We start from the raw sequence: 55,255 nt of genomic DNA on the forward strand, positions 1-55,255 counted from the left end.
CAACCCGGGCCCCGTTACCCCGGGCCGACCCGCCGAGTTGGGGCCCGGGGGGGGTTTTCGGGGGTGGTCCCCCACCCCCGCCCCCCCCCCCCCGGGGGTTCCCCCCCCCCCCCCCCCCCCCCCCCGGCTCGGCGCTCTCGCTCGAGAACCCGCGCCGGCCCGGCAGTAGCACGAGGACGATCAGTGTTCCTGCGGCCATGACGATCCCGCCGACGAGGCTGGCCTGGGCGACACCGTGGGCGAAGGCCTGGTGGACGGCTTCCACCATGGCCAGGGCCTGCTGGGGCCCGGCGGAGGGGTCTTGCGCGACCCGTTCCGCAACACCCAGGCCGCCGCCGACCGAGTCCTTGGCGATCTCCATCGCCTCCGTTGGGAGCCGGTTGCCCACCAGGTCGGTGAGCTTGTCCCGGTAGGCCGTGCCCAGCAGCGAGCCCAGCACTGCGATGCCCAGGGCCCCGCCCAGCTCCAGTGCGGTGTCGTTGACGCCGCCGCCGACGCCCAGCTCGGCTTCGGGGAAGGAGCCCATGATCGTGTCGGTTGCGGGCGAGATGGCCAGTCCGAGCGCAAGGCCCAGCATCATCAGCGGCGCCAGGAAGTCCCCGTACGTCGACCCCTTGTCGATCTGGGTGAGCAGGAACATGCCCGCGGTGCCGATGGTCATGCCGGTCACGACCATCGTCTTCACTCCCAGCTTCGGGGTGAGCATCCCGGTCACAGCGGACCCGAGGAACACCGCGCCGCCCAGCGGCAGCAGTCGAATGCCCGTGTCCAGGGCGTCGTAGTCGAGGACGAACTGCAGGAACTGCGTCGAGTAGTAGATCACGGCGAACATACCGAAGAAGAAGAAGAGCACCACGAGCATCGAGCCGCTGAAGGGCCGCAGTGCGAACCTTCGGACGTTCAGCATCGGGTGCGGGTGCCGCAGCTCCCAGACGACGAAGGCGGCCAGACCGACGGCGGCGGCCACCGCGGCGGTGACGGGACCGGCGCTCCAGCCGAAGTGCGGGCCCTCGATGGCGGCGTAGATCAGGGAACCGACGGAGACGATCGACAGCAGACCACCCACATAATCGATCCGGCCCATGCCCTCCGCCTTGGACGGCAGCACCAGGACGAGCGCGCCGAGCACGGCGACGAGGGCGATCGGCACGTTGATCAGGAAGGTCGAGCCCCAGTCGTGGTCCTCGAGCAGCCAGCCGGAGACCAGTGGGCCGACGGCTACCGCAAGTCCGGACGTCGCGGCCCAGGCGGTGATGGCCTTGCCTCGCTCGCTGCGGGGGAAGGTCGCGACCACCAGGGAAAGCGTGGCCGGCATGACGACCGCGGCACCGACGCCCATGATCGCGCGGGCCGCGATGACCAGCGTGGTCTCGTCGACCATGCTCCCCATCACCGAACCGCCGGCGAAGATCAGCAGGCCCAGCACCAGTGCGCCGCGGCGGCTGTACTTGTCGCCGATCGAGCCCAGCACGAGCATCAGCGCCGCGTACGGAACGGTGTAGCTGTCTACGACCCACTGCAGGTCACTGCTGCTCAGGCCGAGGTCAGTGGTCATGTCGGGGGCGGCGACGATCAGTGACGTGTTCGCCATCACTGTGATCAGCAGGCTCAGGCACAGCACGATCAACGCCCACCAGCGCCGTGCGTACGGCTCGATCATATTTTCCACGGGTGTGTTTGCAAGTAAGGGCATCAGTAGCTCCTGAGAGAGACGGGTGGGCGAACAGGGGCAGTTAGTTGCCCATCGATGTGCAGGTTAGTTTATTGCCCATGACTGTGCAAATATCGCGGTTGACTCCCTCCGCCAACCCGCCTCGAGGTGCCGACATGACCAACCGATCAGCGCCACCTCCGACGAGGTTGAGACGGCCTCCGGACCGGCCGCTCGAGACCGCGCCGTCTCCTGTTCCGCCGTCGACCTCGATGTCGGCGCAGCGTAGGGACGCGCTGGCCACCCACTCCCGGATCCTCGATGCGGCTCGGCAGGTACTGACCCGCGACCCCGACGGCAGCCTGGAGGACATCGCCTGTGCGGCCGGTGTGGCCCGGCGCACCGTTTATGCCCACTTCGCCGGCCGGGCCGCGCTCGTCGAGGGCCTTGCTGCCGAGGCCGCGGAGGTGATCCGGCGCGCCGTTGCGGCTGCTCCGGCTCCGACCTCCGACGCCGTCGCGGACCTGGCGCGATTCGTCCTCATGGTGTGGCCCGTTGGTGACCGCTACCGCACCCTGATCCGGCTGGCCCGCGGCCAGGACCTCGGCCGCGCACGCGTCGATGAGCTGTTGGCACCCGCCCGCGACCTGGTCACGAGGGTCTTCGCCCGTGGCCGCCGGCAGGGCGTCTTCCAGACCACCGTCGCGCCCGACCTGCTCGGCCGAGCGATCGAGGCCCAGTTGCTGGCCCTGCTCGACTGCGTCGACTGCGTCGACCTCGGCCTGTGGTCCGACGACGGCACCGGCGCCGCCACCGCCGCCCTCATCGCCGCCGGAGTCGCCCCCGACACTGCCGCCGCGAAGGTCGATCAGGTACGGACGTCCGGGTCACCGCCGAGTCCCTTCTGAACCCCCGTGTACGCACCTGGCTGGCACTCAAGCGCGACGGTGACCGGGCGTGCGGGTTTCGTGCTCGTCCTGACCCGACGGCTCCGACGCCGGCTGCCGTGACGCCTCGCCGAACGGGTCGGCCAGAGAGAAGATCAGGTGTCTTGGGCCGGAGCGGCTGTGCCCATGCCCATCGCCGACGCCACCTCGGCGACCACTACGCTCGCCCGAGCCTCCGGCACGCCGGCCGCGATGAGGGTGCTCGTGGCGATCCGGCGCCCGTCGTCCTCCAGTGCGCCGGTGTTGACGGAGTCCACCAGAGCGACGATCAACGCCATCAGGCCTGTGCTCTGCACGGCCGGCGGCAGATGGGAGTGGAAGACGCCGTCCCGCTGCCCGCGCTCCAGGATCCCGGTGACGGCCTGCCGGGCCGGCGCGAGCACCTCGGCGAAGCGATCGGAGCCGAGGTCCCGCTGGGTGAGCGCCATCAGCATGCGGTAGCGGTCGCCCACGCGCCACATCCGGAGTACGAACCATGCCAACGCCTGCTCGGCAGGCTCTCCCGGCTCCGGCCCGGCCTCCACCGCGTTCCGAAATGTCTCGGCGGCTTCCTCGGCGAGCGCTTCCAGCAGCGCCGCCCGCCCGGGGAAGTGCCCGTAGAGGGTGCGACGGACGACCCCGGCGGCCCGTGCCAGCTCCTCCAGCGTGACATCGGGGTTTCGTCCCAGCTCCTCGCGGGCCGTGGCCAGGATGCGCGCCCGGTTGGACCGCGAATTACTGCGCTGCGGCTCGCGGGCCACGGGCTTGCTCACGGAGAACCTCGCAGCATCAGAGGACGGACGAACGGCCTCCCATTATGTCACTCCGAGCCGAAGCCCCGTCATCTGGGCGCTGCTGCGCGGACACGTGAGCTGCGTCCTCCATCACCGGAGTCGCTGGTGTCCGTGGGTCCTGGGAACAGCATGTCGCCGCATCGGGTGCACCGCTGGCTGACTCCGGCGTCACCGAAGGGAACCCACTCGTGGGTGTGCAATCCTCCGCTCTGTGAGGAGATGGGCCGCAGGATGCGACGCAGCGAGGCGCCCAGGTTCGACAGATTCACGACCGCGCCTGAGAATCCTGAAGCGCTGCCTCCGCCGTTGTGGATAGCAGCCGGCCCTGAATGAGTGCAGTTGCCTCATCGACCATCCGGGTGATCAGTTCCGCGCAGGTGGGGATGTCATCGATCAGCCCTTGCGCAGTGCTGACATGCCAGATGCCGGCGTCGAGGTCTCCGGTCTCGAAGACGCCGCGGCCGCGGGCGCCCGCGACCAGGTCGCGTACGTCACTGAACTCTCCGCCGTCGGCGAGGATCTGGACCACCTCGCGGCTTACGGCGTTGCTGGCGACGCGCGCGGTGTTGCGTAGGGGCCGGAAGATGAGTTCGGTGTCGAGCTCGGAGGCTTCGACGATGCGCCGTTTGACCGTCTCGTGAACAGGGGCCTCCCGGGTGCACAGGAAACGAGTGCCCATGTTGACGCCGTCGGCGCCCAGGGCTAGCGCCGCGACCAGCCCACGCGCGTCCGCGAAGCCACCGGAGGCAATCATCGGGATGGTGATCTTCGCTGCGGCGGCGGGGATCAGGATGAGCCCTGGGATGTCGTCCTCGCCAGGATGGCCGGCACACTCGAAGCCGTCGATGCTGATGCCGTCTACACCGAGCGCCTGCGCCTTGACGGCGTGGCGGACCGAGGTGCACTTGTGGAGCACCTTGACACCTGCCGCGTGGAAGTGCGGCACGTAGTCGGCTGGATTGGCGCCGGCGGTCTCCACGATCGGGACGCCGCTCTCGATGATCGCGTCACGGTACTCGGCGTACGGCGGCGGGTTGATCGAGGGCAGGATGGTCAGGTTCACTCCGAACGGCTTGTCAGTCAGGTCGCGGGTTCGGGCGATCTCCTTGACCAGGTCCTCCGGGGTGGCCTGCGTCAGGCCGGTGATGATGCCTAGGCCGCCCGCGTTGGACACCGCTGAGGCCAGTTCGGCGCGACCCACCCACTGCATGCCGCCCTGGACGATGGGAACTTCGACGCCGAACGCATCGGTGAACTTGGTACGCATCTTCATCCTCGATTCGAATGTAAATTCAATAATGCGCATGGCCCTGTGCGGCGATGCGAGCTTCTTGCTGGCCTCAGGGCCGGGTGGTTGCGGTATTGATGAGCAGCCGGAGCGCCCAGGAGAGGGTGGCGTCGGCGGTCTCGTCGTGGCTGCTGTCGTCGCCGGCCAGCTCGCGACCGGCGACCAAGAACAGAGCCGTGCGGGCATAGGACATGGCGTCCTGTTCTGGCACCAGTGCCCTGAAAGTCTCGAGGACGACCTGGTAACGCTCCTCGTCCACTGCGGCCTGTACGGCACGGACGGATGGGTCGATCGCGCTCCACGCACGGATTGCGGCCTCGGCGCGGTGGGGGAGTGACATGGCCACGTCGTGGAGCATCTTGAGGCGATGTATGGGGTCTGGTTCGGCGGCGACAAGGTTCACGAGCATGGTGGTGCGTTGCTGGTGCCAGTGTGCGATCAGGCGGCCGGTGAAGTCTGCCCAGTTGTCGAACCGATGGTAGAAGGACCCGGTGGTGACGCCGAGGTGCGCGCAGAGTGGCGCGAGCTTCAGTCCGGCGTAGCCGTCGCTCGCAAGGATCTCGAGTCCTGCATCGTAGAAGGACTCCTCGGCGCGTACGGGCTGGCTCATGGATCTCCTGGCTTCGTGTGTGGGCCCCTGATCATAACTCGACTTACGGGCCGTTTCGGCAAAATCTAACAGCGATTAAGTTTTCCGGGGGATTCTCTGGACTGCCCGCACCCTCGCGCGTACTGTGTTGGCCATCACATAAGTCAACTTATGTTGAACGCTGAGGAGTGAAGATCAATGGGGTTCAAGGACGCGGGCGAGGTCCGCAAGTATCTGGGTGGCGTGTTCGAGACTGCCTTCGCCGATCCGGAGATCGGCCCGAAGCTGCGGGCGACGGGCATCGTGCTCAAGACGGTCTATACCGAGCCGGACGCGGTGGTGCTCATCGATGCCACCCAAGGAACGGTCAGCGAGGGGAGCGCAGCCGACGAAGCATCGGCGCAGATGACGATGACCGCCGACACCGGCAATGCCTACTGGCAGGGCAAGGTCAACCTTCCGTTGGCCATGGCCAAGAGCCGCATCAAGGTCGACGGCAACGTCGCCAGCCTGCTCAAGCTGGCCCCGCTCGGCAAGAAGCTCTATCCGGCCTATGTGGAGACCCTCAAGGCCGATGGCCGCGGGGATCTGCTGGTCTGAGGTGGTTGGAATGTACCCAGGAACCCACGCCAAGGTGACTCCCGACAAGCCCGCTGTCGTCATGGCGGGCTCGGGAGAAACGCTCACCTACCACCAGCTCGACCGGCACTCGGGAGAGCTCGCCTCTGCGTTGTACGGCCTCGGCCTCCGCAAGGGCGACGTGATCGCGATGCTCAGTGACAACACGCTCGAGTGCTTCGAGATCTACTGGGCCGCGATCCGCTCCGGTCTGTACGTCACCGCGGTCAACCGTCATCTTTCTCCGTCGGAGGTGGCCTACATCATCGAGGACAGCGACGCTCAGGTGCTCCTCGTGTCGGCTGGCTTGCGCGAGCTCGCGGAGCAGGTCGTGCCGCTGGTCGAGCACGTCCGCCATCGCTACGCGTTCGGTGGCGCGGTCGACGGCTACGACGACTACCTCGAGCTGCGCGCGCAGGCTGGTCCGCCGCTGACCGATCAGCCTCGGGGGTCGGACATGCTCTATTCATCCGGAACGACCGGGAGGCCCAAGGGGATCCGGCCGTCGCTGCTGCCGATCCAGGTCGATGAGCCCGGTGACCCGATCACGGGGATACTCGCGAAGGTCTTCCAGGTCGGGCCGGAGGACGTCTACCTCTCGCCAGCGCCGATCTACCACGCGGCCCCTCTGAAATGGGCCGGTGCAGTCCACGCGCTGGGTGGAACCGTGGTGATGATGGATCGCTTCGACGCGGAGGCCGCGCTCGCGGCCATTGAGAAGTATGGCGTCACCGTCACTCAGATGGTGCCCACGATGTTCGTCAGGATGCTGCAGCTGGCTGACGACGTACGAGGGAATTACGACGTCTCGTCCTTGAGGCTCGCCGTGCACGCGGCGGCACCGTGCCCGCCGGACGTCAAGCAGGCGATGATCGACTGGTGGGGCGCCATCCTCTGGGAGTACTACGGCGCGACCGAACAGCACGGCATCTGCATCATCTCCACCCCGGAGTGGCTCCAGAAGCGTGGTTCGGTCGGCAAGGCGGGCCTCGGGATCGTCCACATCTGTGACGACGCGGGCCGCGAGCTGCCGGTAGGCGAGGTCGGCTCGATCTACTTCGAGCGCGAGACGCGGCCCTTCGAGTACCACAAGGACCCGGAGAAGACCCGTCAGGCTCAGCACCCCGAGCACGACAACTGGACGACGGTCGGCGACCTCGGCTACCTCGACGACGAAGGCTATCTCTTCATGACCGACCGCAAGGCGTTCACCATCATCTCCGGTGGGGTCAACATCTACCCGCAGGAGGTCGAGAACGTCCTGACTCTCCACCCAGCGGTCTACGACGTCGCGGTGATCGGGATCCCGGACGCGGAGATGGGGCAGACGGTGAAGGCGTTCGTGCAGCCCAAGGCGGACGTCGAAGCCGACGACGCCCTCGGCGCGGAGCTGATCGCCTATGTGCGCGAGCGGATCGCCCACTACAAGGCGCCGCGCTCGGTCCAGTTCGTCGACTCCCTCCCGCGCACGGCGACCGGAAAGCTGGTCAAGCGAGAGCTGGAGCGACTTTATCTTGCGACGACGGGAGCATGACCTATGACCACGATCGCCCAGCCCGTCAGGGCGTACGACCCGATCGACATCTCCGCGCTCGGCTTCTGGGCCCAGACGGCTGCGGAGCGCGAGGAGAGCTTCAAGATCCTTCGCCGAGAGCGGCCCGTCAGCTGGCATCGGCCGCTCGAGGGCGCGCTGATGCCGCCCGAGAACGACGGCGTCTGGGTCGTGACCACTCATGAGCTGATCGGATACGTCAGCAAGCACCCCGAGCTGTTCTGCTCCGGCCAGGGCTTCCAGTTCGAGGAGGTCCCCGAGGACATCCTCGACGCCGCAGGTTCGTTCCTCGGCATGGACGACCCGCGCCATGCGAAGCTGCGCAAGCTGGTGAGCGTGGCCTTCACGCCCAAACAGGTGGCCAAGATCCGCGAGCAGATCAAGAACCAGGCCAGACTGATCGTCGATGGACTCCTCGCCAATCCGGAGGGCGACTTCGTCGAGGCCGTCTCCAAGCGGCTGCCGATGTGGACGGTCTACGAGATGATGGGGCTCGAGAGCCAGAGCGACCGCGAGGAAGCCGCTCACCATGCCGATGGCATGGTGTCGTGGGCCGACGAGGACGTCGCCGCCGGGCGTGAACCGGGAGAGGTCCTCAACGAGTCCCTGGTCTCGCTGCTGCAGATGGGATTCGAGTTCGCCGAGTCACGGCGCGCCCACCCCAAGCAGGACCTGATGACCAACCTGGTCCAGGCCGAGGTCGACGGCGATCGGCTCACCGACGAAGAGATCGCGTCGTTCTTCGTGCTCCTCTCGGTGGCGGGTAACGACACCACTCGCAACTCCATCAGCCTGACCATGAAGGCCCTCCAGGACTTCCCTGACCAGCGTGACCTTCTCCTGGAGGACTTCGACGGCAGGATCGGCACCGCCATCGAGGAGTTCGTGCGGTTCGCGTCGCCGGTCATGACCTTCCGGCGCACCGCGACCCAGGACACCGAGCTCGGCGGACAGCAGATCCGGGCCGGCGACTGGGTGGCGCTGATCTACTCCTCCGGCAACCGCGACGAGCAGGTCTTCACCGACCCCGACAGGCTCGACATCACTCGCGACCCCAACCCGCACGTGGGGTTCGGCGGCGGAGGTCCCCACTTCTGTCTCGGCAACTTCGTCGCCCGGATGCAGCTGCGCGAGATCTTCGACCAGCTGCTGCACCGAGCCCCGACCCTGCGGCTCGGTGAGCCGACCTTCCTGACCGGCAACTTCGTGCATGCGGTCAAGTCCATGCCCTACACCCTCTGAAGTCTGGAGCTGATCCTCATGTCCGACCTCACCGGCAAGCGCTACGTCGTCACGGGCGCTGCCTCCGGCATCGGCCACGCGGTGGCCGAGAAGCTCATCAAGGCTGGCGCCGAGGTGACCAGCCTTGACCGTAACGACCCGACAGCGCCGGTCGCCCGGCATATCCGCGTGGACCTCGCCGACCCGGACAGCATCGACGCTGCTCTCGAGCAGCTCGACGGCGAGTACGACGCATTGCTCAACGTGGCTGGCGTGCCGGGCACCGTTTCCGGTCCCATCGTCTTCGCCATCAACACCCTCGCGATGCGCAAGCTCGCCGAGGCGTTCCTCGAGCGGCTCGTACCGGGCGGCAGCGTGGTCGTGGTGTCCTCCACCGCGGGCTTCGCCTGGCCGCAGCGGCTGGCGACGATTCGGGAGTTCCTGGCGACCGACACCTACGAGGAGGGCGCGGAATGGTTCGCCGCCCACCCGCAGGAGGGCAACGCGTACAACTTCTCCAAGGAGTGCAGCACCGTCTACGTGCACGCCATGGGGCTGGCCTTCCACGAGATGGGCTTCCGGATCAATGCGGTGCTTCCCGGCCCCGTGCAGACACCGATCCTGGAGGACTTCCGCGAGACGATGGGAGAGGACACCATCGACGGCCTCGCCACTCTGCTGGGGCGGCACGGCACCCCCGAGGACATCGCGGGAGTGGTCGTCTTCCTCGCCTCCGACGAGGCCCGCTGGATCAACGGCGAGGCGGTAGGTGTCGACGGAGGAATCGGTGGCGCCGTGCTCGCCGGCAACGTCCCGGTCCCGGAGTTCTGAGATGACGATCGACGACACGACGTCCCGGGCTCCCGGGCAGGTCCCGAAGCCAGAGCCGATCGACATCACCGCAACCGTCGAGCGCATCCGGAGTCTGTTCGGCACCGGGCGTACGCGGCCGATCGCGTGGCGTCTGGAGCAGATCGATGGGCTGGAGCGCCTCGTCACCGAGCGCGAGCAGGAGATCGCTGAGGCGATCGGGGCTGATCTCGGGCGCAACGCGTTCGACTCCTGGTTCGGCGAGATCGTCGGGCTGAAGGGTGAGATCGCCGAGACCCGTCGCCATCTGCGCCGCTGGATGCGGCCCAAGCGGCATCACGTGCCGCTCATGCAACGGCCGGGTGCTGCGTGGGTGCAGTACGAGCCGCTGGGGGTGGTGCTTGTCATCGGTCCGTGGAACTACCCGGTGCTGCTCACCCTCTCACCCTTGCTGGCCGCGGTGTCTGCGGGTAACGCGGTGGTCGTGAAGCCGTCCGAGATGGCGCCGGCCACCTCGGCGCTGCTGTCTCGCCTGCTGCCCGAGTACCTGGACCCCGAGGCGGTCAAGGTCGTCGAGGGCGACGGTGCGGTGACCCAGGAGCTGCTCGCGCGGGGTTTCGACCACGCCTTCTTCACCGGAGGAACGGCGATCGGTCGCAAGATCATGGCGGGAGCCGCGCCCACCCTCACACCGGTCACGCTCGAGCTCGGGGGCAAGAGCCCGGTGGTCGTGGCCGCCGACGCGGATCTCGACGTGGTCGCGCGCCGTCTGGCCTGGGTCAAGCTGATGAACTCTGGCCAGACCTGCATCGCTCCCGACTACGTCCTGGTCGAGGACTCGGTGAAGGACGCCCTGGTCGAGAAGGTGGTCGGTGCAATTGCCGACACCAACGCCGACCAGGCGCCGATGAAGCGAATCGTCAACCAGCGGCAGTACGACCGCCTCGTCGGATACCTGCAGGCGACGAAGGGGAAGATCGCCGTAGGCGGAGCACACGATCCGCAGATGTTCGGCATCGAGCCGAGCGTCGTGGTCGACCCCAGTCCTGACGAGCCGTTGATGCGCGAGGAGATCTTCGGTCCGATCCTCCCGATCGTGGGTGTGGACTCCGTCGATGCTGCGATCGCCCATGTCAACGCCGGCGACAAGCCTCTCGGCCTCTACGTCTTCAGCCGATCCAGAGCCACGGCTCGACGGGTCGTCGACGCAGTGCCTGCCGGTGGTGCGGTGGTCAACCACATCGCCCTGCACTTCCTGGTCCCGTCGTTGCCGTTCGGTGGCGTCGGGGCCAGCGGCATGGGCACCTGTCACGGTGAGTACGGCTTCCGGACCTTCAGTCACGGGAAGTCGGTCCTCACCAAGACCACACGACCGGACCTCCGGTTCGTCTACCCGCCCTACACCGAGACGACGAAACGGCTGATGCGCCGGATCTTCTGACGGACCCGGCGCCGCCGTGGGTCATGCCGCGTAGTGCTCCACGGCGGTGCCGGACACCGTCAGGCGGTCCAGTCGCACCAATCGCTCCAGGTGGCTGCGAACCTCCAGGACCGCTGTCATCGCGTGCACGGTGCCGAGCTGGGACAGACGGAGCTCCCGCCGAGTCCATCGCATCTGGTCGGCCACCTCATAGGCGGTTGACGCGCCGGTCGCGACGTAGTCCCGCACCACCTTGAGACGCTCGTCGTGATGGTCGAGAAGCTCACGCACACGATCGTGCACGCTGGCCGTCGCCAGCCCGTGGGCCGGCAGCATCTGCCGGTCCGGCACGTCCGCCAGGAGCTGGAGCGAGGAGACGTACGACGCCAGCGCGTCGTCTTCAGGAGCCTGCTCGAATGCGATCGACGGCGTGATCCTGGGGAGGACGTGGTCGCCCGTGAGCGCCCACCCGCGCGCCCCGGGGCGGCCATCGAGCTCATAGACCATGTGTCCCCGGGTGTGCCCGGGAGTGGAGCGGGCGACGACCGGCACGCCACCGCAATCGACGATGTCTCCGTCGTCGAGCCACTGGTCGGGCGGGGTGAAAGGCATCGCCCGCTCGTGATCCTCCACCGGGTGGTTGTCGACCGCGTCGGCCAGGCCGTCCGCGCCGGCGCGCCTCAGCAGCTCGACCTGACGTGGGTATGGACCTGAGGCCAGGTCGAGGGCGTCGATGGAGTGCCCTTCGCCCCGGCCGAGGAACACCTCCGCCCCGATGCGATCGCGCAGGTCGAGCGCCTGGGTGTAGTGGTCCCAATGAGAGTGGGTGACCAGGATCCTGCGTACGTCGGCCAGATCGGCCCCGAGAGTTGCGAGGCCGTCGTGGAGTGCCGCCTCGGTCTGGGTGCTCTTCCAGCCGGGATCCACCAACGTGAGTCCGTCGGAGCCGGTGATCGCATAGCAGTTCACCAGCGGCAGCCCCTCGAGCGGGAGCGGGAGCGGCAGTCGGGTGATGTGGGGAGCGATCGACTCGACCGCGTACTCCTCGGGCTGTGCCATGTTCGTGCCTTCCTCTCGTTTCAAGAAAATCTAACAGAGAATAGAATTTGGCGCTGGGATGTCCTAACCTGGATTCAAAACTGCTAGCAGGAGGAACAGAGATGCCTGGAGTCGACGGCCGCGTCATCATCGTCACGGGAGCCGGTGGGGGCTTGGGGAGGGAGTACGCCCTGTCCTTGGCCTCACAAGGCGCACGGGTCGTGGTCAACGACCTGGGCGGCGCGCGCGATGGTTCAGGACAAGGCTCCGAGATGGCCGACAAGGTGGTCTCGGAGATCGAGGAGGCGGGCGGCGAGGCGGTTGCCAACTATGACAGTGTGGCCACCCCGCAGGGGGCCGCGTCGCTGCTGAAGACCACGCTCGACGCCTTCGGTGAGGTCCACGGCGTGGTCAGCAACGCGGGTATTCTGCGCGATGCGTCGTACGCCAAGATGACCGACGCTGAATGGGATGCGGTGCTGCAGGTGCACCTCTACGGTGGCTACTACGTCACCCGGGCGCTCTGGCCGCACCTGCGTGAGCAGGGCTACGGCAGGATCTTGGTCGCCGCCTCGACCAGTGGGCTGTTCGGGAACTTCGGACAGGCCAACTACGGCGCCGCCAAGCTCGGGCTCGTCGGGCTCGTCAACACGCTTGCCATCGAGGGTGCGCGGTCCGGGATCACGGCCAATGCCGTGGCACCGCTCGCGGCTACTCGGATGACCGAGGACATCGCTCCCGCCGACTTCCTGGAGAAGTTGCCTCCTGCGCACGTGGCGCCGGTCGTCACCCATCTGATGTCCGAAGAGTGCACGGATACGGCGTCGGTCTTCGTGGTCGGCGGTGGGCAGGTGCAGCGCGTGCAGCAGTTCCAGAACGCAGGCGTTCGCTTCGACGCCCCGCCGAGTCCGGGTGAGGTGGCGGAACGATGGGCGGAGATCACCGACATGACCGGGGCGGTCCCTGGGAAGAACCCGCTCGGCTGAGCGGAGGTGGGGAGCGAACTGTGCGAGCGTTAGTGCTCACAGATCTCGTCGGAGCGGGTGGTCTCGAGCTGCGTGAAGTGGCCGCTCCGACTGCTCCGGCGGGCGGTGTGGTGGTGAAAGTCGGCGCGGCCGGCGTCAACTACCCAGACCTGCTGGCGATGCGCGGTGAGTACCAGGTACGCACGCCCGTCCCGTTCGTCCCCGGGAACGAAGTCGCCGGCACGGTGGTGGCGACCGGCCCGGGGAGCGAGTACGTCGTCGGGGACCGGGTCATGGCGCTCTGCGGCACCGGTGGATATGCCGAACTGGTCGCCGTTGCCGACGACCTGTTGGTCCGTACGCCCGAGCCACTGGACGACGCCCACGCCGTCGCGCTCGTCGCCAACCATCAGACGGCGTACTTCTCATTGGCCGTGCGAGCCGGCCTGTCTGCAGGCGACCGGGTCGTCGTCCTCGGGGCGGCGGGCGGCCTTGGCTCGGCTTCGGTCCAGGTGGCGGCGGCTATGGGGGCGCGCGTGGTGGCGGTCGTGCACCGTGAAGGCGCCGCCGACTTCGTGCATGGGCTCGGGGCGGAATCCGTCGTGCGTCTCGCCGGTGACTGGGGACGGGAGGTGAAGGCCGTCCTAGGTGCCGCGGACGTGCTCGTCGACCCGGTCGGGGGTGATGCCTTCGACGCGGCCGTCCGTGTCATCGCACCCGGTGGTCGCCTCGTGGTGGTCGGCTTCGCGGGAGGAGACATCCCCCAGCTCAAGGTCAACCGGTTGCTGTTGCGGAACATCGCCGTGGTGGGCGCGGGCTGGGGGGAGTGGCTGCGCACCAGCCCCGAATCGCTCACGGAGATCGCCGATGGGGTCGCAGGGCTGGTCCGTGACGGGCTCCGGCCGCCGGTGACCGGCCGCTATCCGCTCGACCGTGGCCGGGAGGCGGTTCAGGCACTTGCGAACGGTGATGTCCGCGGCAAGGTGGTCATCGAGCCGTGATCATCATTCCGGCAGCGCGCTGACAGCCTCGTCGACCGACGCCCGCTCCGTGCGGAACCCGTTGGCGGGGTGGCCGGGATCGGCATAGCCGAAGGACACCCCGCACACGATGTCGCGGTCGTCCGGGATGCCGAGGTGCTCGTGCACGGCGTCCGCGTACATCGCGATCGCCGCCTGGGCGATCGTGTCGATCCCGAGGCTCCGAGCGGCGGTCAGCAGTGTTGAGACGTACGCTCCGCAGTCGACGGCGCCGTAGGTCCCGAGGGCCTTCGGTGTGCTGATCACCGCGACGTGAGGTGCGCCGAAGAAGCGGAAGTTCTCCAGCATCTGCCGCAACCTGCCGTCCATGTCGTCGCGCGTGATTCCGACAGCGTTGTAGAGGCCGAAGCCTGCGCCCCGTCGCCGGTCACGGTAGATGCCCTCGTACGCTTCCGGACCCTGGATGTCGGGAGCTTCCGGCCCCGTCGTGACCCGGTCCAGCAGCACCTTCGAGAACGTGGCGACGTCTTCGCCGCTCATGAGCGTGACCTGCCATGCCTGGGAGTTGCACCACGAAGCCGTACGCTGAGCGAGCTCGAACATCCGCCGGACCGTTTCAGGTGGCACGGTCTCGGACAGGAAGCCACGGCAGCTGAATCGGGCTTGCAGCAGGTCGTCCAGCACGATGTCGGCGGTGGTCATGGTGCTCCTTTGTCAGATGAGAATGAGGGTGATGAGCGTGGCGGTGACGGTCAGCAGCCAGCCTTGGAAGGCTAGCCGCAGCCCAGGTGCGGCTCCACGGATCTCCATGAAGTCCAGCCCGATGAACCAGGCCTTCCCGGCGGCGATCGCGATCGCCAGGGCAGGTACGAGGCGGGGGCTCGAGGCGGCGAAGGGATGCGCGATGCCGAGCCAGCAGGTGAGGCCCGTCGCCATGACCAGGCCGGCCCACACGTAGGTGGCGCGGGCAGACTCGGTCATGGTGCGACCTCCAGGTAGAGCAGCGCGAAGATGATGACCCACAGGAGGTCGACCATGTGCCAGTAGACGGCGATGCCTTCGGAGAGGACCGGCCGCCACCGTCCCTGGCGCAGCCCACGTCGCCAGGCGGTCAGGAAGATCGTGCCGAGGACCACGTGGAGCAGATGCAGGCCGGTCAGCACGTAGTAGTACAGGAAGAAGGCCTCCTCGCGCGGGCTGTGACCGCCGGCGATCGCGTGGGCGTACTCGGCCGCCTTGATCGCGATGAAGACGACTCCAGCGACCCTCGCGACGTCCACCAGACGGGACGCCGTGGAGAGGCTGCCGCGGCGGGCGGCGTGCAAGGCACGTACGACCACGTACGAGCTGGTCAGCAGCACCAGCGTGTTCATGGCGCCGAGGGGGGTGAGCAGCTCGCCGGCGGAGGCCGCGAACGCGGCGTGCTCACCACGCTGTTGCACGGCGAAGACCACGAAGATGACCCCGAAGAGCGTGAGATCTCCGAGGATGAAGATCCATACACCCGGCTCGGCGGGCACGTCCGCCCGCCGAGCCTCGTGCGCGGTTGGCGGGACCGTGCCGGGCGTGTCGGCTCGGAGGAAGTCCGGGAGGTCGTCGTCCCGTGGGGGAGCGGCGCGCTGATCGGCACTCATGCGGCGTTTGGGACGGCCGTCACCGCCGGTCCCCGGTGACGCCGGTAGATGATGACGCCGACGACCACCAGCCAGACCGCGTACGCGGCCAGCGCCAACCAGAAGACGAGCACCCCGTTCCAGGCGAGTGGTCCGCTGTGGAAGAAGAAAGCGAGCGGATCCGGCAGAAAGCAGAACGCGACCCAGAGGTTGAGGTAGCCCAGCCATCGAGGCAGGCGCTGCTGCGGGTCCCCGAGAATGGCGAGCCCGATCGCAACGTCCTGGATGATGAAGGGCACGATCGGTGTCAGGAAGAGCAGCCAGGCGAGATCGTTGAGGGTGACGGTCAGTTCAGGGCTGCGATCGGGCCGGAAGGACAGGAACGCCATCAGCAGCATCGGGATCAGAAGCAGCACCGAGGTCGCCGCCCCGGATGCAAGCTGTATGAACGAGAGCAGCGGTGTGCGCCCCTCGATCTCGAGCAGCTCCAAGGTCACCGCCGCCACGAAGGGAAGCACCAGACTGACCCCGAACGAGGCGATCACCAGCCCGGTCATCACCCGAACGTCGTGGCTGTAGAACTCCACGACCTCGCTGGTGCTTGAACCCGGACCGAGGGGGATCGGCAGCACTCCGGCAACCAGCCAGCCGACGAGCGAGACGACGACCGCCGCGGGCCCGCACAAGGCGGCCCACAGGCGGACGCGGTCGGTGAGCGGTCTCATGAGTCGGCGAGCTCGCGGCCGATGAGCTCCTTCATGATCTCGGTCGTGCCGCCATAGATCGTCTGGATTCGGGAGTCGACGTAAGCCTTCCCGACTGCGTACTCCCGCATATAGCCGTAGCCGCCGTGCAGCTGCAGACAGCGGTCGATGACCCGCTTCTGGAGTTCCGTGACGTACCACTTCGCCTTGGCCGCGTCGGTGGGGCTCAGCCGCCCGTCGTTGTAGGCCAGCACCGAGGCGTCCATGTACGCCTCGGCCACGTCCAGCTCGGTGGCCATCGTGGCCAGCTCGAACCGGGTGTTCTGGAAGTCGCTGATCGGGTGGCCGAACGCGGTGCGCTGCTTGCAGTAGTCCAGGGTGATCTCGTAGATGGCCCGGGCAGAGCCGATCGCCATCGCCGCCACCCCGAGGCGCTCGCGCGGCAGGTGGCTCATCAGGTACCGCAGACCCATGCCCTCCTCGCCGAGCATGTTCTCTGCCGGCACACGTGCGTCCTCGAAGAACAGCTCAGCGGTGTCCTGGCCGGGCAGACCGATCTTGTCGAGCTGTCGGCCCCGGTGGAAGCCGGGCGTCCCGGCCTCCACCACGAACAGCGTGTAGCCGCGCGATCCGGCGTCGGGATCGGTGCGGGTGGCGAGGACGACCACGTCGGCGGTGATCCCGCTGGAGATGAACGTCTTCTGGCCGTTGACCACCCAGGTATCACCGTCGCGCCGGGCGGAGGTCCGGATCCCGCGCAGGTCGCTGCCGGCACCCGGCTCCGTCATGGCGAGGGCGCCGAGGATGTCGCCGGTCGCGCAACCGGGCAGCCAGCGCTTGCGCTGCTCCTCGTCGGTGAGATCGGTGAGGTAGTGGAGCACCAGGTCGTCCTGCAGACCGAGTGTCAGGCCGAAGGAGAGTGCGTTGATGCGCGCCACCTCCTCGCACACCACCAGCCGGAAGCGGTAGTCGAGCTCGCCGGCCCCGCCGTACTGCTCGGGGACGTTGAGCGCATAGACGCCGGCCTCGGCGGCCTTGCGGTAGACGTCGCGGGGGATCAGGTGTGCGTCGTCCCACGCGTCCTTGTGCGGAGCCACCTCGCGTTCCAGGAACTCCCGCACCGTTCCTCGATACGCCTCGTGGTCGGCGTCGTAGAGGGTCCGACCCATGCCGGCCATCAGAGACGCTCGATGATGGTCACGTTGGCCTGGCCGCCACCCTCGCACATCGTCTGCAGGCCGTAGCGCCCGCCGGTGCGCTCGAGCTCGTGCAGGAGCGATGTCATCAGCCGGGCTCCGGTGGCGCCGAGCGGGTGGCCCAGGGCGATGGCACCACCATTGGGGTTGACCTTCGCCGGGTCGGCCCCGATCTCCTGGAGCCAGGCGAGCACGACCGGGGCGAAGGCCTCGTTGATCTCGACGGCGTCGATGTCGTCGATGGTCATGCCCACTCGCTTCAGAGCCTGCTGCGTGGCCGGGGTCGGTGCGGTGAGCATCATCACCGGGTCGTCCCCGAGGACCGAGACGTGGTGGATCCGGGCGCGCGGGGTCAGCCCGTAGCGATTGACCGCGTCCTCGGAGGCGATCAGCAGGGCGGCGGCGCCGTCGGAGACCTGGCTGGCGGCAGCGGCAGTGAGTACGCCGTCGGGCACCAGCGTCGGCAGCGTTGCCATCTTCTCGAGCGTGGTGTCCCGACGGGGTCCCTCGTCCTGGGTCACCCCGACGTACTCGATGATCTCCTGGTCGAAATGACCGCCGTCGATGGCGGCGAGGGCGCGCCGGTGGCTCTCGAACGCGAACCTCTCGGTGTCCTCGCGGCTGTGGCCCCACTTCTCGGCGATCATCTCGGCGCCGCGGAACTGAGAGATCTCCTGGGTGCCGTAGCGGGCCTCCCAGCCCTTCGAGCCGGTCCACGGGTCCGTCGATCCGTAGGGCTCGCCGGCGCCGAAGGCGGACAGGATCGGGAACTGCGTCATCTTCTGCACCCCGCCGGCGACGACCAGGTCCTGAAAGCCGCTCCTGACGCCCATCGCAGCGAAGCTGACCGCCTGCTGCGAGGAGCCGCACTGTCGGTCGATGGTCACGCCCGGCACCGTCTCCGGCAGTCCGGCGGCCAGCGCGGCGGTGCGGGCGATGTCGCCGGCCTGGGCGCCGATGTTGTCCAGGCAGCCCAGCACGACGTCATCGATCGCGGCGGGGTCGATCTGGTTGCGGTCGACGACCGTCTTGATGACGTGAGCGGCGAGGTCGGCGGGATGTACGTCGCTGAAGCCGCCCTTGCGACGTCCGACAGCGGTGCGGGCTGCGTCGACGATGTAAGCCTCGGGCATGGGGGTTCCTCCTTGATGTGGTGAATCTAATCTAGAATAAAAAAGATCGTAGTGGAAGACGATGACGAGGATCGGGTCAGCTCGAGAGTGCTTGTCGAACGAGCCGTTGTGCGCTCGAGGTGAGAGCGTCGATCGGCCGCCCCTTCGTCCACCACTCCACGGCCCAGTTGAGAGCGCCGATGACGAGCATCCGGGCGATCGTCGGGTCCAGGTCTGCCCGCATCTCGCCGGATGCGCGGGCATCGGCGATGAGGCGGCGCCAGGTCTCGTGGTAGGCGTCGGACTCCTCCTTCAGTGCCGCGCGGACGCGGCCGGGCGTGTGTCCGGCGTTTCTGGTCACGGCCGCGGCGAACTCGGAGAGCTCGAGCTGGATCTCGAGATGAGCTGCGACCGCGGCGTCGATGCGGTCGAGCGCGCAGCCGTGGATCTGCGACACGGCATCCTCCACATGGGCCCGAACGCGCTGCTGGCCCACGCGCATGACCTCGGCGATCATGTCCTCGCGGGAGCCGAAGTAGTGGTAGATCGCAGGAGGCTTCAAGCCGGCGAGCGCGGCCACCTCGCCGAGGCGAGTCTGTCCGTAGCCACGCTCGGCGAGCACGCTCGCGGCGGCGAGCAGCAGACGCTCTCGGGCGTTGCCGGTCACGTGGATCTCTGGGGTGACGTCTGGGGTGACCGTGGATGCGGTGCCCGGCTCGGTGCTCATGGCATCGTGTATCCGCCGCTGACCGCCACCAGCTGGCCGGTGACCTGTCGTGCGGCCGTGTCTGACGAGAGCCAGACAACAGTGTTGGCCACATCCTCGGCTGTGGTCAGGCGCTGCAGGGGTGTGTCCTTGAGCAGGAAGTCGACCTGCTCGTCATTGAAGACCCCGTCCTTGCCGCCTGCCCACAGGCTGTCAGAGCCGACGGCGTTCTCGCCCTCGGGGACCACGAGGCCCGGGCAGACGATGTTGGCGCGGATCCCGTGTCGGCCGTGCTCGCGCGCGGTGGTGCGGGCCAGGGCGACCTCGGCCGCCTTGGTCGCGCCGTAGACGCCTTGTCGGATCTGGCCGAAGGCTGCCTCACTGGCGACGAAGACGATCGACCCGCCTCGGGCGTCGTTGCTGCGCATGGCGGCCACGGCGGCGCGGGTCATGTCGATCGCGGCGTACAGATTGATCTCGACCAGTCGCTGCCAGCGCGCTCGGTCGTCATCGCGGGCGAGGAACTCACCTTTGCTCCAGCCCGCGTTGTTGACCAGTACGTCGACGCCGCCCCATGCTTCGACGCAGTCGGCGACCACCGTCTCGCAGGTGTCCGGGAGGGTGAGGTCGGCGGGGGAGACCAGCACCTCGGCCGCGCCGAGCTCGAGCGCCTCGGCCTGGACACGTGTGGACTGCTCGCGGTCGATGTCGGCGATGAGGATCCGACTGTGCTCGCGGGCGTACGCGTGCACGATTCCGCGGCCGATGTTCGAGGCGCCTCCGGTGACGATGACCCGTGCGCCGTCCAGGTTGAGATCCATCTTGCCTCCTGTGATTGACGTCACCGGGGAATCTAATCTAGATTCGATTCAAATACTACCGACGACAGGGAGCAGGTCGTGAAGATCTTCGAAGGCATCGAGGAGCTCGCTGGTGCTGCGGGCACCGACTTGGGCACATCTGGCTGGATCGAGGTCGACCAGGAGCGCATCGACCGGTTCGCTGAGGCCACCGGTGACCACCAGTGGATCCACGTCGATCCTGAGCGCGCCAAGGAGGGACCGTTCGGCGGCACCATCGCGCACGGGTTCCTGACCCTCTCGCTGCTGCCGGTGGTCTGGCACGAGCTCTACGAGGTCCGCGGCGTCGCGATGGCGCTCAACTACGGACTGGGGAAGGTGCGCTTCCTGAGTCCTGTACCTGCCGGCTCCAAGGTGCGCGGCTCGGCGATCGTCACCGACGTGACGCCGCTCGACGGTGCGGTGCAGGCGACCGTCACGACAACCGTCGAGATCGACGGCTTCGAGAAGCCCGCAGCGGTCGTCGAGTCGATCGTGCGGTACGTGGCCTGATGACCGGGCTGCTGACTGGACGGCGTGCCGTTGTCACCGGTGGCGCCCAGGGTATCGGGTTGGCGATCGCGAGGCGGCTCACCGAGCACGGCGCGAGCGTCCTCATCGCCGATCTCGACCGTGAGCGCGCTGCGGAGGCCGCGGCCGGCCTGTCCGGTGCGGCGTCCGTCGGCTGCGACGTCACCAGTGAGGCCGACGTCCAAGCGGTCGCCGACCGTGCCGCTGAAGAGCTCGGAGGTCTGGACATCTGGGTCAACAACGCGGGCGTGACTCGGGATGCCTCGCTGAAGAAGATGACGGTCGACGACTTCGACCTCGTCGTCGGCGTGCACCTGCGCGGCACCTGGCTCGGCGTGCGCGCCGCCCAGGCGTTCATGCGCGAGCACGGAGGCGGGAGCATCGTCAACATCTCCTCGATGTCGGGCAAGATCGGCAATCCCGGCCAGACCAACTACTCCGCTGCCAAGGCCGGCATCATCGGCCTGACCAAGGCTGCCGCCAAGGAGGTCGCTCACCACGGCGTGCGCGTCAACGCCGTGCAGCCGGGCCTGATCCGAACGCCGATGACCGCGGCGATGAGCGCGGAGGCCATGGCCGCCACCGAGGCGACCATCCCGGTGCGTCGCGCGGGCGAGCCCGACGAGGTCGCCGGCGCTGTCGTCTTCCTGGCCTCAGATCTGGCCGGCTACGTCACCGGCGCGGTGCTCGAGGTCGGCGGGGGGCGAGGGATGTGAGCAGCGTACGCAGCGAGGTCACCGACGACCATGTCGCCCGGATCACTCTGGACCGCCCCGATCAGCTCAACGCCATCACGATCGAGCTCGCACGCGAGCTGGAACAGGCCATTCTCACCTTGGGCTCGCGTGAGGACGTCCACGTCGTGGTCGTTCGGGGTTCGGGGGGCACCTTCTGCGCCGGCGGCGACTTCGGGGAGGTGGAGCGGCTACGGGCCGAGGGACCCGAGGCGCTGCGTCCGCTCTTCGAGGCGTTCGGCGCGGCTTGCCGCGCTGTTGCGGAGGTGCCGGCGCCGGTGGTCGCGGTCGTAGAGGGAGCCGCGACCGCCGGCGGGTTCGAGCTGATGCAGGCTGCCGACCTCGTGCTGGTCCGCGACGACGTCAAGGTCGGCGACAACCACATCCGCTTCGGCCAGATTCCAGGCGGTGGCAGCACCCAGCGGCTGCCGCGGCTTGTTGGACGTCAGCGGGCGCTGGGCATCCTGCTCGGCGGGGAACGGTTCGATGGCCCGACGCTGGTGGAACTCGGCCTGGCGTACGCGTCATGGTCCGCGACGGAGTTCGAGGGCCGTGTCGCGGCGTTCGTGGCCGACCTCGCCGCTCGTCGCCGCGACGCGGTGGTCGGCATCAAGCGTCTCGTCAACGAGGGCCTGGGAGCTGACCTCGAGTCCGGACTGGCGCGCGAGCTCGACGCCGTCGTGCACCACATCGCAGGCGAGGCCGGGGGAGCCGGCGTCGCCGCATTCGACACGAGGAGCCGAGGATGAGCGACCCCGTTCTGCTCGACATCACCGATGACGGCATCGCCCGGATCCGTCTCAACCGCCCCGAGGCGGCCAATGGTCTCGACGCAACACTGCTGCGTGCACTCAACGATGCCGTGCTCTCCTGCCACGGCGACCCGCGCACGCGGGTCGTAGTGCTCAGCGGTGAGGGCCCGAACTTCTGCGCCGGTGGCGATGTGAAGACCTTCGCTTCTAAGGGGGAGGGTCTTCCGGACTACCTGCGCGAGGCGACGGCGTGGCTGCAGATCGCCACTGCGTCGCTGCTGCGTCTCAAGGCACCGGTGGTCACTGGGGTGCACGGTTTCGCCGCGGGAGGTGGTGGGCTCGGCCTGGTCTGCGCCTCGGACCTCGTGGTTGCCGCCCGGTCGGCGCGGATCTTCTCCGGCGCGGCGAGAGTGGGGATGGCACCCGATGGTGGCACCAGCGTGACGCTCACCCAGATCGTCGGTGCGCGCAAGGCCATGGAGCTGCTCCTCCTCAACCCCACGCTCACCGCGGACGAGGCGCTCGCCATCGGCTTGGTGAACGAGGTCGTCGACGACGACCAGCTGGACAAGCGCCTCCTCGCGCTCGCCGGCGAGCTGGCCGCGATGGCGCCGCTCGCGCTGGCCGCGACCAAACGGCTGGTCTGGGCGGGCCTGGGAGCGACCATCGAAGAACGTCTCGGTGAGGAGGCGAGAGTCGTCTCGGAGCTCTCGGGAACCGCCGATGCACGTGAGGGCTTGGCTGCCGTCATCGAACGCCGAGCCCCCGCGTTCGAGGGGCGATGATCATGACCGACCCGTCACGAGGTGGGGCGACCCCGGAGGTCGTGGTCGCCGCCGACGAAGGCGCCGTTCGAGTCCTGACCCTCAACCGTCCGCAGGTGCGCAACGCCATCGACATGCCGCTCCGGATCGCACTCGCCCACGCGCTCGAGGAGGCGGACCTCGATCCGTCGGTACGAGCTGTCATCATCACCGGCGCCGGCGACGTGTTCTGCGCCGGCGGAGATATCGCGACCATGCGGCGGATGCCTCCGGACGAGGCGAGAAGCCGTGCCGAGGCCGCGCAACGGGTCGTCCGCGCCATCTGGCGTACGCCCAAGCCGGTCGTGGCCGCTGTCGAGGGCGCGGCGTACGGTGCGGGTCTGTCTCTGGCCATGGCTTGCGACCGGATCGTCGTCGGCGACTCGTCGGCGTTCTCGGCATCGTTCACCGGTGTGGGCCTGGCAGGGGACATGGGAATCTTCGCGAGCCTGCCGGCACGGGTCGGTGTTGCCAGGGCGCGGCAGATGCTGCTGCTTCCCAAGCGCATCGACGCCGATCAGGCTCTGGCCGCGGGGCTTGTCGACGAGATCGTTCCTGCCGGCGAGGTCCTCGCGGCCGCCCTTCACGACGCATCCCGGCTCGCGGCCGGGCCGGCACTGGCTCTCGGGGCCATCAAGTTGATGCTGAGCGGAAGCCCACGGGCGCCGCTCGACATGCTCGAGCTCGAGGTCGAGCACCAGGTCAGGCTCTTCGGCAGCGATGACTTCGCCGAGGGAGCCGCGGCCTTCCGAGAGAAGCGGACCGCGCATTTCGGCGCGGTCAGTCACCAGGAGTCCCTATGACAGTCCCCACGACCGGTTCACAGCTCGAACCCGCACGGCTCACCGAGTCATATCTTTCCGCCGACACCAGTGTGTCGCTCTCCGACCTCACGGTCGGAGGGCTCCTCGCCGCCCGCGCAGCCGAGCACCCCGACCGGCTCGCCCTCGTCGGCGTACGTCACGACACCGGTGAGACCGATCGGCTGACCTACGCCCGGCTCTACGAGGAGGCATGCCGAGTCGCCACCGGCCTCTCGCGTGTGGCTCGGCCCGGCGACATGGTCGCCCTGTGGGCTCCCAACATCGTGGAGTGGCCCATCATCGAGTACGGCGCCGCCCTGGCCGGGGTCACGCTCGTCGCGCTCAACCCCGTGCTGCGCCAGTCGGAGCTGGAGTACGCGCTGAGCCACTCGGGCAGCACCGTGCTGCTCCATGCCAGCCAGAGCCGGGACTACGACCTTGCCGATGTGGTCCAGCAGATCCGTTCCAGCTTCCCCGAGCTGGTCACCATCGACCTGAAGCAGACCGACATCTGGTGTCCGGCCGACGTCGACCAGGAGGTCATCGCCAGCGCGCCCACGGATCCCGATTCTCCGGTGATGCTGCAGTACACCTCCGGGACGACCGGCCGCCCCAAAGGGGTCCTGCTGAGACACCGATCGCTCGTCAACAACGCGCATCTCACGATGCGTGCGGTCGAGGCTCGCGAGGGCGCGGTCTGCGTGAACCCGCTGCCGATGTTCCACACCGCAGCCTGCGTGATCGGCACGCTTGGCCCGTGCTGGATCGGCGGCACCGAGATCCTCGTCGACCGGTTCGTCCCCGGGCCGGTGCTGGACACGCTGCGCGAGGAGCGAGCGACGGTGCTCTTCTACGTGCCCGCGGTTCTCGGCGCGCTCCTCGAGGCGCAGGCCGCCTCAACTGAAGCCGCACCGCAGCTCGACGTGGTCATGGGCGGCGCTTCGAACGTGCCGGCCACGATGATCGAGGCGGCTGAGACGACGTTCGGTGCCACAGTGATCAACCTCTTCGGCCAGACCGAGCTCGCCCCGGTCCTGTCCACCACTCGACCTGGTGACACCCGTCGTGATCAGCTCGAGACCGTCGGGCATCCGTTGCCGCAGGTCGACTGCAAGGTCGTGGACCCGGCGACGGGTGCGGTGCTGCCGCTGGGCACGTCGGGGGAGATCTGTGCGCGAGGGCCCCAGCAGCTGATCTGCTACCTCCACGACGAGGAGGCGACCCTGGCGACGATAGACGCAGAGGGGTTCGTGCACACCGGTGACCTCGGGTCGATGGATGAGCGTGGATATCTGACCGTCACGGGACGGCTCAAGGAGCTGATCATCCGAGGCGGAGAGAACATCTCACCAGCCGTCGTCGAGACCGCTCTCGTGGCCCACCCCGAGGTGGCCGAAGCCGTCGTGGTCGGCCTGCCGGACGATCGTTGGGGAGAGGTCGTCGCAGCCCTGGTGCGGACCAAGGGCGACCCGGCCGTCGACCTGCGTGAACGTCTCGAGGCGTTCGCCCGCGAGCACCTGGCGCCCTACCAGGTGCCGGCCCGATGGTTCCTATCCGGTGACCTCCCCGTCACCCCGACCGGCAAGGTGCGCAAGTTCAAGGCCGTCGAGCAGGTGCTCTCCGGCGCGTTCCGTGAACTCTGAGCAGTGGCAGACAAGGAGAGCGACGACATGAGAACGATCGAAGAGAGGCGCGCGAGCCTGCGAGAGCGGTTCGCGACCTGGACGCCGCACACGCTCGACGGGTGGCTGGACGCATGTGCCGAGACGTACGCCGACCGGCCTCTGGTCCTGACCGACGAGCTCACGCTGACGTACGCCGATGTCGCCGAGGAGTCACGAGTGCTCGCCGATGCGTTGGCCGTGCTCGGGGTCGGCCCTGGCGACCGGGTGGGGATGCTGATGGCCAACTACCCGCAGTTCGTCCCCTTCAAGTTCGCCATCGCTCGCACCGGTGCGGTGGCGATCCCGTTCAACTACCTCTACCGGGCCGAGGAGCTCGGCTACGTGCTGCGACAGTCTCGATGCTCGGTGCTGCTGACCATGAGCGGCTTCGCCGGGTTGGACTACCTCGGCATGCTCGATGAGCTGACACCCGGCTGGGAGACGGAGCCCGAGTTGGGTGAGCTCGCTCAGGTCGCGGTGCTGTCCACCGATGGCCGTGAGCGCGCGGGAGCGCAGACGTACGCGGATCTGCTCGCCCTGGGGCGGGCCAATCCCGGCGCGTGCCGAGGCGGCGGCCACGCCCCCGAGGACCTGGGCGACATGCTCTACACCTCTGGCAGCACCGGCTCGCCCAAGGGCGTGCTGGTAAGCCACGACGCTGTGCTGCGTACCGGATTCGCCTCGGCGCTCACCCGGGCGTACGACGACGGCCGCCGGATCCTCTTCTCGCTGCCGTGCTATCACATGTTCGGCTACGTCGAGGGTCTGCTGTCGGCCATGTTCGTCGGGGGCGCGATCGTGCCGCAGACCTCCTTCTCGCCCGAGGGCTACCTGGCCGGTATCGAGCGGCACCGAGCAAACGACATCCTCTGCGTGCCCACCATGGCGGTCGCGATCGTGGAGAGCCCGGCACGCGAGCGACACGACCTGAGCTCGCTGACCGCGATCCTGTGCGGTTCGGCGCCTGCGCCGGTGTGGTTGTGGGAGAAGGTCGAGGCGCTCTTCGGGGTCAGCGAGATCGTCACCGGATACGGGATGACGGAGTGTGGGGGAGCGATGACTCTGACTCGCCCCGAGGACCCGCTGATCCTCAGCTCGACCACCGTCGGCCGGCCCAAGATGGCCGGCAGCGCCGGGGTGCCGGGCACTGATGACCTGGTCGTCTACGAGACCGCGGATCCCGTCTCCGGGGCTTCGCTCTCACCGGGGGAGACCGGTGAGCTGATCTCGCACGGACCCACCACGATGGCCGGCTACTTCGACAAGCCTGAGGAGACGGCGAAGGTGCTGAGTGCCGACGGCGTGCTCAGGTCGGGCGACCTGGGTCGAGTGCGACCGGACGGATATCTGGAGCTCACGGGACGGAGCAAGGAGCTCTACAAGTCCGGGGGAGAGCTGGTCATGCCCAAGGAGGTCGAGGACGTCCTCGACGCTCACGAGGAGATCAGCCAGGCGTTCGCGATCGGTCTCGTCGACGACCGCTGGGGAGAGATCGGCTGCGCCGTCATCGTGCGCACCCCTGGCTCGAACCTGACGGAGGCGGAGGTCGTGGCGTACTGCAAGGAGCGCCTGGCGCGTTTCAAGGTTCCCAAGAAGGTCATCTTCCTCGACGCCGAGCAGCTGCCGACCACGCCCACGGGGAAGGTCCAGAAGTTCCGGCTGGTCGATATCGCGAGTGCGTGTTAATCTAATTTCGATTAAACAATCTGAGGAGGTGTCCATGACCTCGATGCTGTCGTCCGAGACGGCCGAGCCTGCCGACGAGGGCCGTTACGATCGGCTGGTTCGGGCCGACAAGGTGCACGGCTCGCTCTACACCGATCCGGCGATCTTCGCCGAGGAGCTGCAGAAGATCTGGTTCAAGACCTGGGTCTTCGTCGGTCACGAGAGCGAGGTGCCGCAGCCCAACGACTACGTTCGCAAGCGGCTGGCCACGCAGGACGTCGTGATGACGCGCGACAAGGACGGCGAGGTCCACCTGCTGGTCAACCGGTGTGCGCACCGCGGCCTGCAGGTCTGTGACGACGCGAAGGGCAACTCGAGCTCCTTCCGCTGCCCCTACCACGGGTGGACCTACCGCAACACGGGCGAGCTGCTCGGTTACCCCTACAACAAGGGCTACGGCGGGAAGAACAAGCTGGAGCTCGGCATGGGCCGGGTGCCACGGGTCGCCTCCTATCGTGGCTTCGTCTTCGGGTCGATGGCCGCCGACGGGCCCAGCCTGGAGGAACACCTCGGCGCTGCCGCCGGTGAGATCGACCGCCTGGCCGGGCTGTCCCCGGAGGGGGAGGTCAGGCTCGACGCGGGCTGGCTGGCTCACCGCACGCGGGCGAACTGGAAGTTCCTCGCCGAGAACGAGACCGACGGCTACCACCCGCAGTTCGTCCACGGGTCGATCTTCGGCGTGACCGGCAGCCCGATCGGAGCGCTCTACAGCGACGCCTCGACCGCGGTCACCCGGGCGCTGGGCGGCGGGCACAGCGAGAACGACCTGCGCCCCGAGTTCCGCACCTTCGCGGAGCCCATGCGCTGGTTCGGCACCAAGCCTGACCGCGTCCCGCGTTACGTGGAGGCGATGCGCCAGGCGTACGGGGAGGACGCGGAGCGCCGCATGATCGAGGGCGCCCCGCACGTGATGATCTTCCCGAACCTGTTCATCGCCGAGATCCAGGTCTTCAACATCCAGCCGACCGCAGTGGGCGAGTGCACGCAGTACGCCACGGCCGTCCAGCTCGCCGGCGGCGAGGAGATGAATCGCCGGATGATCTCGCAGTCGATCGGCTCGGTCGGCCCGGCCGGGATGCTCCTCGCCGACGACACCGAGATGTATGAGCGCAACCAGCGCGGCGTATCGATGCTCGATCCCGAGTGGCTCGACGTACGTCGGGGTCTGGTGCGCGAGGTCGTCGACGAGGCCGGATTCACGACCGGTGCCGCGACCGACGAGACCGGCATGCGTGGCTTCTGGAAGCACTACAAGTCCCTGATGGAGGCGTGATGAGCATCGTCGAAGTGGAGCAGCGCGCACTGCTCCCTGTTCCCGACGAGTGGGACTACGGCGCTGTCGCCCAGTTCCTCTACCGCGAGGCCCGTCATGCCGACGAGAACGACTACGACGCGTGGGAGGCACTGTGGACCGACGACGCCCTCTACTGGGTCCCGGCCAACGGTGCTGACGTCGACCCCGAGACCAACGTCGCGGTCATCTACGACAACCGCAACCGCATCGCGACCAGGATGAAGCAGGTCCGGACCGGGAAGCGGTATGCCCAGGCTCCGCCCTCGGACCTGCGCCGGATCATCGGCAACATCGAGCTGCTCGGCGGCCGCGCCAACTCTGCTGGTGGGGTGGACCTCGAGGTGGGAGCCAACTTCCTGGCCTACGAGTCGCGCCTGCGTGTCAACGAGCTCTGGGGCGGCCGGGTCACCTACCGGCTGCGTCGCGTCGACGGGGAGATCAGGCTGGCCTACAAGAAGGTCGTGCTCGTCGACAACGACAAGCCGATCCCCACGCTCGCCTTCCTGGTGTGAAGGGCGGACGACGATGAATATCCGCATGGGGGACAGAGGCCCCGACGACATCCCCGGTGTAGGTCCGGTCGTGGGCAACGAATTCGCCGAGGTGGCGGTCGACGTCGACGCCGAGGGCAACTCGGCACGGCTACGTCTGACCGATCTGCGCACCGGCCGGGTGAGGTTCCTGGACGCGCTCGAGCTGGAGACGATCATCTGGCTCGCCGACGGCCACCTGACCGAACTGCTCGATCCGTCGGCCGACCGCTGGAGAGACCGTTCATGACGATCGACCTGACGGCGCACGTACGACCCGGTGACACGGTCGTTTGGGGACAGATGTGCGCCGAGCCGCGCACGCTGACCCGGGCGTTGATGGAGCAGGCACCGGTCATCGGCGCGCTGCGCTGCTTCGTCGGCATCCCGGCGGCGTCGTCGGTCACCGTCGAGACGGTGCCCGATGAGGTCGAGGTGCACTCCTACTGCGGCTCGGGGAGCAACGCCACCCTCCATGCGGCCGGGCGGCTCCAGGTGTGGCCGGTGCACTACTCCGACCTGCCCGCGTTGCTGACCGCCGGGCCGCTGCACGCCGACGTCGTGCTGGTGCAGGTCTCCGAGCCGGACGAGCACGGGCGGCACAGTCTCGGCCTGGCCGACGACTACTTCTCCGCCGCGCTGGACACCGCGCGGGTGGTGATCGCTGAGATCTCGCCTCAGGTTCCGCGCACGCCCGGGGCCCGCACGCTCACCGCCGCCGACTGGGCCGCAGCAGTCGTCGCCGACGACGCGCCGGCGGAGGTGGCCGTGCCCCGGCGCGACGAGACCACGCTGGCCGTCGCCCGGCAGGTGGCCGCGCTGATACCTGATGGCGCCACCCTCCAGTTCGGCATCGGCGCGCTGCCCGAGGCCGTGCTCGGCGAGCTCTTCGACCGCCGTGACCTCGGCATCCATTCCGGCCTGTTCACCGACGCCGCGATGCGGCTCGTGGAGGCGGGGGTCGCCACCGGCGTACGCAAGAGGCTCGACACCGGAGTTGCGGTTGCCGGGCTCCTGGGTGGCAGCGCAGAGCTCTTCGCATGGGCCGACCACAACCCTGCCGTCAGTCTCCGGCCGACGTCATACACCCACGAGCCCGAGGTGCTCGCCGCGATGCCGTCGCTGGTCGCGGTCAACGCCGCGCTCGAGGTCGACCTCACCGGACAGATCAACGCCGAGGAGATCTCCGGCCGCTACGTCGGCGCAGTCGGCGGGGCGGTCGACTTCCTGCGCGGTGCCGCACGGTCCGAGGGAGGACTTCCCGTTGTGGCCCTGCCATCACAGGTGGAGGGCCACAGCACCATCGTTCCGCGGTTGTCCGGACCCGTCTCGACGCCACGCTCGGAGCAGGTCGTGGTGGTCACCGAGCAGGGTGTCGCGGACCTGAGGGGAACGACCCTCGCACAGCGCACCGAGCGCCTCATCGCCATCGCCCATCCCACGCATCGTGCCGCGCTGGAACAGGCAGCCGACGGCGTGCTGGCCGCAGCGGTCTGACGAGAGTTCTGAGAGGAGCAACTGGAGTGTCAACGAGTCTGAGACGTGTCGCCATCGTCGAGCCGGTCCGCACGGCGGTAGGAGGGTTCGGTGGAACCTTACGGCCGGTGAAGGCCGAGGATCTGGCTGCCGAGGTGATCAAGGCGGTCGTGGACCGCACCGACATCGATCCAGCCCGGATCGAGGACGTCGCCTTCGCCCAGTCCTACGCCAACTCGGAGGCTCCCTGCATCGGCCGCTGGGCAGCGATGCATGCGGGACTCCCGATCGAGGTGCCCGGTCTGCAGGTCGATCGTCGTTGCGGGGGTGGGTTGCAGGCCGTGGTCACCGCGGCGATGTGCGTCCAGACCGGTGCCGCCGATGTCGTCCTCGCGGGCGGTGTGGAGTCGATGAGCAACATCGAGCACTACACCACCACCGCACGTTGGGGCTCCCGCTCGGGGAACCAGACGCTCTACGACCGGCTCGATCGCGGCCGCGAGCGCTCGCAGCCGTCGTGGCGGTTCGGCGAGATCAGCGGGATGATCGAGACCGCGGAGAACCTCGCCGAGACGTACGCCATCAGCCGGGATGAGTCCGACGCCTTCGCGGTGCGCAGCCACCAACGGGCCGCCGCCGCATGGGAGTCGGGCGCCTTCAAGGACGAGGTGGTCGCTGTCGAGGTCCCTCAGCGGCGTACCGACCCGGTCCTCTTCGACCACGACGAGGGCATCCGGGCGGACTCCAGCATGGAGACACTGGCTCGGCTTCGTGCGCTGATGCCGGAAGGCACCGTCACCGCCGGCAACTCGGCCCAGCAGAACGACGCTGCCGCGGCGTGCCTGGTGGTCGCCGAGGACAAGCTCGAGGAGCTCGGCCTGGAACCGATCGGATGGTTCGAGGGCTGGGCCGCCGTCGGGTGCGAGCCGGCGACGATGGGCCTCGGTCCCGTCGGTGCGGTCCGCAAGCTCTTCGACCGCACCGGTGTCGGCTTCGACGACCTCGACCTGATCGAGATCAACGAGGCGTTCGCCGCCCAGGTGCTCGCCGTGCTGAAGGGCTGGGGAGTCGGCCTCGACGAGGTCGACGACCGCCTCAACGTCAACGGATCCGGGATCTCCCTCGGGCACCCGATCGGCGCCACCGGCGTACGCATCATGACCACGATGCTGCGCGAGCTCGACCGCCGCGGCGGCGGACTCGCACTGGAGACGATGTGCATCGGCGGTGGCCAGGGCATGGCCGCCCTGTTCAGAGGAGTAGGGGCATGAGCACCGGTCTCCTGGCGTACGCGGGGTACGTGCCCGTGCACCGCCTTGCGCCCGACAGCGGCGTTCGTCGCCCACGGGTGTGCGCGGCGTTCGACGAGGACGCGACGACGATGGCTGTCGCCGCGGCACGAGCGCTACGCCCGACACCGGGGCTCGAGACCCCCTCACAGGTGCTGTTCTCGACATCGACACCCACCTACCTCGACCGCACGAACGCCACCGCGATCCACGCGGCCCTTGACCTGCCGTCGACGGTGCCTGCCGTGGATGTGATCGGCACCGGCCGCTCCACCGCAGCGGCCATCCGGCTCGCCGCGTCAGCCGGCGGGCTGGTGCTCTCCGCGGACGTACGAATCGGGAAGCCGGGCTCGTCCGATGAGCGCAGCGGTGCGGACGCGGGTGCCGCGCTGCTCTTCGGAGAGGGGGATGTCGTCGCCGAGCTGCTGACGACGTCGAGCCGCACCTCCGAGTTCCTGGACCGTTGGCGAGAGCCCACGAGCCTGACCGGAGAGCAGTGGGAGGAGCGCTTCGGATTCGAGCGTTACGCCGAGCTCATCACCGAGGTCGCGGCCGACTGCCTTGCCCAGGCCGGGCTCGCCGAGGCGGACCATGTCGTGATCGTCAGCCCCAACGGCGCCGTGACGAAGCGGGTCGGGAGCCTGCTTAAGGGGACCGTGTCCACCGGGACTTCGCCGGTTGGGTTCAGCGGGGCCGCCGACCTGGCGATCGCGCTGGTCGACGTGCTCGAGCGAGCAGAGCCGCAGCAGACGGTTCTCGCCGTCTCGGCTGCGGACGGCGCCGATGCCTTCCTCTTCAGGACGACAGATGTGCTGGGTGCGGGACTGTCGGGCTCGACGATCGCGACGCAGCTTGCGGGCGGGCGGCCGGTGCCGTACCCCACCTATCTGTCCTGGCGGGGCCTTCTCGAACGAGAGGTCCCGCGCCGTCCGGCGCCGGAGCGTCCGGCGGCACCTCCCACCTTCCGCGCGGAGGGCTGGAAGTACTCGCTGCGCGGCAGTCGCTGCAGCTCCTGCGGATTCGTCCACCTTCCGCCCGCACGAGTGTGCCGGGAGTGTGGCGCGGTGGACGCCATGGAGTCCCTGCCCGTGGCCGGCCTGCGGGGCACCGTGGCGACCTACACCGTCGACCGGCTCGCCTACTCGCCCTCTCCGCCGGTCGTCGAGGTCGTCGTGAACCTCGATGGCGGTGGCCGCTCGACCTTCGAGGTGGCGGATGCGGAGGCGGCGGAGCTCGCCGTCGGGGCCCAGGTCGAGTTCACCTTCCGGCGGCTGTTCAGTGCCGGCGGCGTCGCCAACTACTTCTGGAAGGCCCGGCAGGTTCTCACACCGCCGGAGTCCTCGGGTGAGGAGGAATCATGAGCAGCAGAGGGATCGCCGACAAGGTGGCGATCGTCGGGATGGGATGCACCAAGTTCGGAGAGCTGTGGGGGTCCTCGGCCGACGACCTCGCCGTCGACGCGGTCGTCGACTGCCTGGACTCGGCCGGTGTGAGTCGCGACGACATCGACGCCTACTGGCTGGGCACTCTCGGATCAGGACAGTCCGGGCTGACTCTGAGCCGGCCGCTCGGGATCGACAAGCCGGTGACGCGGGTCGAGAACTACTGCGCGACGGGGTCCGAAGCGTTCCGCAACGCCTGTTATGCCGTGGCCTCGGGAGCGTACGACCGGGTGATGGCCGTCGGCGTGGAGAAGCTGAAGGACTCCGGCTTCTCCGGGCTGATGCGGAGCGACCCGCCCTCGGACGGCACCAGCCCCGAGCTATCGCTCACCGCGCCGGCCGCCTTCTCGATGCTCGACCCGGCCTACTGCGCCAAGTACGGCGTGCCCGAGGACCAGATGCGTGAGGCGATGACCCATGTCGCCTGGAAGAACCACCGCAACGGCGCCAACAACCCGAAGGCACAGTTCCAGGCCGAGGTCTCGAAGGAGAAGATCGAGTCCTCGCCGATCGTCGCGGGAAGGCTCGGGGTCTTCGACTGCTCGGGAGTCTCCGACGGGGCCGCCGCGGCGATGATCGTCCGTGCGGAGGACGCTCTCGACTACACCGACCGGCCGATCTATGTGAAGGCACTGGCTCTGGCCGCCGGGCCAGGTCGTGGAGGGATGGATCCGGCGTACGACTTCACCACCTTCCCCGAGGTGGTCCGCGCGGCAGAGGACGCCTACGCGCAAGCCGGCATCGACGACCCCGCCCGGCAGATCTCCTTCGCCGAGGTCCACGACTGCTTCACTCCTACCGAGATCGTCCTCATGGAAGACCTCGGCTTCTCCACCCGAGGGCAGTCCTGGAAGCACATGCTCGCCGGCGACTTCGATGCCGACGGACGCCTGCCGGTGAACATCGACGGCGGCCTGAAGTCCTTCGGGCACCCCGTCGGTGCCAGTGGCCTCCGCATGCTCTACGAGGCCTGGCTACAGCTGCGCGGGGAGGCCGGAGTGCGCCAGCTCGCCGACCCACGCGTCGCGCTCACCCACAACCTGGGCGGCCGACCCGGCGCCTGCGTCAGCTTCGTGAGCGTGGTCTCACGAGAGAAGGGACAGCTGTGATGATCGATCTGGACACCGTCCGGGCTACCGCCGAACGCCTCTACAAGGCGCTGGAGACCGGTGACGCCGACACCGTGACCGAGGTCCTCTCGCCGGCATTCGTGGGTCGCACGACCGCTGGTCTGCCTCTGGGACTCGGCGGGACCTACGCCGGTCCGGAGGCGATGAGGCGCGACTTCTGGTGGCGTCTCGGTGCCGCCTTCCGGGTGAGGGCGGAGCCGGAGACGTACGCGCTCGTGGGGGAGAGTGGGCTCCAGGTGACCGGCACCTACCGGGGCAACGCTCGAGCGACCCGCCGCCCCGTCGAGGCCGCATTCGTGCACCTGCTCACCTTCGACGGTGACGGCATCGCCTCGCTGACCCAGATCACCGACTCGGCACCATGGCACGCCGCTCTGGACGGTGCCGAGCGGCTGGAGGCTCCCGCCCATCCTGGTCCTACGGTCGACGAACTGAGCCGATTCGAGTACGCGGTTTCGGATGGCGTGGCGACGGTTGTCCTGAACCGCCCGGAGAAGCGCAACGCGATCGACCTGGTGATGGGCGAAGAGACGTTGGCCGTGGCTCGGGCGATCGCTGCCGATCCGACCGTTCGCGCTGTCCTCATCGCCGCCAACGGTCCGGCTTTCACCGTCGGTGGGGACATCGAGTACTTCACGAGCGCGCCTCCCGGCGGACTCGGCGCGTTGGCGGGACGGATGACCGAACCGTTCCATGAAGCGTTCCGCATCCTCTCTCGTGTCGAGGTGCCCATCGTCGCCGCGGTTCAGGGGTCCGTCGCTGGGGGTGGCCTTGGGTACATGTACGCGGCAGACATCGTCATCGCTGCCGACGATGCGGTGTTCACCACCGCGTTCAGCGGCATCGGGCTCTCCGGCGATGGTGGCGGTACGTGGCACCTGCCGCGTCTGGTTGGCGCCGCGCGCGCCCGTCGCATGTATCTGGAGAACCTTCGGGTCGACGCCGCCACCGCCCTGGACTGGGGCCTGGTCGCCGAGGTCGTCCCCGCAGCCGAGCTGCGTGAGCATGCCAGGACCCTGGTCCGCCGGCTCGCCTCCGGCCCGACGAAGGCGTACGCCATCCAACGCCGTCTACTTCGCGAGACGTGGAACAGCTCCTTGTCGGACCAGCTCCGTGCCGAGACCGACGGCGTCATCGCCACCGGCGGCACCCACGACGCCACCTCATCCTTGACGGCCTTCTTCGAGAAGCGCCGCCCGACCTTCGAAGGCAGGTAAGAAACTATGTCAGGTCTGATCCACGACTCCGACGAGCACAAGGCGATCAGGGAGAGCGTCTCCGCGATCGCCGAGCGCTACGGCGCCTCGTACTTCCTCGAGCGCGGACGCACTGGAGGTGACATCGACGAGCTGTGGTCCGAGCTCGGCCGGGCGGGTCTGCTGGGAGTGCATCTGCCCGAGGAGTACGGCGGTGGCGGCGGCGGGATGGCCGAGGCGGTCGTCGTCGTCGAGGAGCTCTCCGCCCATGGCATGCCGCTGCTGATCTGGGTGATCTCGCCGGCGATCTGCGGCAGCATCCTGGCCGCGCACGCAGATGACGCCATGAAGAAGGCGTGGCTGCCCAAGCTCGCCGACGGCACCCGGAAGATGGCCTTCGGGCTCACCGAACCCGACGCCGGCTCGAACAGTCACAACCTCAAGACGGTGGCACGTCGCGACGGTGAGGGGTGGCGGATCTCCGGGCAGAAGTACTACATCTCCGCCATCGATCAGGCGGATGCGCTGCTCCTGATCACCCGCGACGACGACCTGTCCGACGGCGATCGAAAGCGCCTGTCGATCTTCGTGGTGCCGACCGACACTCCCGGCCTGACCATGCAGGAGATCCCGACGTCGATCGTCTCCCCGGACAAGCAGTTCATGGTCTTCCTCGATGACGTCTACGTCGGCCAGGACGCGCTTGTCGGACAGGCGGGCGACGGTCTGCGGCAGGTGTTCAGCGGACTCAATCCCGAACGGATCCTGGTGGGTGCCATCTGTGGGGGAGTGGGCCGTTACGCGGTGCAGCGCGCAGCGACGTACGCGAAGGAACGAGAGGTGTGGAACACCCCGATCGGCGCGCACCAGGGCGTCTCGCACCCGCTCGCGCAGGCTCATATCGACGTCGAGGTCTCCCGGCTGGCCACGCGGCACGCCGCCGATCTCGCCGACCTCGAGTCCTCCGGTGTCGGTGAGGCGGCCAACATCGCCAAGTACGCCGCGTCCGAAGCCGCGCTGCGCGCATTGGACCAGGCGATCCAGACCCACGGCGGCAACGGTCTCGCGCAGGAGTACGGGCTCTCGGAGCTCTGGTTCGTCACCCGGTTGATGAGGACCGCTCCGGTGAGCCGCGAGATGGTCCTCAACTTCGTCGCGCAGACCTCTCTCGGCCTGCCGCGGTCCTACTGAGAACGAGGAGAAGATCCTATGACACACGACTACGACGCGATCGTCATCGGCGCCGGCGCCGGTGGCCTCTTCACCGCCGCACGGCTCGCGCACCGCGGCTACCGCACCCTCCTGCTCGAGAGCCTGGACAAGGTCGGCGGCCGTGCCTCGACCACCGAGATCGATGGATTCAAGGTCAACGACGGTGCCATCGTCATCGAGGTCGGCGGCATCACGCAGCGCACGTGCGAGGAGGTCGGCGCCAAGTTCGAGATCCGTGAGCCCAGCCCGCCGATCCTCTACCGGATCAAGGGCAAGGACGTCGACGTCACCGGCGGCGGCTGGGGCTTCCTCCTGGAGAAGCTCACCCGGCAGGGTGCGAAGATCGTCCAGGGCCTCGGCGCCGCCCGCCAAGACTCCGGACTGCCCGAGGACGAGATCTCCACCGCCGACTGGGTGCGAAAGTTCACCAAGAACGAGGGCGTCCACGGCATCTTCCGCAACATGTGTGCCTCGGTTTTCGCGGTCAGCTCCGAGGAGCTCCCCGCGCGTGTCTTCCTCACCTATTTCACTCGCAAGAGCGCGTTCAAGCGCTTCGGCTTCCACCCCGAGGGCACCATCGGGCTGTGGCGAGCGCTTCGTGAGGCGTACGAGAACCACGGTGGCACCACCTGGATGTCGACCCCGGTCACCCGCATCCTTGCCGAGGACGGAGCGGTACGCGGCGTCGAGGTCGAGCGCGACGGCGAGACCGTCACGGTGACCGCGCCTGTCGTGGTCTCCGACATCGGCCCGTACGCGACCGTGGACCTGGTCGGCGCCGACACTCTCCCCGCCGACTACGTCGAGCTTGTCACCCAGCGCAATCGCCCCTGCGCGATGATCACGGTGAACTTCGCCAGCCGAGAGCGGCTGGTGGAGATGCCGGGCATGCTGAGCTTCGCGAAGTCGCGTCGGCTCGCCTACATCGCCAACTTCACCGACCTCTGTCCGGAGATGGCGCCCGAGGGGTGGAACCTCTACGTCGGCACCGCCGTCCCCGAGCCGGCCGTCGGCGACTTCGACGAGGCTGCCGAGACCGAGCTGTTGCTCGAGGATCTGCGTGAGCACGTGCCCGGTTTCGACCAGCGCGCGCGCATCCTCTCCACCACGATCACCCGCGACGGCTGGCCCCCGCAGCGAGCCGTCGCGGGCTATGACCTGCCCCACACGACACCGCTCGCCGGACTGTGGAACGTCGGCGACGCGGTCAAGGAGTACGCCAACGGCGGCACCACCGCCTGCGCGGAGACCGCCGAGATCGTGGTCGACGAGATCGCATCGGCGTTCCTGCCCGCCTGAACCATCACAACGAGACGTGGAGTCCCATCATGAAGATCTGCATCGACTACGACAAGTGCACCGGCCTCGGCATCTGCGAGTCCCTGGCACCGGACTACTTCGAGGTCAACGACGCCGGCGACCTGGTGCTGCTGGAGTCGGAGATCGCCCCCGACGACCTGCAGTCGATCGAAGAGGCAGTGAGCGGCTGCCCCACCGAAGCCCTGCGGATCGAGCAGTGAGATGAGCATCCGCAACCTGGTCGTCGTCGGCGCTTCCCTTGCCGGCCTCCGCGCGGTCGAGGCGGCGCGTAAGGCCGGCTTCGAGGGCGCGATCACGCTCATCGGTGCCGAGCCACACGTGCCGTACGACCGTCCGCCGCTGTCGAAGGCGTTCCTGGAGTCTGGCGAGGCCGAACCCGAGGCGCCGTTCTTCCGTGAGGAGGCACACCTGCGCGACGAGGTCGGGGTGACCTTGATGCTGGGGAGCCCGGCCACCGGTCTCGACACCGATCGCCGCGTGGTCTCGGTGGGAGACCGCGAGGTGCCCTACGACGCCCTGATCATCGCCACCGGATCGAGACCGCGTCTGCTGTCCGGCACCGACGGTATGTCCGGGGTGTACCCACTGCGCACCCTGGACGATGCCCTCGGCGTCCGCGCGGCGCTGGACGATGGTGCCCGCACCGTCGTCGTCGGTGCGGGGTTCATCGGGTCAGAGGTCGCCTCCGGTGCGAGGAAGCGTGGCCTCGACGTCACGGTCGTCGAGGCACTGCCCACGCCCCTGGTGCGTGCCACCGGGGATGCGATGGGGCAGGCGATCGCGTCGCTGCACGAGCACAACGGCACCACTCTGCGCTGCGGCGTCGGCGTGGACCGGCTCGAGGGTGACGGCAAGGTCGAGCGCGTCGTGCTCGCCGACGGCACCGTCCTCGACGCGGATCTGGTCGTCGTGGGCGTGGGCATCATCCCCAACACCGACTGGCTGGTGGGCTCCGGCCTACAGCTCGACAACGGCGTGGTCTGCGACGAGCACCTGTGGACAGGGGTTCCAGGCGTCTACGCCGCCGGCGACGTGGCGAACTGGCTCAACCCGGTGCTGGGTGATCGTCAGCGGATGGAGAACTGGACGGCCGCGGCCGAGCAGGGGGCCGCCGCCGCTCGCAACGCGATCGATCCTGGGAACCAGAAGCCCTATGGCACGGTTCCGTACTTCTGGTCGGACTGGTACGACGTACGGATCCAGTTCGTCGGCTCTCCGCAGGCCGACGAGGTGCGGGTCGTGGACGGTGATCCCGGCGATCCGGGATCCGGGCGCTGGGTCGCCCTCTATCGCCGTGGTGACCGGCTCATCGGAGCGCTCACCGTCAACGGGCAGACGGAGATCATGAAGTACCGCGTCCAGATCGGTAAGGGCGGCACCTGGGCGGACGCGCTCGCCTTCGCCGACAAGCGCGCCAGGCTCGCAGCGGCCAAGGCATAGGCGTGTGCGCGGTGCTCAGGCGCCGATCGCGTGGCGAACGAACGACTGCGCGTTCTTGACGACGACGTCGATCGACCCGCGCTTGGGGTTCCACCACTCCGCCGTCCAGTTGAGCGAGCCGAGCACGAGCATCTGACTGATGAAGAGGTCCAGGTCGGGCCGGAGCTGGCCCTCCTCTGCCGCCTGTCGGATCAGGCCGCTCCACACCTCGCCGTACCGTGCTTCCTCGGCAATCTGCCGGTTACGGATCCGCTCGGGAACCTGTCCGGCGTTGCGGATCGAGGCGGTGGTGTAGTCGGAGATCTCCAATTCGTGGCGTAGATGCTCCTCCACCGCTACCAGGATGCGGTCGAGCGGCGCCACACCCGAGGGCACATCGTCAAGGACCTTGACGATGTGCTCCCGCATGTTGGCGATACCGACCCACATGACCTCTTCGATGAGGTCCTCGCGGGAGTCGAAGTAGTAGTAGATCGCCGGCGCCTGTAGGTCGGCTTCCTTGGCCACGTCGGACAGCCGCATCCCTGAGTACCCCTTGACGCTGAGCACTTTTGCGGCAGCATCGAGGATGCGAGTGCGGGTGCGAGCGGACTTCGTCTCCGCTGCCCCGCCGGATGCGGCTCGAGGTTCACGACGGACCATGTAATGCATATTAAACTATTGAATCGTTCATTCTTGCCGAAGGCCGCCGCGAGCCACCAACTGCGAGGCGATCACGTTGCGCTGGATCTCGTTGGTGCCCTCGCCGACGATCATCAGCGGGGCGTCACGGAAGTAGCGTTCCACGTCGTACTCGGTGGAGTAGCCGTACCCGCCGTGGATACGCACGGCGTCGAGCGCGATCTGCATCGCGGTCTCGGAGGCGAAGAGCTTGGCCATCCCCGCCTCCATGTCCACTCGCTCGCCGGCGTCGTAGCGCTCGGCCGCGTGCAGCGTCAGCTGGCGAGCGGCGGTGAGCCGGGTGGCCATGTCGGCCAGATAGTGCCCGATGGCCTGGTGCTTCCAGATCGGCTCGCCGAAGCTGGTGCGCTCCTGGGCGTACTTCAGGGCGTCATCGAGGGCGGCAGTAGCAACGCCCAGGGCGCGCGAGGCAACCTGGATCCTCCCGATCTCCAGTCCCTTCATCATCTGGGCGAAGCCCTTGCCCTCCACACCCCCGAGAACCTGTGTGGTCGGTGTGCGGTAGCCGTCGAACGCGAGCTCGCAGGACTCCACGCCCTTGTAACCCAGCTTGGGCAGGTCTCGGGAGACGACCAGCCCAGGTCCGTGCTCGACCAGGATGATCGAGACGCCGCGGTGGCGAGGCGTTGCCCGGGGGTCTGTCTTGCACAGCAGTGCGATCAGCTGAGAGCGGCGGGCGTTGCTGATCCAGGTCTTGGTGCCGGAGATCACGTAGTCATCGCCGTCGCGACGCGCGGTGGTGGTGATCGCCTGCAGGTCAGAGCCACCACCCGGTTCGGTCAGCGCCATCGTCGCCCGCACTTCTCCGGTAGCCATTCGAGGCAGGTACCGCTGCTTCTGCTCCTCGGTGCCGAAGGCGAGCAGAAGCTTGGAGACGACGGTGTGTCCACCCATCGCTCCCGCCAGGCTCATCCATCCGCGTGCCAGCTCCTCGGTGACCCGCACGTAGCACGGCGTCGTGACAGGGGCCTCTCCGTACGGCTCGGGGATGGCCAGCCCGTAGATGCCCATCTGCTTCATCTGCTCGATGAGCTTTTCCGGGTACTCGTTGGCGTGCTCGAGGTCTTGGACGACTGGACGTACTTCGCTGTCCACCCAGTCGTGGACGGTTTCGACGATGGCCTGCTCTTCGTCGGACAGTGCAGTCATGCTGCGGCTCCTCGCATTGCGCTGGTTTTGAGTTTAATATAGATTAGAAATATGGCTGAGTCGAGTCCTCCACCCAGTGGCCGGCGGGCGATCCTGAGTGTCCCCGGCACCGACACGCGAGTCGTCGGCAAAGCACTCGCGTCGGGCGCCGATGAGGTGGTGATCGATCTCGAAGACTCTGTGCCCGTCGCGGGCAAGGTCGAGGCGCGCGACCGTCTGATCGGCTTCCCGTGGGGCGAACATCCACGCCCGCGCTCTGTTGCCGTGCGCGTCAATGCACCAGGAACGCCGTGGTTCGTCGCCGATGTGGAGGCGCTCGTGCGCCATCACATCTCGGTGGACTCGATCGTCCTGCCCAAGGTCGAGTCGCGTGATGACGTACGTTTCGCGGAGCGTCTCGTCGACGGGCTGGAGCGCGAGGTGGGCGTTCCCGCACGCCTGCGCCTCCAGGCGTTGATCGAGACTGCGCGAGGTGTCTCGGCACTCGCGGACATCGTCTGCGACCGGGAGCGCCTGGACTCTCTGATCATCGGATACGCGGACCTCGCTGCCTCTCTGGGGCGAGGGTCGGCCGCGGGTGATGCCAGCTGGCTGCCGGTTCAAAGTGCCGTGCTCGTCCATGCAAGGTCCGCGGGTATGGAGGCGGTTGACGGACCCCACCTGACGGTGGCCGTCGACGACAGGTTCAGGGACTCCGTCTCTGCTGCTGCGGCGCTGGGGTTCGATGCCAAGTGGGCGATCCATCCGCGCCAGGTCAAGACGCTGGCTGATGCCTTCTACCCGAGCGATGCCGAGATCGGGCGCGCGCGCCGAGTACTCGACGCCCTCGAGGCAGCCGCGGGTGACGGACGTGGTGCCGTGCAGCTCGACGGAGCGCTGGTCGACGAGGCGATGGCGGTCGATGCACGCCGAGTGGTTGCGAGGGCGTCGCGATGAGCATCGCCGAGGGGCCGTACTTCGAGCAGCTCGAGGTGGGCCAGGTCTTCGACGAAGCGCCTGCTCACACGCTGACACACGGGCGTGCTGCGATCCATCAGGCGATCGTGGGGGACCGGCTCGCGCTCTCGCTGGACGATGAGCTCGGCGCGGCCGTGGCCGGCGGGCCGGTGGCTCACCCGGCCCTGGTGTGGGACGTGGCCATCGGCCAGTCCACTGTGGCCACCCAGCATGTGAAGGCGAATCTGTTCTATCGCAACCTCGTGTTCCGCCGTTTTCCTCTCATCGGAGACACCTTGCGGACCGTCACGACGGTGGTCGCCTTGCGGGAGAACTCTCGGCGAGCCGGTCGTGGACCGACCGGCTTGGCGGCGCTGCGTATCCGGACCGAGGACCAGCTCGGTCGAACCGTCCTCGACTTCCACCGGTGCGCCATGCTCCCGCTGCGGGACCCTGCGCCGACGGGCCATGAGGACGATCTGGACATGGTGGGCACCCGGCCGTCCTCGGATGAGACCTGGGTTGAATCGGTGGGCGACTGGAATCTTGCTGCCCTCCCGACGGGCGCCCGTGAGCTCGTCGCGGGTGAGCGGATAGACGTCGCTGGCGGCGACGTCGTCACGAGTGCGCCGGAGCTCGCGCGCCTCACGTTGAATGTCGCTTCGGTTCATCATGACGCCCGGGCCGCGGGTGGGGAGAGGCTCGTCTACGGAGGCCACACCATCGGTATAGCGCTCGCTCAGGCCACCCGCGCCCTACCCGGCCTCATCACGGTGCTCGGCTGGCATGGATGCGACCACCTCGCGCCTGTCCGGGAAGGCGTGACGCTGACGAGCACGGTCGATGTCGAGTCGGTCCGCTCTGGTCCTGGTGGCACGCGCGTCGTGGGCTTGCGAGTGCGGGTTACCGATGGGTACCAGGGCGGGGCTGTGCTCGACTGGCGCTTGGTCGGGCTGCACCGCTGAGCGTGGAAGTGTCCGGCATCACAAATTTCCATCTCAGCCCGTAACTCGACTTATGGTGCGGCGTTGAGCACTCGTAGTGACGCGCATCACGCGCAGGCATGACAACAATTTCGAACTTATATTAGAAAGTGAGGGCCGGTGTGATGACTTTCGAAGAACCTCTTACCTTGGTCCCTGGTGCACGTGGGGGGTACGCATGAACAGCGCAGCGCCCACAACCCGCGGACCCGAATCCGAGGTCGTCGCCGCCGCCCTCGAGAACAACTGGCTCGCCAGTTCGGTCAGGACCCTGGGCGGGTTCTACGCGTTCTGCCTGGAGACGCTCCGGCTGCTGGTGCTGAAGCGCTTCCAGTTCCGGGAGTTCGTGGACCAGGCATGGTTCATCACCACTGTCTCGCTGGGACCCGCGATCCTGGTGTCGATCCCGTTGTGCGTGATCATCATCTTTGAGGTCAACCAACTGCTCGTGCAGATCGGCGCCATCGATCTGGCGGGGGCGGGGGCGGCGGTCGCGGTCGTGCGCGAGATCGGACCGATGGTGAGTGTGCTGGTCGTAGCCGGGGCAGGCGCGACCGCGATCTGCGCCGACCTCGGCTCGCGCAAGATTCGCGACGAGATCGACGCCATGATCACCCTAGGGATCAATCCGATCCACCGGCTCGTGGTGCCTCGGGTCGCTGCCTCGGTTGTAGTCGCGGTGGCGCTCAACGGGGTCGTCTCGATCGTGGGGCTGGCCGGCGGTTACTACTTCTCCGTCGTGCTGCAGGGCGCCACACCCGGCCTCTTCGTCTCCAACCTGACGCTCCTCGTCGGCACCGCCGACTTCGTGACGTCGGAGGTGAAGGCCGCGGTCTTCGGCCTGCTGGCTGGGCTGACCGGTTGCTACCTCGGGCTCAACGCCAAGGGCGGGCCCAAGGGCGTCGGTGAGGCTGTGAACCAGACGGTCGTCTACGCCTTCATGATGCTGTTCGCGGCCAACAGCATCATCACGCTCGTGTACTTCCAGATCCATGGGACGCAGTGACATGGCGACGATGGACTGGATCGTGGGGCTACCACATGCGACAGCGAGCAGGTTCTCCGAGCTCGGCCGGCAGTTCGAGTTCTACGGCAAGGCGTTCTCCCACGTGCCTCGCGTGCTGCGGCATCATCGCAAGGAGATCCTCCGGCTGATCGCCGAGGTCAGCCTCGGCACGGGTGCGCTCGCCGTCATCGGCGGCACCGTGGTCGTGGTCGCGTTCCTCACCGGCTTCATCGGTATCGAGGTGGGGCTACAGGCGTACACCACATTCGGCAACATCGGCGTCGAGGTGCTGTCCGGCTTCTTCTCCGCCTACTTCAACACCCGTGAGGCGGCGCCGATCCTGGCCGCGATCGCGCTGACCGCCACGGTCGGTGCAGGGTTCACCGCCCAGATCGGTGCGATGCGGGTCAGCGAAGAGATCGACGCGTTGGAGGTCATGGCGATCCCATCGATTCCCTACTTGGTGACGACGCGGATCATCGCTGGCCTCATCGCGGTCATCCCGCTCTTCGCGATCGCCGTGGTGATGACCTTCGCCGCCACCCGGCTGGTCGTCACCATCGGGTTCGGGCAGGCCGCCGGGACCTACGACCACTACTTCCGTACGTTCCTGGTGCCCGGCGATCTCGCACTGGCGCTGCTCAAGGTGGCGATCATGGCGGTCGTCATCATGGCGGTCTGCTGCTTCTACGGCTACGACGCCAAGGGCGGCCCTGCGGGGGTCGGCCGGGCGGTGGGGCTCGCGGTCCGAACCTCCCTTGTCCTGATCATGGTCATCGACCTCGCCTTCGGTCTCGCCCTGTGGGGCGGCACGTCGGTCCACATCTCGGGGTGAACTCGTGAATCTTCGTCATCTCATCTACGGCGTCGGGGTTCTCGGCCTCGCCGCAGTGCTCTTCTTCGGGGTTCTTGGTTCCTATCAGGGCACCTTCCGCCGCGCGGTCACCGTCACCGTCGACGCGCCACGTGCGGGTCTGGCGATGCAGCCGGGCTCGGACGTCAAGCTGCGGGGCGTCAAGATCGGCAGGGTCGATGCGGTCGAGGCAACGCCCGACGGAGCGCAGTTGCGGATCTCGATCGACAAGGACCAGGCGCACTGGGTCGGGCGCGACGCGACCGCCGCCATCGTCCCGCCGACGGCATTCGGGGCCAAGTACGTCTCGTTGACGAGCCGGGGCTCGAGGAGTCCGCGGATCGACAACGGCACGACCATCAAGGCCGACGACGTGACCGTCGAGGTCAACGAGGCGTTCACGAACCTCAGCGGAGTGCTCTCCGCGGCTCAGCCGGACAAGGTCAACAACGCGCTCACGGCACTCGCCACCGGTGTGAACGGCCGCGGGGACGAGATCAACTCCCTGATCGCGTCGGGCTCGCAGTGGGTCGACGAGGTCGACGACTCGCGCACCGCGCTGGACAGAGACCTGGCCAAGGCCGCTCCGGTCGCCCGCCAGTACAACGGCCTCGCCTCGGATCTCCTCGCGACCCTCAACCATGCCACCACGACCGGCCGTACGCTGTCGCAGGAGCAGGCGCAGCTGGCCGCCTCGACAGACCAGGCCATCGTCCTCAGCAAGGACGCGAGCGGACTGCTCGCCAAGATCGACAAGCCGCTCGCCCGAGACCTCGAGCTCCTCGAGCCGGTCACCGCGTTGGCTGCGGACTACTCCTCGGAGCTGCCCTGCGTGCTCGCCGGCACCGTCGTGGCCGACAATTGGGCGGAGCAGGCAGTCGGCGGAAAGCGTGCGGGCGTCTCGGCCTATCTCCGCTTGCGGCCCTCCCGAGAGCCCTACAAATATCCCGATGACCTTCCTGCCGTCGGAGACACGAGCGGGCCCGAATGCCGCGGAATGCCGCTGGTGACGAACGAGGAGGCTGCCTCACTGGACCCCGTTCTGAAGACCGGGACCGACCCGCAGCACAGCGGCCCGACAAGCCCCAGCGAGGAGCTGACCACGACGTTCTTCGGGGCGCTCGCCGGGGTGGTGAACCTAGGATGAGCTACCGCAAAGATCACCGAGTCACACTCGTCAAGCTGGGAGTCTTCGCAGCGATATCGGCGGCCATCGCCGCCTATCTGGTGACCATCGTCAGCGACACTCCGCCGGGCGCGATGACGTCCTACACCGGAGTCTTCGAGGACGTCTCCGGACTGCAGACCGGGGATGAGGTACGTGTGGCCAGCGTCGCGGTCGGCAAGGTCGACTCGATCGGTCTCGGCGCTCGCAACACGGTCGAGGTGCGCTTCGACGTGCCCGCCGACATCCCGCTGACCACCACCACCCGGGCAACGGTCCGGTACAAGAACCTCGTCGGTGACCGCTACCTGGAGCTGGCGAAGCCGGACGGGCCATCGGAGCCTCTGGGCGGCGACGGAGTGATCCCGGCCAGCCGGACGGCCGCGGCCCTCGACCTGGACACCCTTCTCAACGGGTTCAAGCCGCTCTTCGCCGGCCTCGCCCCCAAGCAGATCAACGCGCTCTCCGCTGAGCTGATCCAGGTGCTGCAAGGACAGAACGGGGCTGTGGCGTCGCTGGTCAACACGATCGCGTCCTTCACCGCCACCGTCGCGAAGCGTGACGAGCTCGTCGGCCGGGTGATCGACAATCTCAACGCGGTGCTCGGCACCGTCGATCAGCACCGGGGGGAGCTGAGCCAGGTCATCACCCAGCTCACCTCCCTCAGCAAGGGGCTCGACCGCGACGCGCCGACGGTGCTTGCCGCTCTCGACCAGGTCGACACGATCGCCCGCGACGGCGAGGATCTGCTGGATCGGACCGACGAAACCATGCCGGCCGACCTGGCCGGCCTGCGGTCGGTCGCAGGGAACCTCCACCGCAAGGACGACCAGCTGGCGAGCATCCTCGACCAGCTGCCTGGCCACTACGAGGCCATCCTGCCAACCGGCTCGTTCGGCAACTTCTTCAACTTCTACCTGTGCGGGCTGCGACTACGGATCACGCCAGAGGGCGATCCGACGGCGCGGCCGGTCACAACCCCCTGGATCAACAGTGATGTAGCGAGGTGTGAGTCATGACGACCCTTCGAGAGCTTCTCGCCGAGAAGAGCTTCCAGGAACGAGACCCTGTTCGGATCGCTCTGGTGGCCACGATCGCGATCGGTCTGGTGGTCGTGGTTCTGGTGCGGTGGCACAGCCTTCCTCTGGTCGGCGGCGGGTTCGAGCACACCGCGTACTTCGCCGAGGCCGGTGGTCTGAAGGAGGGTGACGACGTCCTCGTCTCCGGGCTGACCGTCGGCAAGGTCGAAAGCATCGACCTGGATGGCACCCGGGTGAAGGTCGACTTCGAGATCACCCGCGACGACGTACGCCTCGGCAGCCGCACCAAGGCCGCGATCGTGACCATGACCCTCCTGGGACGCGCCGGTCTCGAGGTCACGTCGGGAGGAGAAGGTCAACTGGGGGACACCGCCATCCCGGTCTCCCGCACCTCCTCTCCGTATGACCTGACCAGTGCGTTGTCGGATCTGACCACGACCTCACAGAGGATCGACGTCGAGGCACTCGCCGAGGCCCTCGACACCGTATCCGGCACACTCACCGGCACTCAGGATCAGATCAAGCCTGCCCTCGATGGGGTGACCGGAGTCGCGGAGACGATCTCTGGCCACGACGCGGAGCTGCGGCAACTGCTGGATCATGCCTCGTCGGTCACCGGGCTGCTGAGCGAACGAAACTCGGACATCACCACGCTGCTCGACTCCGGGGGTCAGCTACTTCAGCAGCTCAACGCCAACCAGCAGCTCATCGTCGACCTGCTCAACGACGCCACGACGCTCTCTCAGCAGATCCAGACCACGATATCGAGGATCCAGGAGGACACCCCGCCGGCGCTGAAGCACCTGAACGAGGTGGTGGCACTGCTCAACGACAAGAAGGAGCAGGTCGACGCGACCATCGCGGGGCTCTACGGCTACGCCTTGGAGCTGGGCGAGGCCGTCTCCAGCGGCCCGTTCTTCGACGCCTATATCCAGAACCTCACCGCGCCCTCAACACTGGCGCCGGTCCTCTCGGAGGTGCTCCAGTGACGCTCCTACGTCCACGCAACGCGGTCATCGCGGTCATCGTGGCCCTCGTGGCCGCGGCGTTCCTGGTCGTCCTCCAGCAACGCGAACACCAGGTCAGCGCGTACTTCACGACCTCGACCGGGCTCTACACCGGCGATGAGGTCAAGGTCCTCGGTGTCACCGTCGGCAAGATCGCGGCGATCCACCCCGAAGGCAAGCGGGTCCGGGTCGTCATGGACGTCGACGCCGGACAGAGATTCCCTCGCGGTGCCAAGGCTGCGATCGTCTCGCCCAGCCTGGTCAGCGGCCGGTTCGTCCAGATCTTCCCGGCCTACGCAGGTGGCCCAGCGCTTGCAGACGGCGCGACCATCCCGCTGAACCGCACCGCGGTCCCGGTCTCCTTCGACGAGGTCAAGCAGCAGCTGACCGACCTCGCCACCGCGCTCGGGCCCGGAGGGGCGGACAAGAACGGGTCGCTGGACCGGATCCTCACCAGTGTCGACGCCAACCTGGATCAGGGGGCGGACGTCTCGTTGCGACGCTCGCTCACCGAGATGCGACGAGCGGCAGAGACGCTTGCCGCAGGTCGCCAGGACCTGTTCACCACGATCTCCAACCTGAACAAGTTCATCGCGAACCTCGTCGCAAACGACCACGCACTGCGCTCCTTCACCCAGCAGCTCTCCCAGTTCTCCGGTGTCCTCGCGGCCAACCGGAAGGCACTGGCGCAGAGCGTGCGCGAGCTGCAGGCGGCGCTGACGCAGGTGAAGACGTACGTCGACACCAACAAGCGCGCGCTGGGAACCAGCGTCGAACAGCTCGATGAGCTCGTCGGCACCGTGTCGGAACGCTCCGACCAGGTGGCGGGGATTCTTCACGTCGCCCCGCATGCGCTGACCAACTTCTACAACACCATCTCCGACCAGGCTGTCGTCGGCCGCGCGACGCTCAACAACCTCGACGGGGTCGCTCAGCTGCTCTGCGGGGCGATCCTTGGCACCGGAGGCACAGCGGAGCAGTGCCAACAGGCCGTACAGCCGTTGCTGACCACCCTCGGTCTCAGCAAGCTTCCCCTCCACGTCGCGACCGGGCCGAAGCAGAAGTCCGGCACCGGGGGAGCAACACAACCGGGTCCAGGCACGACGCAACAGCCATCGCCCGAGGACCTTCTCGCCCAGCTGGCGAAGCTCGGTCAGAGCGACGGAGGCACCCGATGACCTCCCGACTGCTGCTGACCCTCCTGCTGCTGACCGGTGCCGTCTTGACCGCCGGCTGTGACGCCCGCCCCAATGCCCACACCCTGCCCGGCCAGGTAGCGACTGGCGCCGATGGCTACACCGTCACCGCCACTTTCGACAACGTCGAGAACCTGGTGCCGAACTCCGCGGTCATGTCGGACGACGTCACCATCGGCACCGTCACCCGAATCACGGTCGAGGACTGGAAGGCGAAGGTGACGATGCGCCTCAGACGGTCGGTGCACCTTGCCGGGAACGTACGCCTGGCGATCGGCCAGAAGACACTGCTCGGGGCCCAGTACGTCGAGATCCAACGACCTGCCCGGCCCGAGGGCCGACTGCGTGAAGGCGCCACGATCGCCGAGTCCGCCACCGGCGTGTATCCGGAGACAGAGCAGATCCTCGCGGGAGTGTCGTTGCTGCTCAACAACGGCGGTCTGTCCCAGCTGAGCACCATCACCGGCGAGCTCTCCCGGTCGTTGGACGGTCGGGTCCCGGACACCCGGCAGCTGATTCGGCAGCTCAACCGGGTGCTGAAGGTCGCCGACCGCCGCAAGCATGACTTCATCGCCGCCCTGAGGCAGATCGACTCGCTGGCCGCCAAGCTGCGCAAGGAGCGGGCGATGGTCGCCGATGCCCTCGATGAATTGGCTCCCGGGCTGAAGGCGCTTGCCATCGAGCGCCAACGCTTGGTGCACGCGATCGACGCCGTCGGGAACCTGAGCAAGGTCGGCACCGAGGTCATCCGCCGCAGCCGGGACTCGCTCGAGGCGAACCTGGCATCTCTCCAGCCGATCCTCGATGAGCTCGCGAAAGCCGGTGACAGCATCCCCGAGGCCCTGAAGTACCTCATCACCGTGCCGTTCCCGCTCGGCCCGGCGGAGAACGCGTTGCGCGGCGACTACGCCAACCTCTTCGCCACTGTCGACGTCTCGGTGCCCTCGCTGACGGCCGCGTTCCTGGGCGATCTGTCCGGCACCGGAGTCTCGCCGACGACGGGTGCCTCAGAGGAGACCGACATCCTCGGCAACCTGCCGGGCAACGCAACGGAGGGTGCGGGCACGGACTCGGGGGAGAAGCCCTCGCGAGGTGACGGGGCATCCGATCCGGAACCGGGCTCTTCGCCCAGCCCGTCGGCAACCGCGTGCGGCGGTCTCCGACAGATCCTAGGAGGTTGCTGATGCTGTCCGGCCTGGTCAGGAAGCAGCTCGTCGTCTTCGCCGTCATCGGCGTGCTGGCGATCGTCTTCGCGGCGGTCCGCTACGTCGACCTCCCACGAGTTCTTGGAGCGGGGCACTACACCGTGACCGCTCAGTTCAACGACATCAGCGGGCTCTACCCTCGCGCGATCGTCACCTACCGCGGTGCCGACATCGGCCAGGTGCGTTCGATCCACCTCGCCCCCGACGGGACCGAGGTCAGCCTCAGCCTGAGTACGTCGTCCAAGATCCCTCGCAACGTCATCGCCAGTATCCACAGCACGTCTGCGATCGGCGAGCAGTACGTCGACCTGGTCCCGCGTCAGGACGGCGGTCCATACCTCGACGATGGCTCGGTCATTTCCGTGGCCGACACCCGCGAGATGCCACAGATCGCTCCGGTGCTCGACAGCCTCAACCGCACCCTTGCCTCGGTGCCGCGTGATCGGCTCACGCGGGTGCTCGAGGAGGCCGACACCGGCCTCGCCGGCTCTGGCCCAGACCTCGCGCAGCTGCTCGGCGATGCCAACGCACTTGCCGACGACGCCAACACCTACGTCGAGCAGACGACCTCACTGATCGATCAGGCGTCCCCGTTCCTGAGCACACAGGCAGACCTCGCCGAGGAACAGACGGCGGCACTGGCGTCACTCTCGGTCGCCACGCGACAGCTGCAGGCCAGCGACCCCGATCTGCGACGGCTGCTGGCCACCATTCCCGCCGCCGCCGGCACGGTCGACGATCTGGTGCGAGGCATCACCCCGACGCTTCCTACCCTGCTGGCGAACCTCACCGCGCCGGCTGAGGTCCTCAACGTCTATCTGCCTAACCTCAAACAGAGCCTCGTCGTCTACCCGGTGATGATGGCGGCCGTCCAGGGGGCCCTCGGGCCCCACGCCGAGGACGGCGAGGTCAAGCTCGACCTCCGCACCAATGTGAACAATCCGCCGTCGTGCACGGACGGGTTCCTTCCCGAGTCGAAGCGCCGTCCCCCCTCCGATCACAGCAGGCGATCCACCCCGGTCGGTCTGCACTGCGTCGCCGACAACACCACAGAAGGTGTGCGCGGCGCCCGATTCTCGCCATGCCCGAACGACCCGAGCAAGCGCGCCAGCACCCCAGCGGGCTGTGGGCTGAGGTTCGGGGGAGCGGCGGCGGCGCCTCGGAGCCAGTCGGCGGCGGAGACCTCGTCGGGTGCGCAGGGGGTCGCGGCGTACAACCCGCTCACCGGTCTTCTGCAAGCCCCCGAAGGTGGCGCCTACCGCGTGGGCAAGGCCTTCTCGATCCCGCCGGGTTCTCCTTGGACCCGGCTGCTGCTCCCGGAGGAGAAATGACGACATTGACCGGGGCGCTCGCGCCCCCCAACCTCAAGAAGATCAAGAGCGTCGTGGCACGGCCTGCGTCGCCGCTCAGGCTCCTCGTCTATCTCGCGCTGGCGGCGCTCGTGGCCCTGGCCGTGGTGCAGGTCGTCGCGATCGATCGCCAGAGCGAGCGAACCGAGGCCCGTCGCGATGCGGTCGCGGTCGTTCAACGCAGCGTCACCGCGTTGACCACGGTGAGCGCCAAGAGCCTCGACGACGACATCTCTCGGATGATGAAGGATGCTACGCCCGGGTTTCGTTCACAGTTCGAGAAGCAGGCGAAGGCATTTCGCGAGGGCGTACAGCAAGGAAAGGTGTCCTCGAAGGGGTCGGTCACCGCGGCCGGGGTCTCCTCGATCACCGACCGTAAGGCCGTCGTGATGGTCGCGGCCGACGGGACGGTTTCCAACGCGGTCTCTTCCGGTCCACAGCAGCGCAGCTACCGCCTTCGGGTGACGTTGAAGCGCAGCGGGGATCACTGGCTGGTGAGCGGAATGGAGTTCGTGTCATGAGTACGTCATCGTCATCGCGACCACGTCGGCCCAAGACCCTCTGGATCGCGATCGCTGTCCTCGCGGTCGGACTTGTTGCCCTGAACGTCGGGCTGTTGCGTGAGCGTCAGTCAGGGGAACGCGTGGAGGACGCCCGTTCGCAGGCCGTCAGGAGCGCCAAGACGCTGGTGCCGACGGTCCTGTCCTACGACTATCGGCATCTCGATGCAGACCTCGCCAAGGCCAAGGCTTCCACAACCGGGCGCTTCGCCACCGAGTACGCGGGGGTGGTCGACGGCAGTCTTCGTCAGGTCGCGGCGAAGGACGAGGTCGTCTCGAAGGCATCGGTCACCGGTTCCTCGCTGGTCACGGCGACCGAGGATCGCGCCGTGGTGCTGCTGTTCGTGACCCAGTCGACCACGCGTGCCGGGGCGAAGGTGCCCACGATCAGCACGAGTCGCGTCCAGGCCAGCCTCGCCCTGCGCGACGGGGACTGGCTGGTCGCGGGTATCACGACTGTCTGACCCGAGGGAGCCGAGCCGCAAGGACGTGATGTGTGAAGGCGAGCGGATCTTGGCCGCGATGCCGCGGGTGGTGCTCGGGCGAAGACGGGAGCTCTGGGAATGGTTGACGCTCGTCAGAATTGAATCTAGATTAAGTAATCTGCGGCACGGAGGATCGGAATGAGTACGGTGAAGGTGAACCACACGTGGGAGACGGTCTTTGCGTGGAGCGGGCCGGTGTTCGCGTTCCTGTGCCTTTTCGGACTCGAGGTGCTCGGTCCGCAGCCGCCGAGCTTCAGCGCCTCCGCGGCCGAGACGAGCGATTTCTACGTCCAGAACGGCACTCGGGTCCTCCTCCTGGTGACCTTCTGCTCGATCTCCATGGCCTTCCTCATCGCGTGGTCGATCCAGCTCGGGGTCATGCTCTGGAGACGCCCCGAGCTCTCGCGGCCCGCGATTGTGGCGGCGATGGTGAGCCTCAGTTCGACGCCGGTCCTGCTCGCCTTCGACCTGACGTTCTTCGCTATGGCGGCGTACCGGGCCGGCGACGTCAGTCCAGAGATCACCCAGGCCTTCAGCGACGTGGCGTGGATCGGGTCGATGCTCATCTGGCCACCGCTCACGGCCTCGATGGTGGTGATCGGGATCCTGATCCTCCAAATGGAGCCGCCGGCGTTCATTCCCCGCTGGCTGGGCTGGTACTCGCTGTGGTGCGCCGCCGCCGAACCGTTCCAGGGACTCATCATCTTCTTCAAGGACGGGCCTTTCGGCCCGCGGGGCATCACGACCTGGTACTTGGCGGTTCCGACCTGGGGCTTCTGGATCATCGCGCTCAGCATCGTGATGGTGCGGGTCGTCGCGTCCTCGGGTGAGCGCCCTAGGAAGCTGCCGTGGCATGCCCAGACCGAGGAGGATGCACCGGCGTGAGTACTCAGGTGTCGCTCGGGAAGCGGGTTCCTGCCGAGGTCGGGTTCTGGTTCTTCATCCTCGGAGAGATGTCGGTGTTCTCACTCTTCTTCGGTGCTTACCTGTGGAACCTCGGCAGCCACAGACAAGCCTTCGCCGAAGACGCAAGCAACTTGGTCGTGCCTCTCGGCCTGCTCAACACGCTGGTCCTCCTCGCATCCTCCTATGTCGTGGTGAAGGCCGTGATTGCGCAGCGAAGCGGCGACAACCTGCTTGCCCAGAGGATGGTTGGGCTCGCGCTCGCGGGTGGAGGTCTGTTCGTCCTCTTCAAAGTGGCCGAGTACGTCGTCGAGCTCTCCGGCGGCCACGGACTGACCACCTCGCGGTTCTTTGGCTACTACTACGTGCTGACCGGGCTTCATCTGATGCACGTTGCCATCGGCAGCGTCCTGCTGCTCACGTGGCGGAGAGGCCTGAGCCAGAGTCGTACGTCATTGCGCTGGGCCGAGTGCGCCGCCGGCTATTGGCACATGGTGGACCTGCTGTGGCTTGTCATCTTCTCCATCGTCTACATCGGAACACACGCATGAATGCCATGAGTAATGATCTGAGCCAGGACATGGCTCGCGCTCGTAGAGCTCTTCGCCTACTCGTCGTCTTGACCCTTGCCGCGACGCTCTTGACGCTGGATCTCGTCCGGGACTTGGCATCGGTGCGCGTCCTTTCGTCAGTCGCGGCGGGCTTGGCCTTTGTCAAGGCTCGATTCGTGGTGCTGGACTTCATGAACCTGAGGAACACGGCTTTGCAGCGTGCGCTGGATGTATGGCTGCTCGTTGTCGGCGCAGCGGCCGTGGCCCTCCTCCTGCGATAGCGAGTCTCGTTCGGGACAAGTTGGCCGACGGTGTCACGCGTCGCCGTTGTTCGCCTCGGCCGGGTCCAATTGAAATCGGGAAACGCAAGAGGGAGTTCTGTTGTGGGTAAGGGTGCAGGTTCGGTGGCACCGCGTGGCCCTCTGGGTGGGGTGCGGGTGCTGGAGCTGGGTGGAATGGGGCCTGGCCCGTTCGCGGGCATGACGTTGGCTGACATGGGTGCGGAGGTCATCCGGATCGAGCGGCCAGGGGGACTCGGAGTGTTCCCAGGGGATCCGCGGCTCGATGTGATGAACCGGGGCAAACAGATCATCTGCCTCGACCTCAAACACCCGGAAGCGGTCGACGCCGTGTTGACGGCCGTACGAACGAGCGACATCCTCATCGAGGGGAACCGTCCCGGCGTGACCGAGCGGCTTGGGTTGGGACCTGAGCAGTGCTGGGAACGCAACCCGGGCCTGGTGTATGGCCGCATGACCGGATGGGGTCAGAGTGGACCGCTCTCCGATCGGGCTGGTCACGACGTGTCCTACATCGCCCTGAC

At 67.7% G+C, this 55,255-nt stretch carries 58 protein-coding genes (1 of these 58 only partly in view); 43 read left to right on the plus strand and 15 right to left on the minus strand.

The genetic code is table 11. The annotated features are described in order from the left end of the window. Positions 1 to 1,660, minus strand: a 1,660-nt coding sequence (locus ACIO3S_RS25520) for an MFS transporter (protein ID WP_400468691.1), incomplete at its 3' end; no start/stop codon positions are given. Positions 1,661 to 1,827: 167 nt separating this feature from the next. Between ACIO3S_RS25520 and ACIO3S_RS25525 the strand changes: the two genes are divergently transcribed. Beyond that, positions 1,828 to 2,559, plus strand: coding sequence for a TetR/AcrR family transcriptional regulator (locus ACIO3S_RS25525; RefSeq protein WP_400468692.1), 732 nt, complete (start codon positions 1,828 to 1,830; stop codon positions 2,557 to 2,559). Positions 2,560 to 2,693: 134 nt separating this feature from the next. On the opposite strand, the gene ACIO3S_RS25530 is transcribed toward ACIO3S_RS25525, so the two are convergent. From ACIO3S_RS25530 to ACIO3S_RS25540, 3 genes are all read right to left on the minus strand, one after another. Then, positions 2,694 to 3,350, minus strand: coding sequence for a TetR/AcrR family transcriptional regulator (locus ACIO3S_RS25530; RefSeq protein ID WP_400468693.1), 657 nt, complete (start codon positions 3,348 to 3,350; stop codon positions 2,694 to 2,696). Positions 3,351 to 3,636: 286 nt separating this feature from the next. After that, positions 3,637 to 4,638, minus strand: coding sequence for an NAD(P)H-dependent flavin oxidoreductase (locus ACIO3S_RS25535; RefSeq protein WP_400468694.1), 1,002 nt, complete (start codon positions 4,636 to 4,638; stop codon positions 3,637 to 3,639). A 73-nt stretch (positions 4,639 to 4,711) separates the two neighbouring features. Next, positions 4,712 to 5,269: a TetR/AcrR family transcriptional regulator gene (locus ACIO3S_RS25540; protein WP_400468695.1), complete on the minus strand. Its 558-nt coding sequence runs from the start codon at positions 5,267 to 5,269 to the stop codon at positions 4,712 to 4,714. 177 nt (positions 5,270 to 5,446) lie between these two features. On the opposite strand from ACIO3S_RS25540, the gene ACIO3S_RS25545 reads away from it, so the two are divergent. From ACIO3S_RS25545 to ACIO3S_RS25565, 5 genes are read left to right on the plus strand one after another with little or no spacing between them, the layout of a single operon-like run. Next, positions 5,447 to 5,848, plus strand: coding sequence for an SCP2 sterol-binding domain-containing protein (locus tag ACIO3S_RS25545; RefSeq protein ID WP_400468697.1), 402 nt, complete (start codon positions 5,447 to 5,449; stop codon positions 5,846 to 5,848). A gap of 10 nt (positions 5,849 to 5,858) precedes the next feature. Continuing rightward, positions 5,859 to 7,400 carry an acyl-CoA synthetase gene (locus ACIO3S_RS25550; protein WP_400468698.1) on the plus strand — a complete coding sequence of 514 codons (1,542 nt, stop codon included), beginning with the start codon at positions 5,859 to 5,861 and terminating at the stop codon, positions 7,398 to 7,400. Positions 7,401 to 7,403: 3 nt separating this feature from the next. Then, entirely contained in the window at positions 7,404 to 8,660 is a 1,257-nt protein-coding gene (locus ACIO3S_RS25555; protein WP_400468700.1) for a cytochrome P450, read from the plus strand. An 18-nt stretch (positions 8,661 to 8,678) separates the two neighbouring features. Beyond that, positions 8,679 to 9,470: a coniferyl-alcohol dehydrogenase gene (locus ACIO3S_RS25560; protein ID WP_400468702.1), complete on the plus strand. Its 792-nt coding sequence runs from the start codon at positions 8,679 to 8,681 to the stop codon at positions 9,468 to 9,470. Between the two features lies 1 nt (position 9,471). Further along, entirely contained in the window at positions 9,472 to 10,890 is a 1,419-nt protein-coding gene (locus ACIO3S_RS25565) for an aldehyde dehydrogenase family protein (protein ID WP_400468704.1), read from the plus strand. Between the two features lie 21 nt (positions 10,891 to 10,911). Here the strand turns inward: ACIO3S_RS25565 and ACIO3S_RS25570 are convergent, their stop codons facing one another. Further along, positions 10,912 to 11,928, minus strand: a complete 1,017-nt coding sequence (locus ACIO3S_RS25570) for an MBL fold metallo-hydrolase (RefSeq protein ID WP_400468706.1) — start codon at positions 11,926 to 11,928, stop codon at positions 10,912 to 10,914. Positions 11,929 to 12,029: 101 nt separating this feature from the next. Between ACIO3S_RS25570 and ACIO3S_RS25575 the strand changes: the two genes are divergently transcribed. Both ACIO3S_RS25575 and ACIO3S_RS25580 read left to right on the plus strand, forming a co-directional pair. Next, entirely contained in the window at positions 12,030 to 12,893 is an 864-nt protein-coding gene (locus tag ACIO3S_RS25575) for an SDR family oxidoreductase (protein WP_400468708.1), read from the plus strand. 32 nt (positions 12,894 to 12,925) lie between these two features. Further along, complete coding sequence (locus ACIO3S_RS25580; RefSeq protein WP_400468710.1) at positions 12,926 to 13,873, plus strand: NADPH:quinone oxidoreductase family protein; 948 nt, start codon at positions 12,926 to 12,928, stop codon at positions 13,871 to 13,873. Positions 13,874 to 13,876: 3 nt separating this feature from the next. Here the strand turns inward: ACIO3S_RS25580 and ACIO3S_RS25585 are convergent, their stop codons facing one another. From ACIO3S_RS25585 to ACIO3S_RS25620, 8 genes are all read right to left on the minus strand, one after another. Then, on the minus strand, positions 13,877 to 14,554 hold the full coding sequence (locus ACIO3S_RS25585; RefSeq protein ID WP_400468712.1) for a nitroreductase: 678 nt from the start codon (positions 14,552 to 14,554) through the stop codon (positions 13,877 to 13,879). Positions 14,555 to 14,566: 12 nt separating this feature from the next. Further along, positions 14,567 to 14,833: a cytochrome C oxidase subunit IV family protein gene (locus ACIO3S_RS25590; protein ID WP_400468714.1), complete on the minus strand. Its 267-nt coding sequence runs from the start codon at positions 14,831 to 14,833 to the stop codon at positions 14,567 to 14,569. Further along, on the minus strand, positions 14,830 to 15,486 hold the full coding sequence (locus tag ACIO3S_RS25595) for a cytochrome c oxidase subunit 3 (protein WP_400468716.1): 657 nt from the start codon (positions 15,484 to 15,486) through the stop codon (positions 14,830 to 14,832). The genes ACIO3S_RS25590 and ACIO3S_RS25595 overlap by 4 nt, the downstream gene beginning before the upstream one ends. Further along, positions 15,483 to 16,190 carry a hypothetical protein gene (locus tag ACIO3S_RS25600; protein ID WP_400468718.1) on the minus strand — a complete coding sequence of 236 codons (708 nt, stop codon included), beginning with the start codon at positions 16,188 to 16,190 and terminating at the stop codon, positions 15,483 to 15,485. The genes ACIO3S_RS25595 and ACIO3S_RS25600 overlap by 4 nt, the downstream gene beginning before the upstream one ends. Further along, entirely contained in the window at positions 16,187 to 17,338 is a 1,152-nt protein-coding gene (locus tag ACIO3S_RS25605) for an acyl-CoA dehydrogenase family protein (protein ID WP_400468720.1), read from the minus strand. Before ACIO3S_RS25605 ends, ACIO3S_RS25600 begins: the two co-directional genes overlap by 4 nt. Before the next feature lie 8 nt (positions 17,339 to 17,346). Then, positions 17,347 to 18,498 carry an acetyl-CoA C-acetyltransferase gene (locus ACIO3S_RS25610; protein WP_400468722.1) on the minus strand — a complete coding sequence of 384 codons (1,152 nt, stop codon included), beginning with the start codon at positions 18,496 to 18,498 and terminating at the stop codon, positions 17,347 to 17,349. Between the two features lie 76 nt (positions 18,499 to 18,574). After that, entirely contained in the window at positions 18,575 to 19,204 is a 630-nt protein-coding gene (locus ACIO3S_RS25615; protein ID WP_400468724.1) for a TetR/AcrR family transcriptional regulator, read from the minus strand. After that, positions 19,201 to 20,004, minus strand: a complete 804-nt coding sequence (locus ACIO3S_RS25620; RefSeq protein WP_400468726.1) for an SDR family NAD(P)-dependent oxidoreductase — start codon at positions 20,002 to 20,004, stop codon at positions 19,201 to 19,203. The genes ACIO3S_RS25615 and ACIO3S_RS25620 overlap by 4 nt, the downstream gene beginning before the upstream one ends. Positions 20,005 to 20,082: 78 nt before the next feature. On the opposite strand from ACIO3S_RS25620, the gene ACIO3S_RS25625 reads away from it, so the two are divergent. Genes ACIO3S_RS25625 through ACIO3S_RS25715 form a run of 19 tightly spaced genes read left to right on the plus strand, consistent with a single transcriptional unit; the run spans position 20,083 to position 39,363 of the window. Further along, on the plus strand, positions 20,083 to 20,535 hold the full coding sequence (locus tag ACIO3S_RS25625) for a MaoC family dehydratase (protein ID WP_400468728.1): 453 nt from the start codon (positions 20,083 to 20,085) through the stop codon (positions 20,533 to 20,535). Continuing rightward, positions 20,535 to 21,269 carry a 3-oxoacyl-ACP reductase FabG gene (gene fabG / locus ACIO3S_RS25630; protein WP_400468730.1) on the plus strand — a complete coding sequence of 245 codons (735 nt, stop codon included), beginning with the start codon at positions 20,535 to 20,537 and terminating at the stop codon, positions 21,267 to 21,269. The genes ACIO3S_RS25625 and fabG overlap by 1 nt, the downstream gene beginning before the upstream one ends. Beyond that, entirely contained in the window at positions 21,266 to 22,036 is a 771-nt protein-coding gene (locus tag ACIO3S_RS25635; RefSeq protein ID WP_400468732.1) for an enoyl-CoA hydratase/isomerase family protein, read from the plus strand. Before fabG ends, ACIO3S_RS25635 begins: the two co-directional genes overlap by 4 nt. After that, positions 22,033 to 22,824: an enoyl-CoA hydratase/isomerase family protein gene (locus ACIO3S_RS25640; RefSeq protein ID WP_400468734.1), complete on the plus strand. Its 792-nt coding sequence runs from the start codon at positions 22,033 to 22,035 to the stop codon at positions 22,822 to 22,824. The genes ACIO3S_RS25635 and ACIO3S_RS25640 overlap by 4 nt, the downstream gene beginning before the upstream one ends. Before the next feature lie 2 nt (positions 22,825 to 22,826). Then, the gene (locus ACIO3S_RS25645; RefSeq protein ID WP_400468736.1) at positions 22,827 to 23,645 is read left to right on the plus strand and encodes an enoyl-CoA hydratase/isomerase family protein; all 819 of its coding nucleotides are present in this window, start codon (positions 22,827 to 22,829) and stop codon (positions 23,643 to 23,645) included. Further along, on the plus strand, positions 23,642 to 25,288 hold the full coding sequence (locus tag ACIO3S_RS25650; RefSeq protein ID WP_400468737.1) for a class I adenylate-forming enzyme family protein: 1,647 nt from the start codon (positions 23,642 to 23,644) through the stop codon (positions 25,286 to 25,288). The genes ACIO3S_RS25645 and ACIO3S_RS25650 overlap by 4 nt, the downstream gene beginning before the upstream one ends. A 27-nt stretch (positions 25,289 to 25,315) precedes the next feature. Then, a complete protein-coding gene (locus ACIO3S_RS25655) occupies positions 25,316 to 26,995 on the plus strand; it encodes a class I adenylate-forming enzyme family protein (protein ID WP_400468739.1) in 1,680 nt (559 codons plus the stop codon). A 34-nt stretch (positions 26,996 to 27,029) separates the two neighbouring features. Continuing rightward, entirely contained in the window at positions 27,030 to 28,307 is a 1,278-nt protein-coding gene (locus ACIO3S_RS25660) for a Rieske 2Fe-2S domain-containing protein (RefSeq protein ID WP_400468741.1), read from the plus strand. Further along, positions 28,307 to 28,840, plus strand: coding sequence for an aromatic-ring-hydroxylating dioxygenase subunit beta (locus ACIO3S_RS25665; RefSeq protein ID WP_400468743.1), 534 nt, complete (start codon positions 28,307 to 28,309; stop codon positions 28,838 to 28,840). The genes ACIO3S_RS25660 and ACIO3S_RS25665 overlap by 1 nt, the downstream gene beginning before the upstream one ends. Positions 28,841 to 28,865: 25 nt before the next feature. Further along, positions 28,866 to 29,108 carry a hypothetical protein gene (locus tag ACIO3S_RS25670; RefSeq protein ID WP_400468745.1) on the plus strand — a complete coding sequence of 81 codons (243 nt, stop codon included), beginning with the start codon at positions 28,866 to 28,868 and terminating at the stop codon, positions 29,106 to 29,108. Further along, entirely contained in the window at positions 29,105 to 30,355 is a 1,251-nt protein-coding gene (locus ACIO3S_RS25675; RefSeq protein ID WP_400468747.1) for an acetyl-CoA hydrolase/transferase family protein, read from the plus strand. The genes ACIO3S_RS25670 and ACIO3S_RS25675 overlap by 4 nt, the downstream gene beginning before the upstream one ends. A gap of 26 nt (positions 30,356 to 30,381) precedes the next feature. Further along, the gene (locus ACIO3S_RS25680; protein WP_400468749.1) at positions 30,382 to 31,605 is read left to right on the plus strand and encodes an acetyl-CoA C-acetyltransferase; all 1,224 of its coding nucleotides are present in this window, start codon (positions 30,382 to 30,384) and stop codon (positions 31,603 to 31,605) included. Then, positions 31,602 to 32,984, plus strand: a complete 1,383-nt coding sequence (locus ACIO3S_RS25685; RefSeq protein ID WP_400468751.1) for an OB-fold domain-containing protein — start codon at positions 31,602 to 31,604, stop codon at positions 32,982 to 32,984. Before ACIO3S_RS25680 ends, ACIO3S_RS25685 begins: the two co-directional genes overlap by 4 nt. Further along, positions 32,981 to 34,174 carry an acetyl-CoA acetyltransferase gene (locus tag ACIO3S_RS25690; RefSeq protein ID WP_400468753.1) on the plus strand — a complete coding sequence of 398 codons (1,194 nt, stop codon included), beginning with the start codon at positions 32,981 to 32,983 and terminating at the stop codon, positions 34,172 to 34,174. The genes ACIO3S_RS25685 and ACIO3S_RS25690 overlap by 4 nt, the downstream gene beginning before the upstream one ends. Then, entirely contained in the window at positions 34,174 to 35,412 is a 1,239-nt protein-coding gene (locus tag ACIO3S_RS25695; protein WP_400468755.1) for an enoyl-CoA hydratase-related protein, read from the plus strand. The genes ACIO3S_RS25690 and ACIO3S_RS25695 overlap by 1 nt, the downstream gene beginning before the upstream one ends. A 6-nt stretch (positions 35,413 to 35,418) precedes the next feature. After that, positions 35,419 to 36,582 (plus strand): acyl-CoA dehydrogenase family protein, encoded by a 1,164-nt coding sequence (locus ACIO3S_RS25700; RefSeq protein WP_400468757.1) that lies wholly within the window; start codon positions 35,419 to 35,421, stop codon positions 36,580 to 36,582. Between the two features lie 18 nt (positions 36,583 to 36,600). After that, entirely contained in the window at positions 36,601 to 37,902 is a 1,302-nt protein-coding gene (locus ACIO3S_RS25705) for a phytoene desaturase family protein (RefSeq protein ID WP_400468759.1), read from the plus strand. 29 nt (positions 37,903 to 37,931) lie between these two features. Then, positions 37,932 to 38,123 (plus strand): ferredoxin, encoded by a 192-nt coding sequence (locus ACIO3S_RS25710; protein ID WP_400468761.1) that lies wholly within the window; start codon positions 37,932 to 37,934, stop codon positions 38,121 to 38,123. Position 38,124: 1 nt separating this feature from the next. Beyond that, positions 38,125 to 39,363: an NAD(P)/FAD-dependent oxidoreductase gene (locus tag ACIO3S_RS25715; RefSeq protein ID WP_400468763.1), complete on the plus strand. Its 1,239-nt coding sequence runs from the start codon at positions 38,125 to 38,127 to the stop codon at positions 39,361 to 39,363. Positions 39,364 to 39,378: 15 nt separating this feature from the next. Here the strand turns inward: ACIO3S_RS25715 and ACIO3S_RS25720 are convergent, their stop codons facing one another. Together ACIO3S_RS25720 and ACIO3S_RS25725 are read right to left on the minus strand one after the other, a co-directional pair. After that, complete coding sequence (locus tag ACIO3S_RS25720; RefSeq protein WP_400468764.1) at positions 39,379 to 40,005, minus strand: TetR/AcrR family transcriptional regulator; 627 nt, start codon at positions 40,003 to 40,005, stop codon at positions 39,379 to 39,381. Between the two features lie 27 nt (positions 40,006 to 40,032). After that, on the minus strand, positions 40,033 to 41,193 hold the full coding sequence (locus ACIO3S_RS25725) for an acyl-CoA dehydrogenase family protein (protein WP_400468766.1): 1,161 nt from the start codon (positions 41,191 to 41,193) through the stop codon (positions 40,033 to 40,035). Between the two features lie 51 nt (positions 41,194 to 41,244). Between ACIO3S_RS25725 and ACIO3S_RS25730 the strand changes: the two genes are divergently transcribed. The 16 genes from ACIO3S_RS25730 to ACIO3S_RS25805 form a co-directional block, all read left to right on the plus strand. Continuing rightward, a complete protein-coding gene (locus tag ACIO3S_RS25730) occupies positions 41,245 to 42,129 on the plus strand; it encodes an HpcH/HpaI aldolase/citrate lyase family protein (protein ID WP_400468768.1) in 885 nt (294 codons plus the stop codon). After that, entirely contained in the window at positions 42,126 to 43,094 is a 969-nt protein-coding gene (locus ACIO3S_RS25735) for a MaoC family dehydratase (RefSeq protein WP_400468769.1), read from the plus strand. The genes ACIO3S_RS25730 and ACIO3S_RS25735 overlap by 4 nt, the downstream gene beginning before the upstream one ends. 196 nt (positions 43,095 to 43,290) lie before the next feature. Then, positions 43,291 to 44,118, plus strand: a complete 828-nt coding sequence (locus ACIO3S_RS25740; RefSeq protein WP_400468771.1) for an MlaE family ABC transporter permease — start codon at positions 43,291 to 43,293, stop codon at positions 44,116 to 44,118. Then, on the plus strand, positions 44,105 to 44,953 hold the full coding sequence (locus ACIO3S_RS25745; protein WP_400468773.1) for an MlaE family ABC transporter permease: 849 nt from the start codon (positions 44,105 to 44,107) through the stop codon (positions 44,951 to 44,953). The genes ACIO3S_RS25740 and ACIO3S_RS25745 overlap by 14 nt, the downstream gene beginning before the upstream one ends. Before the next feature lie 4 nt (positions 44,954 to 44,957). Further along, entirely contained in the window at positions 44,958 to 46,118 is a 1,161-nt protein-coding gene (locus tag ACIO3S_RS25750) for an MCE family protein (protein WP_400468775.1), read from the plus strand. Beyond that, complete coding sequence (locus ACIO3S_RS25755) at positions 46,115 to 47,155, plus strand: MCE family protein (protein WP_400468777.1); 1,041 nt, start codon at positions 46,115 to 46,117, stop codon at positions 47,153 to 47,155. Before ACIO3S_RS25750 ends, ACIO3S_RS25755 begins: the two co-directional genes overlap by 4 nt. Beyond that, complete coding sequence (locus ACIO3S_RS25760; protein WP_400468779.1) at positions 47,152 to 48,165, plus strand: MCE family protein; 1,014 nt, start codon at positions 47,152 to 47,154, stop codon at positions 48,163 to 48,165. Before ACIO3S_RS25755 ends, ACIO3S_RS25760 begins: the two co-directional genes overlap by 4 nt. After that, entirely contained in the window at positions 48,162 to 49,361 is a 1,200-nt protein-coding gene (locus ACIO3S_RS25765; RefSeq protein ID WP_400468781.1) for an MCE family protein, read from the plus strand. Before ACIO3S_RS25760 ends, ACIO3S_RS25765 begins: the two co-directional genes overlap by 4 nt. Next, on the plus strand, positions 49,358 to 50,563 hold the full coding sequence (locus ACIO3S_RS25770) for an MCE family protein (RefSeq protein WP_400468783.1): 1,206 nt from the start codon (positions 49,358 to 49,360) through the stop codon (positions 50,561 to 50,563). The genes ACIO3S_RS25765 and ACIO3S_RS25770 overlap by 4 nt, the downstream gene beginning before the upstream one ends. Beyond that, the gene (locus ACIO3S_RS25775; protein WP_400468785.1) at positions 50,563 to 51,915 is read left to right on the plus strand and encodes an MCE family protein; all 1,353 of its coding nucleotides are present in this window, start codon (positions 50,563 to 50,565) and stop codon (positions 51,913 to 51,915) included. The genes ACIO3S_RS25770 and ACIO3S_RS25775 overlap by 1 nt, the downstream gene beginning before the upstream one ends. 5 nt (positions 51,916 to 51,920) lie before the next feature. Then, positions 51,921 to 52,454: a hypothetical protein gene (locus ACIO3S_RS25780; protein WP_400468787.1), complete on the plus strand. Its 534-nt coding sequence runs from the start codon at positions 51,921 to 51,923 to the stop codon at positions 52,452 to 52,454. 122 nt (positions 52,455 to 52,576) lie between these two features. After that, positions 52,577 to 52,957: a hypothetical protein gene (locus tag ACIO3S_RS25785; RefSeq protein ID WP_400468789.1), complete on the plus strand. Its 381-nt coding sequence runs from the start codon at positions 52,577 to 52,579 to the stop codon at positions 52,955 to 52,957. A gap of 159 nt (positions 52,958 to 53,116) precedes the next feature. After that, positions 53,117 to 53,863, plus strand: coding sequence for a hypothetical protein (locus ACIO3S_RS25790; protein WP_400468791.1), 747 nt, complete (start codon positions 53,117 to 53,119; stop codon positions 53,861 to 53,863). A gap of 8 nt (positions 53,864 to 53,871) precedes the next feature. Continuing rightward, positions 53,872 to 54,432, plus strand: a complete 561-nt coding sequence (locus ACIO3S_RS25795) for a cytochrome c oxidase subunit 3 (protein WP_400468793.1) — start codon at positions 53,872 to 53,874, stop codon at positions 54,430 to 54,432. A gap of 68 nt (positions 54,433 to 54,500) precedes the next feature. Continuing rightward, on the plus strand, positions 54,501 to 54,713 hold the full coding sequence (locus tag ACIO3S_RS25800; RefSeq protein WP_400468795.1) for a hypothetical protein: 213 nt from the start codon (positions 54,501 to 54,503) through the stop codon (positions 54,711 to 54,713). A 150-nt stretch (positions 54,714 to 54,863) separates the two neighbouring features. Beyond that, positions 54,864 to 55,255, plus strand: the 5' end (the start) of a protein-coding gene (locus ACIO3S_RS25805) for a CaiB/BaiF CoA transferase family protein (protein ID WP_400468797.1). The gene runs 727 nt beyond the window's last position; 392 of the gene's 1,119 nt are visible here — the first part of the coding sequence; its start codon is at positions 54,864 to 54,866; its stop codon lies off the right edge, out of view.

Origin of the sequence: Nocardioides sp. NPDC087217 (assembly GCF_044744805.1) — a bacterium.
GTDB lineage: Bacteria > Actinomycetota > Actinomycetes > Propionibacteriales > Nocardioidaceae > Nocardioides.

Coding starts and splice junctions, on each gene's coding strand:
- ACIO3S_RS25640 (WP_400468734.1), top strand. CDS start 22,033: ATGAGCGACCCCGTTCTGCTCGACATCACCGATGACGGCATCGCCCGG.
- ACIO3S_RS25775 (WP_400468785.1), top strand. CDS start 50,563: ATGCTGTCCGGCCTGGTCAGGAAGCAGCTCGTCGTCTTCGCCGTCATC.
- ACIO3S_RS25590 (WP_400468714.1), bottom strand. CDS start 14,833: ATGACCGAGTCTGCCCGCGCCACCTACGTGTGGGCCGGCCTGGTCATG.
- ACIO3S_RS25735 (WP_400468769.1), top strand. CDS start 42,126: ATGAGCATCGCCGAGGGGCCGTACTTCGAGCAGCTCGAGGTGGGCCAG.
- ACIO3S_RS25525 (WP_400468692.1), top strand. CDS start 1,828: ATGACCAACCGATCAGCGCCACCTCCGACGAGGTTGAGACGGCCTCCG.
- ACIO3S_RS25610 (WP_400468722.1), bottom strand. CDS start 18,498: ATGCCCGAGGCTTACATCGTCGACGCAGCCCGCACCGCTGTCGGACGT.
- ACIO3S_RS25650 (WP_400468737.1), top strand. CDS start 23,642: ATGACAGTCCCCACGACCGGTTCACAGCTCGAACCCGCACGGCTCACC.
- ACIO3S_RS25705 (WP_400468759.1), top strand. CDS start 36,601: ATGACACACGACTACGACGCGATCGTCATCGGCGCCGGCGCCGGTGGC.
- ACIO3S_RS25755 (WP_400468777.1), top strand. CDS start 46,115: ATGAGCTACCGCAAAGATCACCGAGTCACACTCGTCAAGCTGGGAGTC.
- ACIO3S_RS25710 (WP_400468761.1), top strand. CDS start 37,932: ATGAAGATCTGCATCGACTACGACAAGTGCACCGGCCTCGGCATCTGC.
- ACIO3S_RS25535 (WP_400468694.1), bottom strand. CDS start 4,638: ATGCGTACCAAGTTCACCGATGCGTTCGGCGTCGAAGTTCCCATCGTC.
- ACIO3S_RS25620 (WP_400468726.1), bottom strand. CDS start 20,004: ATGGATCTCAACCTGGACGGCGCACGGGTCATCGTCACCGGAGGCGCC.
- ACIO3S_RS25595 (WP_400468716.1), bottom strand. CDS start 15,486: ATGAGTGCCGATCAGCGCGCCGCTCCCCCACGGGACGACGACCTCCCG.
- ACIO3S_RS25725 (WP_400468766.1), bottom strand. CDS start 41,193: ATGACTGCACTGTCCGACGAAGAGCAGGCCATCGTCGAAACCGTCCAC.
- ACIO3S_RS25615 (WP_400468724.1), bottom strand. CDS start 19,204: ATGAGCACCGAGCCGGGCACCGCATCCACGGTCACCCCAGACGTCACC.
- ACIO3S_RS25690 (WP_400468753.1), top strand. CDS start 32,981: ATGAGCAGCAGAGGGATCGCCGACAAGGTGGCGATCGTCGGGATGGGA.
- ACIO3S_RS25670 (WP_400468745.1), top strand. CDS start 28,866: ATGGGGGACAGAGGCCCCGACGACATCCCCGGTGTAGGTCCGGTCGTG.
- ACIO3S_RS25660 (WP_400468741.1), top strand. CDS start 27,030: ATGACCTCGATGCTGTCGTCCGAGACGGCCGAGCCTGCCGACGAGGGC.
- ACIO3S_RS25730 (WP_400468768.1), top strand. CDS start 41,245: ATGGCTGAGTCGAGTCCTCCACCCAGTGGCCGGCGGGCGATCCTGAGT.
- ACIO3S_RS25760 (WP_400468779.1), top strand. CDS start 47,152: ATGACGACCCTTCGAGAGCTTCTCGCCGAGAAGAGCTTCCAGGAACGA.
- ACIO3S_RS25560 (WP_400468702.1), top strand. CDS start 8,679: ATGTCCGACCTCACCGGCAAGCGCTACGTCGTCACGGGCGCTGCCTCC.
- ACIO3S_RS25695 (WP_400468755.1), top strand. CDS start 34,174: ATGATCGATCTGGACACCGTCCGGGCTACCGCCGAACGCCTCTACAAG.
- ACIO3S_RS25740 (WP_400468771.1), top strand. CDS start 43,291: ATGAACAGCGCAGCGCCCACAACCCGCGGACCCGAATCCGAGGTCGTC.
- ACIO3S_RS25605 (WP_400468720.1), bottom strand. CDS start 17,338: ATGGGTCGGACCCTCTACGACGCCGACCACGAGGCGTATCGAGGAACG.
- ACIO3S_RS25565 (WP_400468704.1), top strand. CDS start 9,472: ATGACGATCGACGACACGACGTCCCGGGCTCCCGGGCAGGTCCCGAAG.
- ACIO3S_RS25665 (WP_400468743.1), top strand. CDS start 28,307: ATGAGCATCGTCGAAGTGGAGCAGCGCGCACTGCTCCCTGTTCCCGAC.
- ACIO3S_RS25645 (WP_400468736.1), top strand. CDS start 22,827: ATGACCGACCCGTCACGAGGTGGGGCGACCCCGGAGGTCGTGGTCGCC.
- ACIO3S_RS25685 (WP_400468751.1), top strand. CDS start 31,602: ATGAGCACCGGTCTCCTGGCGTACGCGGGGTACGTGCCCGTGCACCGC.
- ACIO3S_RS25555 (WP_400468700.1), top strand. CDS start 7,404: ATGACCACGATCGCCCAGCCCGTCAGGGCGTACGACCCGATCGACATC.
- ACIO3S_RS25585 (WP_400468712.1), bottom strand. CDS start 14,554: ATGACCACCGCCGACATCGTGCTGGACGACCTGCTGCAAGCCCGATTC.
- ACIO3S_RS25570 (WP_400468706.1), bottom strand. CDS start 11,928: ATGGCACAGCCCGAGGAGTACGCGGTCGAGTCGATCGCTCCCCACATC.
- ACIO3S_RS25545 (WP_400468697.1), top strand. CDS start 5,447: ATGGGGTTCAAGGACGCGGGCGAGGTCCGCAAGTATCTGGGTGGCGTG.
- ACIO3S_RS25715 (WP_400468763.1), top strand. CDS start 38,125: ATGAGCATCCGCAACCTGGTCGTCGTCGGCGCTTCCCTTGCCGGCCTC.
- ACIO3S_RS25770 (WP_400468783.1), top strand. CDS start 49,358: ATGACCTCCCGACTGCTGCTGACCCTCCTGCTGCTGACCGGTGCCGTC.
- ACIO3S_RS25700 (WP_400468757.1), top strand. CDS start 35,419: ATGTCAGGTCTGATCCACGACTCCGACGAGCACAAGGCGATCAGGGAG.
- ACIO3S_RS25550 (WP_400468698.1), top strand. CDS start 5,859: ATGTACCCAGGAACCCACGCCAAGGTGACTCCCGACAAGCCCGCTGTC.
- ACIO3S_RS25745 (WP_400468773.1), top strand. CDS start 44,105: ATGGGACGCAGTGACATGGCGACGATGGACTGGATCGTGGGGCTACCA.
- fabG (WP_400468730.1), top strand. CDS start 20,535: ATGACCGGGCTGCTGACTGGACGGCGTGCCGTTGTCACCGGTGGCGCC.
- ACIO3S_RS25540 (WP_400468695.1), bottom strand. CDS start 5,269: ATGAGCCAGCCCGTACGCGCCGAGGAGTCCTTCTACGATGCAGGACTC.
- ACIO3S_RS25720 (WP_400468764.1), bottom strand. CDS start 40,005: ATGGTCCGTCGTGAACCTCGAGCCGCATCCGGCGGGGCAGCGGAGACG.
- ACIO3S_RS25575 (WP_400468708.1), top strand. CDS start 12,030: ATGCCTGGAGTCGACGGCCGCGTCATCATCGTCACGGGAGCCGGTGGG.
- ACIO3S_RS25675 (WP_400468747.1), top strand. CDS start 29,105: ATGACGATCGACCTGACGGCGCACGTACGACCCGGTGACACGGTCGTT.
- ACIO3S_RS25790 (WP_400468791.1), top strand. CDS start 53,117: ATGAGTACGGTGAAGGTGAACCACACGTGGGAGACGGTCTTTGCGTGG.
- ACIO3S_RS25600 (WP_400468718.1), bottom strand. CDS start 16,190: ATGAGACCGCTCACCGACCGCGTCCGCCTGTGGGCCGCCTTGTGCGGG.
- ACIO3S_RS25655 (WP_400468739.1), top strand. CDS start 25,316: ATGAGAACGATCGAAGAGAGGCGCGCGAGCCTGCGAGAGCGGTTCGCG.